At 69.4% G+C, this 55,275-nt stretch carries 56 protein-coding genes and 4 pseudogenes (1 of these 60 only partly in view); 30 read left to right on the top strand and 30 right to left on the bottom strand.

From position 1 onward, the window contains the following. The 4 genes from AQJ27_RS48865 to AQJ27_RS48850 all read right to left on the bottom strand — a co-directional run. A protein-coding gene (locus AQJ27_RS48865) for a CYTH and CHAD domain-containing protein (RefSeq protein ID WP_067384996.1) crosses the window boundary here: on the bottom strand, positions 1–1,301 show its 5' portion. The gene continues 238 nt to the left of window position 1, outside the view; only the first 1,301 of its 1,539 coding nucleotides appear in the window; its start codon is at positions 1,299–1,301; the stop codon falls past the left edge of the window. A gap of 132 nt (positions 1,302–1,433) precedes the next feature. Beyond that, positions 1,434–1,811: an Asp23/Gls24 family envelope stress response protein gene (locus AQJ27_RS48860; protein WP_067384993.1), complete on the bottom strand. Its 378-nt coding sequence runs from the start codon at positions 1,809–1,811 to the stop codon at positions 1,434–1,436. Then, positions 1,811–2,482 carry an Asp23/Gls24 family envelope stress response protein gene (locus tag AQJ27_RS48855; RefSeq protein WP_067384990.1) on the bottom strand — a complete coding sequence of 224 codons (672 nt, stop codon included), beginning with the start codon at positions 2,480–2,482 and terminating at the stop codon, positions 1,811–1,813. The genes AQJ27_RS48860 and AQJ27_RS48855 overlap by 1 nt, the downstream gene beginning before the upstream one ends. After that, entirely contained in the window at positions 2,473–3,051 is a 579-nt protein-coding gene (locus tag AQJ27_RS48850; RefSeq protein ID WP_201264514.1) for an RNA polymerase sigma factor, read from the bottom strand. The genes AQJ27_RS48855 and AQJ27_RS48850 overlap by 10 nt, the downstream gene beginning before the upstream one ends. A 157-nt stretch (positions 3,052–3,208) precedes the next feature. On the opposite strand from AQJ27_RS48850, the gene AQJ27_RS48845 reads away from it, so the two are divergent. From AQJ27_RS48845 to AQJ27_RS48825, 6 genes are all read left to right on the top strand, one after another. Then, entirely contained in the window at positions 3,209–3,691 is a 483-nt protein-coding gene (locus tag AQJ27_RS48845) for an Asp23/Gls24 family envelope stress response protein (RefSeq protein WP_067384987.1), read from the top strand. An 84-nt stretch (positions 3,692–3,775) separates the two neighbouring features. After that, a complete protein-coding gene (locus tag AQJ27_RS57720; protein ID WP_167552160.1) occupies positions 3,776–3,943 on the top strand; it encodes a hypothetical protein in 168 nt (55 codons plus the stop codon). Then, positions 3,940–4,353 carry an Asp23/Gls24 family envelope stress response protein gene (locus tag AQJ27_RS48840; RefSeq protein ID WP_079065887.1) on the top strand — a complete coding sequence of 138 codons (414 nt, stop codon included), beginning with the start codon at positions 3,940–3,942 and terminating at the stop codon, positions 4,351–4,353. The genes AQJ27_RS57720 and AQJ27_RS48840 overlap by 4 nt, the downstream gene beginning before the upstream one ends. A gap of 118 nt (positions 4,354–4,471) precedes the next feature. Next, complete coding sequence (locus AQJ27_RS48835) at positions 4,472–5,116, top strand: DUF6286 domain-containing protein (RefSeq protein ID WP_235613985.1); 645 nt, start codon at positions 4,472–4,474, stop codon at positions 5,114–5,116. A 30-nt stretch (positions 5,117–5,146) separates the two neighbouring features. Further along, positions 5,147–5,764 carry a hypothetical protein gene (locus AQJ27_RS48830; protein ID WP_067384982.1) on the top strand — a complete coding sequence of 206 codons (618 nt, stop codon included), beginning with the start codon at positions 5,147–5,149 and terminating at the stop codon, positions 5,762–5,764. Positions 5,765–5,921: 157 nt separating this feature from the next. After that, complete coding sequence (locus AQJ27_RS48825; protein ID WP_067384979.1) at positions 5,922–6,110, top strand: CsbD family protein; 189 nt, start codon at positions 5,922–5,924, stop codon at positions 6,108–6,110. Positions 6,111–6,344: 234 nt separating this feature from the next. On the opposite strand, the gene AQJ27_RS48820 is transcribed toward AQJ27_RS48825, so the two are convergent. Continuing rightward, positions 6,345–7,328 (bottom strand): SRPBCC family protein, encoded by a 984-nt coding sequence (locus tag AQJ27_RS48820; protein WP_067384976.1) that lies wholly within the window; start codon positions 7,326–7,328, stop codon positions 6,345–6,347. A 3-nt stretch (positions 7,329–7,331) separates the two neighbouring features. Next, positions 7,332–8,297, bottom strand: a complete 966-nt coding sequence (locus AQJ27_RS58200; protein WP_159064645.1) for a histone protein — start codon at positions 8,295–8,297, stop codon at positions 7,332–7,334. A 279-nt stretch (positions 8,298–8,576) separates the two neighbouring features. Between AQJ27_RS58200 and AQJ27_RS48810 the strand changes: the two genes are divergently transcribed. From AQJ27_RS48810 to AQJ27_RS48775, 8 genes are read left to right on the top strand one after another with little or no spacing between them, the layout of a single operon-like run. Then, a complete protein-coding gene (locus tag AQJ27_RS48810) occupies positions 8,577–8,927 on the top strand; it encodes a gas vesicle protein GvpO (RefSeq protein WP_067385024.1) in 351 nt (116 codons plus the stop codon). A 28-nt stretch (positions 8,928–8,955) separates the two neighbouring features. Then, positions 8,956–9,432 carry a gas vesicle structural protein GvpA gene (locus AQJ27_RS48805; protein ID WP_067384970.1) on the top strand — a complete coding sequence of 159 codons (477 nt, stop codon included), beginning with the start codon at positions 8,956–8,958 and terminating at the stop codon, positions 9,430–9,432. A gap of 27 nt (positions 9,433–9,459) precedes the next feature. Beyond that, on the top strand, positions 9,460–10,173 hold the full coding sequence (locus AQJ27_RS48800; RefSeq protein ID WP_067384967.1) for a GvpL/GvpF family gas vesicle protein: 714 nt from the start codon (positions 9,460–9,462) through the stop codon (positions 10,171–10,173). A gap of 10 nt (positions 10,174–10,183) precedes the next feature. Then, positions 10,184–10,426 (top strand): gas vesicle protein GvpG, encoded by a 243-nt coding sequence (locus AQJ27_RS48795; protein WP_067384964.1) that lies wholly within the window; start codon positions 10,184–10,186, stop codon positions 10,424–10,426. 39 nt (positions 10,427–10,465) lie between these two features. Further along, entirely contained in the window at positions 10,466–10,873 is a 408-nt protein-coding gene (locus AQJ27_RS48790; protein ID WP_067384961.1) for a gas vesicle protein, read from the top strand. Then, positions 10,866–11,693 (top strand): GvpL/GvpF family gas vesicle protein, encoded by an 828-nt coding sequence (locus AQJ27_RS48785; protein ID WP_067385021.1) that lies wholly within the window; start codon positions 10,866–10,868, stop codon positions 11,691–11,693. Before AQJ27_RS48790 ends, AQJ27_RS48785 begins: the two co-directional genes overlap by 8 nt. Beyond that, on the top strand, positions 11,693–11,932 hold the full coding sequence (locus AQJ27_RS48780) for a gas vesicle protein (protein ID WP_067385018.1): 240 nt from the start codon (positions 11,693–11,695) through the stop codon (positions 11,930–11,932). Before AQJ27_RS48785 ends, AQJ27_RS48780 begins: the two co-directional genes overlap by 1 nt. Then, positions 11,922–12,332, top strand: coding sequence for a gas vesicle protein K (locus tag AQJ27_RS48775; RefSeq protein WP_067384958.1), 411 nt, complete (start codon positions 11,922–11,924; stop codon positions 12,330–12,332). The genes AQJ27_RS48780 and AQJ27_RS48775 overlap by 11 nt, the downstream gene beginning before the upstream one ends. A 647-nt stretch (positions 12,333–12,979) precedes the next feature. Here AQJ27_RS48775 and AQJ27_RS48770 read toward each other — a convergent pair. Both AQJ27_RS48770 and AQJ27_RS48765 read right to left on the bottom strand, forming a co-directional pair. Then, a complete protein-coding gene (locus tag AQJ27_RS48770) occupies positions 12,980–13,432 on the bottom strand; it encodes an SRPBCC family protein (protein WP_067384955.1) in 453 nt (150 codons plus the stop codon). A gap of 170 nt (positions 13,433–13,602) precedes the next feature. Further along, positions 13,603–14,076: a hemerythrin domain-containing protein gene (locus AQJ27_RS48765; protein ID WP_067384952.1), complete on the bottom strand. Its 474-nt coding sequence runs from the start codon at positions 14,074–14,076 to the stop codon at positions 13,603–13,605. A 219-nt stretch (positions 14,077–14,295) separates the two neighbouring features. Here AQJ27_RS48765 and AQJ27_RS61130 point away from each other — a divergent pair. The 6 genes and pseudogenes from AQJ27_RS61130 (at position 14,296) to AQJ27_RS48740 (ending at position 20,919) form a co-directional block, all read left to right on the top strand. Further along, positions 14,296–14,696 (top strand): annotated as a pseudogene (locus tag AQJ27_RS61130) (hypothetical protein). Positions 14,697–14,898: 202 nt separating this feature from the next. Further along, positions 14,899–16,482, top strand: coding sequence for an FMN-binding glutamate synthase family protein (locus tag AQJ27_RS48760; protein ID WP_067384949.1), 1,584 nt, complete (start codon positions 14,899–14,901; stop codon positions 16,480–16,482). 46 nt (positions 16,483–16,528) lie between these two features. Beyond that, positions 16,529–18,256, top strand: a complete 1,728-nt coding sequence (locus tag AQJ27_RS48755; RefSeq protein ID WP_067384946.1) for a thiamine pyrophosphate-dependent enzyme — start codon at positions 16,529–16,531, stop codon at positions 18,254–18,256. A 241-nt stretch (positions 18,257–18,497) separates the two neighbouring features. Continuing rightward, positions 18,498–19,307 (top strand): alpha/beta fold hydrolase, encoded by an 810-nt coding sequence (locus tag AQJ27_RS48750; protein WP_067384943.1) that lies wholly within the window; start codon positions 18,498–18,500, stop codon positions 19,305–19,307. After that, on the top strand, positions 19,307–20,557 hold the full coding sequence (locus AQJ27_RS48745; RefSeq protein ID WP_067385015.1) for a SpoIIE family protein phosphatase: 1,251 nt from the start codon (positions 19,307–19,309) through the stop codon (positions 20,555–20,557). Before AQJ27_RS48750 ends, AQJ27_RS48745 begins: the two co-directional genes overlap by 1 nt. Next, a complete protein-coding gene (locus AQJ27_RS48740; protein ID WP_067384940.1) occupies positions 20,554–20,919 on the top strand; it encodes an STAS domain-containing protein in 366 nt (121 codons plus the stop codon). Before AQJ27_RS48745 ends, AQJ27_RS48740 begins: the two co-directional genes overlap by 4 nt. Before the next feature lie 49 nt (positions 20,920–20,968). Here AQJ27_RS48740 and AQJ27_RS48735 read toward each other — a convergent pair whose 3' ends face one another. Continuing rightward, positions 20,969–21,625, bottom strand: coding sequence for a tetratricopeptide repeat protein (locus AQJ27_RS48735; protein ID WP_067384937.1), 657 nt, complete (start codon positions 21,623–21,625; stop codon positions 20,969–20,971). A gap of 31 nt (positions 21,626–21,656) precedes the next feature. Next, complete coding sequence (locus AQJ27_RS48730; protein WP_067384934.1) at positions 21,657–22,796, bottom strand: DUF4331 family protein; 1,140 nt, start codon at positions 22,794–22,796, stop codon at positions 21,657–21,659. Between the two features lie 439 nt (positions 22,797–23,235). On the opposite strand from AQJ27_RS48730, the gene AQJ27_RS48725 reads away from it, so the two are divergent. Next, positions 23,236–23,790: a hypothetical protein gene (locus AQJ27_RS48725; protein ID WP_067384932.1), complete on the top strand. Its 555-nt coding sequence runs from the start codon at positions 23,236–23,238 to the stop codon at positions 23,788–23,790. Continuing rightward, entirely contained in the window at positions 23,787–25,118 is a 1,332-nt protein-coding gene (locus tag AQJ27_RS48720) for a Dyp-type peroxidase (RefSeq protein WP_067384929.1), read from the top strand. The genes AQJ27_RS48725 and AQJ27_RS48720 overlap by 4 nt, the downstream gene beginning before the upstream one ends. 200 nt (positions 25,119–25,318) lie before the next feature. Here AQJ27_RS48720 and AQJ27_RS48715 read toward each other — a convergent pair whose 3' ends face one another. Both AQJ27_RS48715 and AQJ27_RS48710 read right to left on the bottom strand, forming a co-directional pair. After that, positions 25,319–27,184 (bottom strand): hypothetical protein, encoded by a 1,866-nt coding sequence (locus AQJ27_RS48715; RefSeq protein ID WP_067384926.1) that lies wholly within the window; start codon positions 27,182–27,184, stop codon positions 25,319–25,321. Between the two features lie 178 nt (positions 27,185–27,362). After that, a pseudogene (locus AQJ27_RS48710) lies at positions 27,363–28,661 on the bottom strand (MFS transporter). Positions 28,662–28,833: 172 nt separating this feature from the next. Here AQJ27_RS48710 and AQJ27_RS48705 point away from each other — a divergent pair. After that, complete coding sequence (locus AQJ27_RS48705; RefSeq protein ID WP_067384924.1) at positions 28,834–29,469, top strand: TetR/AcrR family transcriptional regulator; 636 nt, start codon at positions 28,834–28,836, stop codon at positions 29,467–29,469. A gap of 175 nt (positions 29,470–29,644) precedes the next feature. Further along, positions 29,645–30,361, top strand: a complete 717-nt coding sequence (locus tag AQJ27_RS48700; protein WP_425275295.1) for an LmeA family phospholipid-binding protein — start codon at positions 29,645–29,647, stop codon at positions 30,359–30,361. Between the two features lie 164 nt (positions 30,362–30,525). Here AQJ27_RS48700 and AQJ27_RS48690 read toward each other — a convergent pair whose 3' ends face one another. Beyond that, positions 30,526–31,173 carry a TetR/AcrR family transcriptional regulator gene (locus tag AQJ27_RS48690; protein WP_067384916.1) on the bottom strand — a complete coding sequence of 216 codons (648 nt, stop codon included), beginning with the start codon at positions 31,171–31,173 and terminating at the stop codon, positions 30,526–30,528. Between the two features lie 484 nt (positions 31,174–31,657). On the opposite strand from AQJ27_RS48690, the gene AQJ27_RS48685 reads away from it, so the two are divergent. The 3 genes from AQJ27_RS48685 (at position 31,658) to AQJ27_RS48675 (ending at position 33,343) form a co-directional block, all read left to right on the top strand. Continuing rightward, the gene (locus AQJ27_RS48685; protein ID WP_067384913.1) at positions 31,658–32,125 is read left to right on the top strand and encodes a hypothetical protein; all 468 of its coding nucleotides are present in this window, start codon (positions 31,658–31,660) and stop codon (positions 32,123–32,125) included. Positions 32,126–32,511: 386 nt separating this feature from the next. Then, a complete protein-coding gene (locus AQJ27_RS48680; protein ID WP_067384910.1) occupies positions 32,512–32,730 on the top strand; it encodes a hypothetical protein in 219 nt (72 codons plus the stop codon). Between the two features lie 16 nt (positions 32,731–32,746). Continuing rightward, on the top strand, positions 32,747–33,343 hold the full coding sequence (locus tag AQJ27_RS48675; protein ID WP_079065886.1) for a DJ-1/PfpI family protein: 597 nt from the start codon (positions 32,747–32,749) through the stop codon (positions 33,341–33,343). Positions 33,344–33,350: 7 nt separating this feature from the next. Here AQJ27_RS48675 and AQJ27_RS48670 read toward each other — a convergent pair whose 3' ends face one another. The 12 genes from AQJ27_RS48670 to AQJ27_RS48615 all read right to left on the bottom strand — a co-directional run bounded on the left by AQJ27_RS48670 (position 33,351) and on the right by AQJ27_RS48615 (position 48,100). Next, complete coding sequence (locus AQJ27_RS48670) at positions 33,351–34,187, bottom strand: ABC transporter ATP-binding protein (protein WP_067384907.1); 837 nt, start codon at positions 34,185–34,187, stop codon at positions 33,351–33,353. Positions 34,188–34,262: 75 nt separating this feature from the next. Then, the gene (locus AQJ27_RS48665) at positions 34,263–35,237 is read right to left on the bottom strand and encodes a FecCD family ABC transporter permease (protein WP_067384904.1); all 975 of its coding nucleotides are present in this window, start codon (positions 35,235–35,237) and stop codon (positions 34,263–34,265) included. Between the two features lie 74 nt (positions 35,238–35,311). Further along, positions 35,312–36,355 carry an ABC transporter substrate-binding protein gene (locus AQJ27_RS48660; protein WP_067384901.1) on the bottom strand — a complete coding sequence of 348 codons (1,044 nt, stop codon included), beginning with the start codon at positions 36,353–36,355 and terminating at the stop codon, positions 35,312–35,314. 90 nt (positions 36,356–36,445) lie between these two features. Further along, on the bottom strand, positions 36,446–40,927 hold the full coding sequence (locus AQJ27_RS48655) for a non-ribosomal peptide synthetase (RefSeq protein WP_067384898.1): 4,482 nt from the start codon (positions 40,925–40,927) through the stop codon (positions 36,446–36,448). After that, positions 40,914–41,171 carry a phosphopantetheine-binding protein gene (locus AQJ27_RS48650; RefSeq protein ID WP_067384894.1) on the bottom strand — a complete coding sequence of 86 codons (258 nt, stop codon included), beginning with the start codon at positions 41,169–41,171 and terminating at the stop codon, positions 40,914–40,916. The genes AQJ27_RS48655 and AQJ27_RS48650 overlap by 14 nt, the downstream gene beginning before the upstream one ends. Positions 41,172–41,203: 32 nt before the next feature. Beyond that, positions 41,204–42,766 carry a fatty acid--CoA ligase gene (locus AQJ27_RS48645; RefSeq protein WP_067384891.1) on the bottom strand — a complete coding sequence of 521 codons (1,563 nt, stop codon included), beginning with the start codon at positions 42,764–42,766 and terminating at the stop codon, positions 41,204–41,206. A gap of 48 nt (positions 42,767–42,814) precedes the next feature. Next, positions 42,815–43,342, bottom strand: coding sequence for a (2E)-enoyl-ACP glycyltransferase (gene scoD / locus AQJ27_RS48640; protein WP_067384888.1), 528 nt, complete (start codon positions 43,340–43,342; stop codon positions 42,815–42,817). After that, positions 43,339–44,229 (bottom strand): (3R)-3-[(carboxymethyl)amino]fatty acid oxygenase/decarboxylase, encoded by an 891-nt coding sequence (scoE, locus tag AQJ27_RS48635; RefSeq protein WP_079065885.1) that lies wholly within the window; start codon positions 44,227–44,229, stop codon positions 43,339–43,341. The genes scoD and scoE overlap by 4 nt, the downstream gene beginning before the upstream one ends. Positions 44,230–44,272: 43 nt before the next feature. Beyond that, the gene (locus AQJ27_RS48630) at positions 44,273–44,512 is read right to left on the bottom strand and encodes an acyl carrier protein (RefSeq protein ID WP_067384885.1); all 240 of its coding nucleotides are present in this window, start codon (positions 44,510–44,512) and stop codon (positions 44,273–44,275) included. Continuing rightward, positions 44,509–45,636, bottom strand: coding sequence for a beta-ketoacyl-ACP synthase III (locus tag AQJ27_RS48625; RefSeq protein WP_067384882.1), 1,128 nt, complete (start codon positions 45,634–45,636; stop codon positions 44,509–44,511). The genes AQJ27_RS48630 and AQJ27_RS48625 overlap by 4 nt, the downstream gene beginning before the upstream one ends. A gap of 70 nt (positions 45,637–45,706) precedes the next feature. Beyond that, positions 45,707–47,116, bottom strand: coding sequence for an MFS transporter (locus AQJ27_RS48620; RefSeq protein ID WP_067385006.1), 1,410 nt, complete (start codon positions 47,114–47,116; stop codon positions 45,707–45,709). 231 nt (positions 47,117–47,347) lie between these two features. Further along, entirely contained in the window at positions 47,348–48,100 is a 753-nt protein-coding gene (locus AQJ27_RS48615; protein WP_067384878.1) for an aspartyl/asparaginyl beta-hydroxylase domain-containing protein, read from the bottom strand. 826 nt (positions 48,101–48,926) lie between these two features. Between AQJ27_RS48615 and AQJ27_RS48610 the strand changes: the two genes are divergently transcribed. Continuing rightward, complete coding sequence (locus AQJ27_RS48610; protein WP_235613988.1) at positions 48,927–49,430, top strand: copper chaperone PCu(A)C; 504 nt, start codon at positions 48,927–48,929, stop codon at positions 49,428–49,430. A gap of 80 nt (positions 49,431–49,510) precedes the next feature. On the opposite strand, the gene AQJ27_RS48605 is transcribed toward AQJ27_RS48610, so the two are convergent. The 5 genes from AQJ27_RS48605 to AQJ27_RS48585 all read right to left on the bottom strand — a co-directional run bounded on the left by AQJ27_RS48605 (position 49,511) and on the right by AQJ27_RS48585 (position 54,324). After that, complete coding sequence (locus AQJ27_RS48605) at positions 49,511–50,164, bottom strand: sigma-70 family RNA polymerase sigma factor (protein ID WP_067384872.1); 654 nt, start codon at positions 50,162–50,164, stop codon at positions 49,511–49,513. A gap of 217 nt (positions 50,165–50,381) precedes the next feature. Further along, on the bottom strand, positions 50,382–51,068 hold the full coding sequence (locus AQJ27_RS48600) for a hypothetical protein (protein WP_067384869.1): 687 nt from the start codon (positions 51,066–51,068) through the stop codon (positions 50,382–50,384). A gap of 150 nt (positions 51,069–51,218) precedes the next feature. Further along, a complete protein-coding gene (locus AQJ27_RS48595; protein WP_067384866.1) occupies positions 51,219–51,740 on the bottom strand; it encodes a copper chaperone PCu(A)C in 522 nt (173 codons plus the stop codon). Next, entirely contained in the window at positions 51,737–53,995 is a 2,259-nt protein-coding gene (locus AQJ27_RS48590) for a heavy metal translocating P-type ATPase (protein ID WP_067384863.1), read from the bottom strand. Before AQJ27_RS48590 ends, AQJ27_RS48595 begins: the two co-directional genes overlap by 4 nt. Continuing rightward, entirely contained in the window at positions 53,995–54,324 is a 330-nt protein-coding gene (locus AQJ27_RS48585) for a hypothetical protein (protein WP_425275294.1), read from the bottom strand. The genes AQJ27_RS48590 and AQJ27_RS48585 overlap by 1 nt, the downstream gene beginning before the upstream one ends. A gap of 75 nt (positions 54,325–54,399) precedes the next feature. Here AQJ27_RS48585 and AQJ27_RS59850 point away from each other — a divergent pair. Continuing rightward, a pseudogene (locus tag AQJ27_RS59850) lies at positions 54,400–54,551 on the top strand (class I SAM-dependent methyltransferase); the annotation flags it as partial. A 277-nt stretch (positions 54,552–54,828) separates the two neighbouring features. After that, positions 54,829–55,275, top strand: a pseudogene (locus AQJ27_RS58195) (tyrosine-type recombinase/integrase); the annotation flags it as partial.

Below are 55,275 nucleotides of genomic sequence, written 5' to 3'. Positions count from 1 at the left end.
CGCTTGGCGGGTTTGCCGAGCGAGGCGCGCGCCGGTTCGGTTGCGTACCGCGCTTTCTTCGCCGCCTTGCGGGCCTGACGGAGGGCCGCGTCGCGTTCCGACCCCGGGGAGAGCTCCAGCGCGTGTGCCACCCGGCCGGCCAGTTGGTCGTACTCCTTGAGGATTGCCTTGACCATGACCTTCTCCGGCTTGCGAGCGGCCTTACGACGCAGCGGGGGCTGCTGCGTGAGCGTGGCCAAGGAATTGAGGAGCACCAGGTAACGGGGTGAGACCAGGGCGTCGAGAGTGCGCTGCCGCGCCTCGGAGGTACAGGAGACGTTCCACACCTGCAACCTGGCTTCGACGGGCCCAAGGACCAGCTCCGGGGGCGAGGCTCCGATGCGCACGCCGAGCCGTTCCATGAGGACCTCCTGGTCGCGTTCGGCACCCAGCTCGCCGCCCAGCCACTTGAGCTCCTCCCGGATCGGATCGGTGACCTCACGCTCCAGCACCGCCCGGTAGGAGCGCAGGGTGCTGCGCAGTCGGCGGCAGGTGACGCGCATCCTGTGCACCGAGTCCGGCAGGCCTCGGCGTACCGCGGGATCGAGGTCCACCAGGGCGTGCACCTGTCCGTCCACATACCGGAGGACCTCTTCCGCGGTCGAGCCGGGTACGACGATCTCGGCACGTGCGTCCGGCAGACGCGACGCTCCCGTTCCTGTTTCCTCCAGGGCCCGGCTCAGCTTGGACGGACTACTCACGCGGTCGATGCCCTTCTCGCGCAGCGCCTTGTCCACGAGGTCGAGCAGCAAAGGATCGGCGTCCTCGGTGAGTTCGACCTCCATCTCAGTCCATGAGGCCGGTGTGGTCGTGGCCAGAAGGGACTCCGCGCGGACCTTGTCGAGGCTCAGCTCGGCGAGGACCGCGCCTTCGGAATCGACGAGGCGCCGCGTGCTGCGAGTGGACCGGATACGGACGACTGGCCTCAGCTCTACCCCTCGGGTGCGAGAAAGGGCCAGGGCACGCAGGGCGTCCGGAACCGTGTCGGACAACGGGGCCTGCACTTCCTCCCGGCTGTCTCCGGACATGGGCAGTTTGAGGTGCCAGCCGGCATCAGCCCCACCGGTCCTTCGTCGGAGCGTTGCCGACGCTCCGACCAGGCGCAGGTCGTCAGTGTCGTAGTACACGGCGTCCAGTTCGTCGAGACCCTTTCCCACGACCGAAGCGATGCCGTCCACGCTGGTGAGGTCCGGCAGCCACGAGGTGTCATTGGCCGGCGGAGCTTCGTACTTTCGCTCTGTCTCTCGCTTCGTATGGGTCATACCGGGCGCGTGCACGCCTCAGCGCCGCTCAAACACTCGTGAGGCAACACATGCAGCCTCCGACAGGAGGCCCGGCCGAGGACCGCGCCCAAGGCCATGGTCGTGAAGGGCGTTTGCCGGTGCTCTGGGCACTCATACCATGGCGGGTCGGGCGGCGATACGCGTCACCGTGACCGCGACGGTGACCGGCTCCGCAACGCCGTGGGTGGCGAGGTGGGAGCTCACGGCGGTCCGTACCCGGTCGTGGACGTTCCTGGCGGTGTCCAGGGCTCGGTGGCCCTCGGCCAGGACGCACCGCACCTCGATGCGCCATCCCGAACCGTCCGGCGCCCGGTCGGCGCGGATGCCCGCCTCGGGCGGCATGCCGTGCGGTGCTGTGTCCGTCCGGGTAGGCGCGGCGGCTGCCGCGAGGCAGTGGGCCAGGCGGGGTTGCAGACCGGCCACGCCGGGAACGGCGAGGGCTGCCTCGGCCGCGACGCCGAGGAGCGCGGTCGTGCCGGTGGCGGTCATCACGTGCCCCCGCCCGTAGGGTCGCCGGGGCCCAGGGGTGGCCACGACTCCAGTACGTCGACCACGGTGATGTCGACGGCCGTCACGGCCAGACCCAGGTCCCGTCCGGCCGAGTCGAGGACCGATTGGCGTACCTGATCGACCCGGTCGGGCAGCGGGCGGTCGAGGGCAGCGGCCAGGGCCATGGTCACCCGCACGTCGGCGCCCTCGCCCGCAGGTACGAGCCGGCAGGTTGCGGCCCTCACACCAGGGACCAGGTCCGCGGCCTGCCGCAGTACCTTCGCGGCAGCGCTCTCGGCGATCCGTAGCTCCCGGTCCGGGTCGGCCAGGGGCAGCAGCCGACCGAGCCGGATCTCTGCCCTGACGACGTTCATGACACGGTCGGCGAGCGCCTGCAGGCCGGGAGGGTCTTCCGCACGCAGCGCCTGGGCGGCCGCGTTCACCGTGGCCAGTCCCTCGACCGCCTCGCGGCAGTGAGGACAGGTCACCGTGTGCGGGTCCGCGACCGGCGCAGCGTCCCGTGCCTGTTCCCAGACCCGGCTGAGCAGGCGGCCGCAGGGCAGTACCTCATCACCCGCGAACGGGGGCACGCCGGCGTCAATGGGGCTGGTGCGGGGCCCGTCGGCATCGGGCGGTTCGGACGGCCGGGCCTGCGGGTCGTCTAGCGCCATGGGCCCATCGCCTCCTGCAGGGATCGGCGTGCTCTGAACAGTCTGCCGCGCACCGTCTGCTCACTGGTCCGTGTCACGTGGGCGATCTCGTTGTAGGGCAGGCCCTGCAGTTCACGCAGGATCCAGCAGATCCGCTGGCCGGCGTCCAGCTCGGCGAGCGCGCGGGACAGGGCCTCGGTGGCCGCGTCCTGCTCGGCGGACCGGGCGGGCTGGCTTCTCGCGTCGCCCGTAGCGGGTTCGGCGACGGTGTCCAGGGGGAGGGGCGGTGGTCGGCGCCGCCGTCGCATGGTCAAGCAGCGGTTGATGGTGATCCGGTACATCCAGGTACTGAATTCCGCACTGTGACGGTACTCCGGTAGACGCCGCCAGGCGCTGACGAAGGCGTCCTGAACGGCCTCTTCAGCGTCCTGGGGGTTGCCGAGCATGCCACGGGCCAGAGCCAGGAGGGACCGGTTGTGCCGCTGGACGAGAACGGCGAAGGAGTCTTCGTCTCCCTCGGCCGCCCGCACGGCAAGCACTCCGTCCGGCAGGTCGCATCCCAGCTGTGGGGAAGCAGTACGTTGAATCATGACGCTCTCGCAGGGGGCTCGGAAAGAGCGTGTACCCCCACCACGCCTGTGTGATGCACGTCACACGCCACGTCTGTGAGAGGTACGCCGCCCCGGGTGTCCAACCTCTTGAGAGACACCACGCAGGTGTCACACCGAGCCACTCGAGGCGACCGCCATGACGGACAACATCACCAGCGTCGGCGGGGGCAGCCGGCCCGACACGAGCGTGAGCGCGCTGAAGGGCCGTACCGGGGCCGGAGCACCGGCCGAGACACGGGGGAAGACCACCATCGCGGACGGTGTGGTGGCCAAGATCGCGGGCATGGCCACACGCGAGGTACCGGGCATCCACAGCATGGGAGCGGGAATGGCCCGCGCCTTCGGCGCCATGCGCGAACGCGTCCCCGGCGGAGGCGGAGGCGTCACGCGCGGGGTGAAGGTCGAGGTCGGCGAGCGCCAGGCCGCGGTGGACCTGGACGTCGTCGTCGAGTACGGCGTCTCCATCGTCGACGTCGCCGGCGCCGTACGCACCAACGTGATCAGCGCCCTGGAACGAATGACGGGACTGGAGGTCGTCGAGGTGAACATCGCCGTCGACGACGTCCACCTCCCCGACGAGGAGGAAGAGGCCGAACGGGACGAGGGCCGCGTGCGGTGACCGACCGCCGTGACCACGGCCATGCCCTGGGCATGAGCGGGTGCTCACACGGACGATCACGTTCGCAAGACGGGTGAGTGCAAGATGAACGCAGCAACGACGGGCCTCGCGGCCGGCATGGCCCTGGGCTTCGCCGGATACTTCGGAGGCTTCTGGGCATTCCTGCTCGTTCTGGTTCTGGGTGCGGTGGGGCTGATCGTCGGCCTCGTCGTGCAGGGCGACCTCGACCTCCACAGGCGGAGGCAGCGGTGAGTACCCGGCCCGGTTCCCAACCCCCTGGCGAAGGGCCCGGCCCACCGGGGCGATCCGCCGACCTGCCGCCTCCGGCCGAACGGGGTGCCACCGTCATCCCGGACAGGGTGGTCGCCCGTATCGCCGCCAGGGCCGCACGCACAGCCCAGTCCCGGCGCGCCGCCATACCGCCCGACCGGAGCGGGCCGGCGGCACCCAGCGCCTCCGCAGCCGTCCGTACCGGATCGGTGCGCCTGCACCTGGCCATGGACCTGCCCTACCCCACCGACATCCCCCATGTCTGCGAGCGGATCCAGCACGACGTCGCCGAACGGGTGACTCAGCTGACCGGCTTGGAGGTGGGAGAGGTCACCCTCACCGTCCGGCGGCTGGTGACCGCCGCCGACGCGAGCCGGGGACGGGTCCGATGAGGCGCCACGCGGCCCGGACCGCCGGGCACGCCGCGCAGAAAGGAGGACCGGAATGACACCCGACCCGGACCCTCCCGCACGCAGCTCCACGCCATCCGCGCGCCGTGGCACCGTGTCCATGACGAAGGAGCTTGAGGAGACGGAGGAGCCGAGAGAGCCCGGTCCACCCGAACACGACGCGCCCCTTCCGCCGGACTTGGCGACGGGCGAGCACGACAGACGGCACCGGACCCACCGCCCGTGGTCCGCGCGCCGCATTCCGGCCGCACTGGTCGCCTCGGTGATTCTCGTGGCAGCGGCCGCGGCGCTGTTCGACGTCGTCGCCGTACGAGCGGGACGCCCCGCGGCAGCCTGGCGACGGCACCTGGCCGACGAATTGGCCACCCGCCCCTTGGACGACGTGTGGGTGCTCACGGGGGCCGTTGTGGCCGCCGCCCTCGGCATCTGGTTGATCGTCCTGTCCCTCACCCCGGGCCTACGCCACTGGCTGCCCCTGCGCTCCCCCGCGCCCGGGCTGCGGGCCTCCCTGGACCGCGACGGCGCCGCCGACCTGCTGCGCGACGCCGCCATGCGGGTCCCGGGAGTCAGCACGGCTCGCGTCCGGGTGCGCCGCCACCGCGTCAAGGCCCGCGCGGACGTCCGCTTCCGCGACCCCCAGCAGGTGAAGGACGACCTCACCGCCGTCCTCGACGAGGAGCGCGATCAGCTCGTCCTCGCCCGACCTCCCCGCATCGTCGTACGAGTGCGGCGACGCACCGACTGAGCGAAATCCCCCCACACCGGAGCCCACACCATGACGCCGCGAACCGTACTCAACCGCGGTCTGCTGGCCCTCGCCGGACTGGTACTGCTCGGCGGCGGTCTGCTGATTCTCTTCGCCGGGCTCGACATCTACCGGCGACACGATCTGGTCCCACCCGTCGGCTGGCCCCTGACCACCCCGCACGACGTCCTGCTCGGCTCCGCCGACCGGGCCCGCTGGAGCAGTCAGGGCTGGTGGTGGTGGCCCGCCGTCATCGCCGCCCTCATCCTCGTCGCCCTGCTCGCCCTGTGGTGGCTGCTCGCCCAACTGCACCGACGCCACCCCGGAGCACTGCCCGTCGGCGGCACGCCTCCGCAGGAAGGCGTCGAACTGCGCGACCACGCGCTCAGCGACGCGATCGCCGCCGAAGCCGGTGCCCTGCCGGGGGTTGAACACGCAACCGTGCACATCACTGGTCGGCCTGCCCACCCCCGCACCCACGTCACGCTTACTCTCACCCCCCAGGGTGCACCCGGCGCCGCGCTGGCCGCCTTGTGGGAAGGCCCGCTCCGTACCGCTCGTCGGTCCACCGGCTCCCCCGGCACCGCCCACATGCACACCGACGTCCGCCTCCAGGTCGCCCACGACAAACCGCACCGTGCCCAGTAAGGCAGGAGACCGACGGCCTGCCTCGACAGCGGATCCCGCTTGCAAGCACAAGGTGCTCCCGGTTGCCGGGCCCCGCGGGCAGGCGCACGGTGAACAGAGATGTGTCGGTCCTGGACGGGCCGCGTTTCCCAGCGTCTTCGAGAGGACGGCGATTCGGATGGCCAAGGCCAAGGCCAATACGAAGGTGGATCAGATCAGGGGCAAGATGAAGGAGACTCTCGGCAAGGCCCTGGGGGACTCATCAATGCAGCAGGCTGGGCGTGGGGAACAGCTGCGCGCCAAGGCACATGAGATGACGGAAAAGGCGGCAGGCCACCTCCGTAAGCGGAGCGGGAGCGGGCACTGATCGAGGACGCGTACGGCTGATCCGCACCTTCGGGGTGTCGTGTCGTCAAGGTCGATACCGCGCCGGGCGCGGGTGATCGCGAAGTAGTTCGAGCGACGCACCCGCGCCCGTCCGATGACTTCTCCAACCGGTCGCCCACTCTGGCCAGAAGACGAGGTCTGAGAGTCCGGGAACGCGAGCCGACCAACTCTCGGGGCTGGTCACGCCGAGGGGAGTCGCAGGGCTCGGGCCGCGTCAGCCCTCGTCCTCGTCGTCCTCCTCTTCCTCCTCGGCGTACTCGTCCTCTGGCCCCTCTTCGTCGTACTCCTCTTCTTCCTCTTCTTCGTCGGGCGCATCTTCATCGGGCGCCTCTTCGTCGTATTCCTCCTGCTCCTCGTCCTCCCCTGCCGCTTCCTCCTCTTCCAGTGCTTCCTCGTGGCTGCGGATCACCTCGCCGTCGCGGATCTCTCCGCGCCAGCCCTCGACTTCCTCGTCGGCGAACGTGACGTAGCGCTGGAAGTTCTTGAAGTCCAGCCGCAATCGGCGTCCTTGGGCGCGCCACAGGTTGCCCGTCTTCTCGAAGAGACCCGAAGGGTAGTACTCGACGACAAGCACGATCCGCGTCAGATCGGGCGTGAGTTCGTGGAAACTGACGCAGCCGTGAGTAGTGCCCTTCGCGCCCTCGGAGCTCCACACGATTCGCTCGTCCGGCACCTGTTCCTGAACCGTCGCCTTCCAACCGCGAGTCGAGGGGCCGACCTTCACCTTCCAGTCACTGGCGGTCTCGTCGTTCCGGGACACACTCCGTACGCCTTTGGTGAAGTCGCTGAACTCCTCATACTGGGTCCAGTAGTTGTACGCCACGCGGATCGGCACACCCACGTCCAGCACTTCAATGATGTTCATCACCTTGGTGCTGCCGGACTTGCCACCGCGTCCCCCGCCGAAAACGTTCTTGACCTTGTCCATCACATTGTCTTTGAGGCCCTTGGCCTTCTCACCGACGAACGCCTTCAAGGGGGAATCACCCTGGAGGATGCGTCCGCCGATGCCGAGAAGAGACCCGGACCCGCCGTTCTCGGCCGTGTCAAGGAGTTGGTCGGTGACATCCCCCAACTTTTCCCCGGCCTTGTCGACGAGATGTTCGACCTGAGCACCGAGGAAGTCGGTCAGTTCGTCGCGCAACATGTCGAGACCGGAGCCCTCTCCCCGGCCGGAGTCACGTTCTTTGTCGGCCATGACCTACCTCCGCCGCGCGGGAGTCTTCTTGGCAGTCGCCTTCTTCGCGGGGGCCGCCTTCTTGGACGGGGCCTTCTTCGCGGGCGCGCTCTTCGTCGGTGCCCTCTTCGCCGTCGTCTTCTTGGCAGGGGGCGGAGACTTCTTCGCTGTCTTCTTCGCCGGCGGCGACTTCTTGGCGGCAGTCTTCTTGGCCGCGGGCCTCTGCGCCGTCGACTTCTTGGCCGGTGGCCTCTGCGCCGCGGTCTTCTTCGCGGGAGCCTTCTTCTCGGGAGTCCTCCTCGCGGGAGTCCTCTTCCTCGCGGGAGCGGCTTCCTTGGCGGCCGGCCTACGGGGAGAGGGTTTGGCCGCGTGCTTCCTTCCCGCTACAGGGCGGCGACGACGCCGTGGCGGCTCCTCCTCAGCCTCTTCCTCTGGCTCTTCCTCCTCCGGTTCTTCTTCCTCTTCTTCCTCTTCCTCCTCCGCTTCTGCCTCCGGTTCTTCTTGCTCTGGTTCTTCTTCCTCCTCTTCCTCCTCCTCTTCTTCTTCGAATTCACCCTCAGGCTCTTCCTCGCCCTCTTCCTCCTCCGGTTCCTCCTCGCCCTCCGTCTCCTCCTCGTCTTCGTAGCGCTCCTCGCCCTCCTCCGGTTCCTCCTCGCCCTCTTCCTCCTCGCCCTTCTCCTCACCGATGCGCAGCGTGCGCTCATGGAGAGAATCGGCGAGGTCGGCGAGGCGCCGGTCGGCGGTGGCGGCCAGGGCTTTGCGTCCGGCGTCCAGCAGCTCGCCGCGCACCTGCTCGTTCAGCTCGGCGACTCCAGGAACGTCACTGAGTTTCTTCAGGCCGGTCGTCACCAACTGCTGCGGATCGAGCCCAAATCGGCGACCTGCCAGATAGGTTGCCAGCCCGAAGGCGAAACGGGCTTTCTTCGTACGTCCGAGCACATAGCCGGCTGCGACCGCGGCGGCAAGGCCGATCTTGGTCGTGTCGTTCATGAGGCATTTCCCTTCGGAAAGGGGAGATGAACACACTCGAATACGGGCCAACATCCCCTGCCCAACCAGTGATTGAGACAGAAGCGGATCGCACGCAACGCGTCTCTCGGCCCGCTGGGAGCACCCCGAACACGTCATGCGGCCCCACCGGGGCGGGTCCTCGCCCCACCGGGCAGGTTCGCTCAGAGCCATCCATGCCCGACGATATGTACCCCTATATGATGGAATTATAGTGTTCGTGCGTGGAGTATGGCGCGCGCTCCGACCACCGGAGAGACCATGGCCGCAGCAGAACCCCGGCGGCGATCCAGCAGCAGTAGCCGCAGCACGGACCGGGGCACCACAGGTGGCCCCCGGCGACGCTCCGGCAAGGGCAACGCAGCCTGGGCCATTCGTTCCGCCGTCGAACAACTTCAGGAGTTGCTCGGGCGGGCCCCCGAGTCCGTCTCGGCACTGAAATCCACCGAGGCCGGTTGGGAGGCCGACGTGGAGGTACTCGAACTGGAACGCGTCCCCGAAACCACGAGTGTGATGGCTACCTACCGAGTGACGCTGGACGACGAAGGCGACCTGGTGGAGTACCGAAGGACGCGCCGCTACAGCCGCGGCCAGATCGACCGGCTGGGCTGAGGCCGCAACGGCCATGAAGGGAGGCACCATGACGGTGGTGCCGCAGAGTGGAGGCGGTGTCGCGCGCGGTGGTGGCGGTGGCACCAGCCTCTACGACGTCTTGGAACTCATTCTCGATCGCGGGCTCGTCATCGATGTCTTCGTCCGCGTGTCACTGGTGGGGATCGAAATCCTCAAGATCGACGCTCGTATTGTCGTGGCCAGTGTCGACACCTATCTGCGCTTCGCCGAGGCATGCAACCGTCTCGACCTGGAGACCGGGAGGAAGGCACCCGCCCAGTTGACCGACATCGTCGGAGACACGGTGGAGAGCGGGGCCAAAGGCAAATCCAAGGGGGCCCTCTCCGGCGCGGCGGAAGCGGTCACCGACTCCCTCAAGGGGATCACCGGCCGTGACGACGGCGAAGAGGAGGAGGCCGAGGAAGAAGACGAGGGCAAGGAAAAGGAACCCGTGGAGAGGCGACGGCGGCCGGCTCGGCGCACCTCCCGACGTGAGCGCGAATAAGGCTCGCCCGGCGAGAAGGAATGAGCCATGGCCGTATACATCTACTCCATCACCGGCAAGCAGCACCCGCTCCGCCTCGACGGTCTCAGCGGAGTCGGTGAGTCACCGGCCGGCCTGCGGGCAGTGACGGCGGGAACGCTGTGCGCCGTGGTCAGCGACGCGCCAGAGGATCTACGCCCGAAGCGTCGCGACATCATCGCCCACCAGGAAGTGCAGAAGCGCCTCATGGCTGACGGCACCGTGCTCCCCATGCGGTTCGGCCTCATCGCCGAGAACGACGAGGCCGTCCTGCTGGCTCTGGAGCAGAATGCCGCGGACTATACGGACAGGCTTCAAGCGCTGGAGGGGTGCACCGAGTACCACCTCAAGGCGTCGCAGGACGAAGACGCGCTGCTGCGGCAGATCCTGCGGGAGTCGGACGTGGCGCGAGAGCTCAATGACGAGATCCGCGGCGGCACCGCCGCCCCCGACGCGTCACTGCGACTCGGTGAGCTGGTCGCCCAAGAAGTGCAGGCACGGCAAGAGGCGCTGGCGGCGGGTGTGGTCGAAGCACTGCGCCCCTTCGCCCGGACGCTTGAAACGTCCCAGCCCACGGGTTCGGACTTTCTCAACGTGTCGTTCCTGGTGATCGAGGACCAGGAAGACACGTTCCTGGCCTCGGAGTTGAGTGTCGCCCACCAGATGGGCGACGACTTCGACTTCCGGCTCAACGGCCCCCTGCCCCCCTACAGCTTCGTCTGAAGGAGTTCTCATGGGCCTGCTCACACAGCTCGTCACCCTTCCCCTGGCGCCCGTGCGCGGCGTCGTATGGGTCGTGGAGCGCGTCCGGGAGGAAGCCGAGAGCCAGTACTACGACCCCGCGCCGGTGCACCGCGAACTCGCCGAGCTCGAACGTCTCCTCGTCGCAGGCGACATCGACGAGGAGACGTTCGACCAGCGCGAGGACGAACTGCTCGACCGGCTGGAGGAGATCCGTGCCTATCGGCAGGGCTGACACTCCCGATCCGGCACGAGGGAATACGAGGCCGCAACCGTGACTGAACCCCTGGCCAACAGGCTTGGTTCCTATCCGTCCCGATCAGCGCCCCCCTACGCGCAGGGATCCTCCGCGAATCTCGCCGACATCCTTGAACGGGTACTCGACAAGGGCATCGTCATCGCAGGCGACATACAGATCAACCTTCTCGACATCGAGCTGTTGACCATAAAGCTGCGTCTCCTGGTTGCCTCCGTCGACAAAGCGAAGGAAATGGGCATCGACTGGTGGGAGCACGACCCCTCGCTGTCGTCTCGCAGCAGGGGTGAACAGTCACTGGCCGAGGAGAACCGCCGGTTGCGGGCCGAGATAGACGCCATCCGCCAGGCCAACGCGCTCCCCGAAAAGGAGGAAGCGCCGCAGGACACGGGCCGCCGTCGCCGGGGAAGTGCTCGCGATGAGTGACCTGCTGACATACGCGTATGCGGTGGTACGCAACGCCGAGGGACTGCGGGAAGCAACCGCGCCGCTCCGAGGCGTCGCCGAATCCCCGGTCAGCCTCCTCACCGACACCGGCGACGATCAGCTGGGGCTCGCGGTGAGCCATGTGCCCGGACAGGACTTCCAGGAGGACGCTCTCAAGCAGCATCTCGAGGACCTCGAGTGGCTGGAGGCGGTGGCCCGCGCCCACCACGGCGTCATCGAGGCCTTGGGCGAGCGCACCACCGTACTTCCGCTGCGCCTGGCAACCGTCTATCTCGACGACAACCGGGCGCGAGAGGTTTTGGAAGCCGGGCGGACCATGTTCGCGGGGCGCCTGGCTCGACTCTCCGAACATGTCGAATGGGGTGTCAAGATCTACGTCGAATCGTCTGCGGCCCTCGCGGAGCCGACTGTTCCCGCGGCAGACCTGACACCCGGGCGCGCCTATCTGCGTAACCGCCGGCAGCAGCAAAGTGTTCGCGACACCGTGTACCAGGCGGCGCAGAAGGCCGCCGAGCGCGTGGAGGCCGCGGGCCGCAGGCACGCCTCCGACCGTGTCCGGCATCGCGTACAGCAAGGCCTTCTCGCCGATGCGGCCGGCGCCGTCGGCGAGAACGTAGTGAATGACGCTTACCTTGTGCCCCTGAAGCGTTGCGACGGTTTCCTGGCGGACGTGGCGCATGCCGCTGACGGGCTGGACGGGGTGCGGGTCGAGGCCACCGGCCCCTGGGCTCCGTACTCCTTCGCCATGCCACTCGATGAATCCGGCGGTGCCGCAGCGGCAGAGGGAGCGCCCCCGTGATCACGCCTGGCCGTGCGCCCGAGGCGGAGCGTCTGCCTCAGCGGCAGGTCGCTCTCATCGACCTCTTGGACCGTCTTCTGAGCGGTGGGGTCGTCCTCACCGGTGACGTTGTGCTGTCCATCGCGGACATCGATCTCGTACGTATCTCGCTGCGTGCCCTGATCGTTTCCATCAGCGAGCAGAACCCCTCGCCATGGACGAGGACGAATCCGCCGCGAGGCGGCGACCATGACGGCTGAGGGAGAGAGACGACCGCCGAGCCGCGCCGACGAGGTCGCGGAGGCCGCCGCACGCGCGTTCCGGCTGCTGCCCGCCGCCCCACGCGACCTGGACCCGCCGGCCGGCAAGGGCTCGCGTTCCCCGGCCCGGCGGATCAGCTCCGACCGCGACACCGTCGAACGGGACCTCATGAAGCTCGTCCTCACTCTCGTGGAACTGCTGCGCCAGCTCATGGAACGACAGGCCCTGCACCGCGTCGACCAAGGAGACCTCACCGACGAACAGGAAGAACGCCTGGGAGCGACGCTCATGCTCCTCCACGACCGCATGAGCGACCTGTGCGCCCAGTACGGACTGACCATGGAGGACCTCAACCTCGATCTCGGGCCGCTGGGCACACTGCTGCCGCCTTCCGACTGAACCGCCGGCGACGCGGCAGCACCGAGAGCGAGTGCCCTCGGTCCAGCCGCGAAGAAGAGCGGCCATGCGAGACGTTCTGGATCACGGGTACCGCGTACGCATGGATTCCTGGTCGAAAGGACCGCCGTCACCGCCGAGCCGGGGCCCCATTTCGACGGCGATTGCTGAGTACTTGAGAAGTACAGGGCCGCCTCCCGACAATGGGTCGCTCGCAGACGCATCTCCCTTCGGTGACGACTGGCAGCTCGGCCTGTATCTCTGTCACGAGCTGCACTACCGGGGTTTCGCCGGCGTGGACGCCGCCCCTGAATGGGACCCCGAGCTCCTCAAGGCCCGGGCAGCCTTGGAGCTGCCCCTTCCTCAAGGCTCTGCGTCACCAGGCGACACGGCGTGAACGCGCCGCCAAGGCGCTCGATCCCTGATCCGGGCTGACGCTCCCCCCGGGCCCCGCCCTGCTCGAGAGCCGACTCGCAGCGTCCGGCACACGCACAAGACGCCCGGCGACCGTGCTCGGCAAGAAGCACACGCCGAACCATGCGGCGAGGACCGGCACCTTGCCGTGCGGCGGGACACCGAGGGCACGACCACCTGGTCCGAGCCGCTGCGCTGCCGTTCGCTGCCGGCGGCGCCTTGAGGCCGGCGACGCGTCAGGTATGGCGGGTTCCCTCGTGCTGCCGTTCCACGACCCTGGCCAGGCGGGCCAGCATGCCCCGGTGCCGAAGTTGCAGCAGCGCTTCGGTCGCAGGGTTGTGGAGAGCGCCGCCCGGACCTCGCAGGGGGTGCTCGTCGCAGACGACGAGGGTTTCCTCACCCCACGGCCGGAGCTGGAGGAAGATCCTCGCGGTGCCCAGTGGCTTGAACGAAGCCTCCAGTTCCAGCTCCCTGCCCGTTTCGCTGTGGCGGACGGTCGTGACCCCGTCCGAGGACCAAGGACCCAGCCGCAGGGTGTAGCGGATCCGGGAACCCACTTCGGGCCAGGCCTGGTCGAGGGGCGTGGACTCGGAGGGTCCCACCACCCACTCCCCGTACCGGGCCGGATCGGCAAGCACTGCCCACACCGCGTGCGGGGGACGACGAATCAGGTGATGACGAACAGCCATACGACAAAACCTCCTGCCGTATCGGAACGTGTGCAGCGTCCATCGCAGCGGGCGTACCTCCCTGGGTGGCGTCGCCCGCCGGAGACCGGCGGGGGCAGCAGCGAGGAGGGCGGAGGCAGGCCGTCGGCCAGTGATTCCTTCGTATGGCGGACGCACCCGCCGTCGGCGGTCTACTGGTCGGCGCTGGGAACCGCGAGGGGATCACCGGGGGCCTTCATCTTGGCCGCTTCCATCTGTTCGCCGAGTTCGGTGAGTCGGTTGCGGCCCATGGACTTGCGGACATCGGGGAACCACTCCTTCTCCTCTTCCTCGACGTGGTGGCGGACGTTCTCCATGAGGACGGTCATCTTGGCGTCGAAACGCTCATCGGCCGGGTCGAGGTCCTTGAGCTCGGAGAGCATCCACAGCACGACGTGGTGTTCCTCGACGCTTTCCAGGACGTCGTCCTTGGTGTCGGGATCCGCCTCGCGGGCGGCCGGGTAGAAGATCTTCTCCTCGATCCAGGTATGGGTGGTGAGTTCTTCGATCACCTGGTCGGCGATCTTCCGCTTCTCGGCATGGGAGCCGTCGCCGGCCTTCTCGAACTGCTTGAACAGCTTCTCCACCGTCTTGTGGTCTTCCTTGAGCAACACGATTCCGTCCACAGGTATCCCTCCGCATCGGCTTTCCCGGACGGCCCGTGCCGCCCAGGGGAACCGGGTACCCACTGCGGCCACGAACCTGCACAGACGAAAGCCCGGATGACCCGGAATGATGGCTCGAGCTTGAACCACTGGTAGCAACCACATCGACACAGGGAGCTCCGCAATCCGTGGACCTCACACAGTCCCTACCCAATGCAGGAAAAGAAGGCAGGCCAGGCCATGGCCAAGCAGCCGAAGTCATCCCAGCCCCCGCACGGTGAGGGCCCCAGCCGGCACAAAGGCACCCACCAGCACGGCTGGTCTCCGGACGTCGACGAGACCCGCCGGCAGGACAACCCGAGCGCCCACCGCTCGTTCCACCCCGACCAGCACGCTCCCGACAGGGGCCCCGGGCGCAAGGTCTCCAAAGAAGAGGCGGGGAATCCGCACGGCAGGCCCGTGAAGAGCACGAGCGACCGCGGAGAGGAACAGAGCAAAGCCCGCAGTGACGAAAGGGCATGCACGACACCGGCCCCAAGGGCCGCTCCCAGCGCCCCAGCGGAACCAGGGACGCATCCGCCACCACCGGCGTCGACCCTCAAGACCCGCAGGACCCGCCCGGCAGCCGCCGGGCCCGCTGACCTTCGCGCCCCGTCTCTCGTCGAGCTCTCGTCGAGGCGGGACGTCACCGCCAACAGGAGCAGTGACCGCCGTCCGGACGGCGCGGGGCGACCTTCCGGACTCCTCTGGCTTCAACGCCCTCTCCACCTGCTGGTACACCGGTAGCGCCTGAGCGATGCGGGCGAGCGGATTGACCGCCGGACTTCGGGACACACGCACGGTGTGCTGAAGATATTTCTGGTCGCCCTGCTCGGCTCGCTGGCGTTGGCCGGCTCGGCCACCGCCGTCCTGGTGTCACCCTGGTGGTGGGCCGCGGCCTGCCCCTTGCTCGTGCTCGCGCTCGTGGCCGTCCACGATCTCGTGCAGCGTCGGCATTCCGTCCTACGGAACTACCCGCTGCTGGGGCACCTCCGATTCGCGCTGGAGGCGCTGCGGCCAGAGCTCCAGCAGTACTTCATCGAGCGCAACTTCGACGGCCGCCCCTTCGACCGTGACACCCGCAGCATCGTCTACGAGCGCGCCAAGGGCACCGATGCCGAGGAACCGTTCGGCACCGAACTCGACCTGTACCGGATGGGGAGCGAATTCCTCACCCCGTCCATGGCACCCCGATCGGTGCGCAGCGAGGCGCCGCGTGTCCGAATCGGCGGACCCGAGTGCACTCAGCCCTACGACATGGCCCTGCTCAACGTCTCGGCGATGAGCTTCGGCTCGCTGTCGGCCAATGCCGTACTGGCTCTCAACACCGGCGCGCAGCTGGGCGGCTTCGCCCACGACACCGGCGAGGGCGGTCTGTCGGAGTACCACCTGCGCCCCGGCGGGGATCTCGTCTGGGAGATCGGCACCGGATACTTCGGCTGCCGGACCGACGACGGGGACTTCGACGAGCGACAGTTCGCCGAGAAGGCGGCGCACGAGCAGGTCAAGTGCGTGTCGCTGAAGATCAGCCAGGGCGCCAAGCCCGGCATCGGAGGAGTCCTGCCGGGCGCCAAGGTGAATGCGGAGATCGCCGCGGTCCGCGGCGTTCCGCAAGGGGAGACCGTCATCTCGCCGCCCTTCCACCGCGTCTACTCCACACCGCGCGAACTGGTGCGCTTCCTGGCCCGGATGCGCGAACTGGCCGACGGCAAACCCGTCGGGTTCAAGCTCTGCGTCGGCTCGCGCCATGAGTTCCTCGCCGTGTGCAAGGCGATGCTGGAGGAGGGCAGCGCACCGGACTTCATCATCGTCGACGGCGCGGAGGGCGGAACGGGCGCGGCGCCGCTCGAGTTCGCGGACAACGTCGGCCTGCCGCTGGGTGAGGGACTGATGGCCGTACACAACGCCCTCGTGGGCGTCGGGTTGCGCGACCGGATCCGGATCGGTGCAAGCGGCAAGGTCGCCACCGGCGGCGACCTCGTCAAACGCCTGCTCCAGGGAGCCGACTACACCAACTCCGCCCGCGCCATGATGTTCGCGATCGGATGTATCCAGGCCCAGCGCTGCCACACCAACGCCTGCCCCGTAGGGGTCGCCACCCAGGACGAACGGCGCGCCCGCGCCATTGATATTCCCGACAAGTCCCAGCGCGTACGGCGCTATCAGCAGGCAACGGTCAAGAGCGCTCTCCAGATCATCGCCTCGATGGGCGTCGACGACCCGCGCGGGCTGCGACCCCACATGCTGCTCCAGCGGGTGAACCCGCACACCGTCCGCTCCTACGCGGAACTCCACGAGTGGCTCGCCCCCGGACAACTGCTCGCGTCGGCGCCCTCCAGCTGGGCAGCCGACTGGAAGTCGGCAGACCCGGACCGCTTCACCCACTGAACCCGGCACTCATTCCGAGGGCCGCACCGGACCGAAGGGCACTCCCGTGGCACGAACCGTCGCCCGCGTGATCGTCGACGCACTCAAGGACCTGGGCGTCCAGCATGTCTTCGGAGTGGTCGGAGACGCCTTGAATCCTCTGACCGACGCGATCCGCACCACTGACGACCTGAACTGGGTCGGCTGCCGGCACGAAGAAGCCGCGGCCTTCGCCGCCGGAGCGCAGTCCCAGCTCTCGGGAACGCTCGGGGTGTGCATGGGAACGGTGGGACCGGGATCCGTACACCTTCTCAACGGGCTCTACGACGCGGCCAAGAGCCGTACCCCCGTCCTCGCGATCTGTGGTCAGGTTCCCCTGGCCGAGGTCGGCAGCGACTACTTCCAGGAAGTCGACAACGACCTGCTCTTCCGTGACGTGGCCGTCTACCGTGCCACCGTCTCCTCCCCCGACCAGATGCCGCGGATGCTGGAGTCCGCCGTACGTACGGCCGTCAGCCAAGGCGGAGTGGCAGTGCTCACCGTGCCCGGGGACCTGGGCGACCAGGAGCTGAGCGACGACCGGCCCGCCCGCTTCGCCCTCACCCGCCCCCTCACCCGCCCGGACGATCCGGCGCTCGCGGAAGCCGCCGAGCTCCTGAACGCCGCCGACCGCGTCACCCTGCTTGTCGGCCGCGGAGCGCGCGCCGCCCGCGCCGAGGTCCTTCGGACCGCCGAAGTGCTCGCCGCGCCGATGGTGCTCACCCTCAAGGCGAAGGAGGGGTTCGAGGGGGACAACGACTTCCAGGTGGGGCAGACCGGTCTGATAGGCAACCCCGCCGCTTCCCACGCGCTCGACAGCGGCGACGCGCTCCTGATGCTGGGTACCGACTTCCCGTACCGGGACTGGTATCCGAAGGGGTGCAAGGTCGTCCAGATCGACACCCGTGAGGAGCACTTGGGCCGCCGGGTTCCCGTGGACGTGGGTCTGACGGGTGATGTCGGCGCGACACTACGAGCCTTGCTCCCGCTGCTCAAGGCGGTCCCGGACCGCGGCCACCTGGACGACGCGCGGGAACGGTTCGCCCACTGGCAGGAAGGACAGCGGCGCCTGGCCGACCCCCGTCACGAGCGCCGCTGGACCGGGAAGCTGAGGGCTGCTCTGGACAACCGTGACCACGAGATCCGTCCCGAGGCGCTGGCCGCCGCGGTGGACGCCTACGCCGCCGAGGACGCCGTCTTCACCTCCGACACCGGAATGGCCACCGTCTGGCTGTCGCGCTTCGTCACCATGCGTGGCAGCAGGCGTCTGATCGGCTCGTACAACCTCGGTTCGATGGCCAATGCCATGCCCCAGGCCCTCGGGGCCCAGCTTTGGGCGCCCGATCGCCAGACCGTCGCCTTCTGCGGCGACGGCGGGCTGAGCATGCTGCTCGGCGACCTCATGACGGTCAGGACGTACCAACTGCCGGTGAAGCTCGTGGTCTTCGACAACCGCCGACTGGGGATGGTCAAACTCGAACAGGAGCAGGCCGGCCTGCCTGAATTCGGCACGGAACTCGACAACCCCGATTTCGCCGCAGTCGCCACCGCGCTCGGCCTCACCGGCATCCGCGTCACCGACCCGGCCGATCTCCACGACAGCGTGCGCCGGGCCCTGGACACCCCTGGGCCGGTCCTGCTGGATGTGCTGACCAACCCCGAGGAGGTGGCCGTGCCGGGCAAGCCGACCGTGGCACAGGGGTGGGGCTTCGCGATCGCCAAGGTCAAGGAGATTCTCCCGAGCCGCGAAGGCTGACCGGGAGCACGGTCCCGTGTCCGCGCCGGGCCAGGGAGACGGTGTGACTCACCGCCCGTGCGGTCAATTGACGGTCGAGTGCCGCCGAGCCACACCGGGACGTGCTTGTCGAAATCGGCATCGAAGTGGGCAACTGGCGCGACGGCGTGCGCGCCATCGGCGCCCTGATCCGGCGCCCCGTCACCACTGAAGCCACTCGGTCCCGGGAGGGGGCCGTAGAACCGTCTGCGAGGATGGGCGTATGACTGTGCGGAGCAGGAATCATGTGACGGTGACCGGCCAGTCCGGTCGCCCCGTGCTGATGCTGGCGCACGGGTTCGGGTGCGACCAGAACATGTGGCGGCTGGTCGTACCGCTTCTGGAGCGCGACTTCACCGTGGTGCTCTTCGACCACGTGGGAGCGGGGCGGTCCGATCTTTCGGCGTGGAGCACGGAGCGCTATTCCTCGTTGGAGGGATACGCCGATGACGTGCTGGAGATCTGCCGTGAGCTGTCGCTCGGGCCGGTGACCTTCGTGGGGCATTCGGTGAGCGCGATGATGGGCGTTCTGGCCGCGGCGCGGGAGCCGGAGGCCTTCGCCGGTCTGGTCCTGCTCGCCCCGTCGCCGTGTTTCATCGACGATCCGGCCGCCGGCTATCGGGGCGGGTTCAGTGCCGAGGACATCGATGAGCTCCTGGACTCACTGGATGCGAACTATCTGGGCTGGTCAGGTGCCATGGCGCCGGTGATCATGGGTAATCCCGAGCGCCCCGAACTCGGCGAGGAGCTCACCAACAGCTTCTGCCGGACCGATCCGGTCATCGCCCGGACCTTCGCCCGGGTGACCTTCCTGTCCGACAACCGCGACGACCTCGCCAAGGTCACCGTGCCCACTTTGGTCGCGCAGTGTTCCAGCGACGCGATCGCGCCCCCGGAGGTCGGAGCCTTCGTACAGGCGCAGATCCCCGGCAGCCGCCTGGTCACACTGAACGCGACCGGGCACTGCCCCCAGCTCGCCGCCCCGGAGGAGACGGCTGCCGCGATCATCGCCTTCGCAGGAGCGGGCCGATGATGCGCAAGGCCACTGACGGCGGGGGCAGCGAGAACCGTGACGACCACGCGGCGTTCTCCGCACTGCTGGAAGACAGCGCGGAAGACCTGTACGAGCGTGCGCCGTGCGGCTACCTCTCCACCCTGCTGGACGGCACGATCGCGAAGATCAACACGACGCTGCTCAACTGGCTTGGCCGCCAACGCGGCGACCTGGTGGGCCGCAAGACGTTCTCCGACCTGCTCACCGTGGGAGGCCGGCTCTACCACGAGACGCACTTCGCTCCGCTGCTGCGCATGCAGGGAGAGGTCAGCGGAATCGCTCTGGAACTCAAGACGGCCGACGGCAGCCGTCTGCCGGTACTGGTGACGTCCACGGTCAAGACCGGCAGCGACGGGCAGCCACTGCTGATCCGTACCACCGTCTTCGACGCACGCGACCGCCGCGCCTACGAAACCGAGCTGCTGCGCGCCCGGCAGGAGGCAGAACGCGAACGCGAAGAACTCAAGCGCCTCAACGCAACCCTGCAACGGACCCTCCTGCCCCCGGCCCTGGTGAATGTGCCCGGCTTGGATGTGGCCGCGCATTACCACATCGCCTCGACCGACAAGGTCGGCGGCGATTTCTACGACCTGTTCCCTCTCGCCTCCGGAACGTGGGGACTGTTCCTGGGCGATGTGTGCGGCAAGGGCGCGGCCGCAGCGGCCGTCACCTCCCTGGCCCGCTACACCCTGCGCGCCGCCGCCGTCTACGACCCCGACCCGGTCGCCGTCCTGAGCAACCTCAACACGGTTCTCAACCACGAGTACAACGGCCACGACCCGCGGTTCTGCACGGTCGTCTTCGGACTGCTCATCCCCGACACCGAACGAGGCGGCTTCCGCATCACCCTGGCCAGCGGCGGCCACCCCCCGGCCCTGCTCATGCGGGCCGACGGCAGTGCCGACTACCTGCCCACCCCCGGCGGGCAGCTCATCGGCGCCCTGCCTGACGCCCACATCGCCACCACCACCGTCCGCCTCGACCTCGGTGACACCCTGCTGCTCCACACGGACGGCCTCACCGAAGCACACACCGCCCAGATCACTGACGGCGACCGCTACGGTGACGACGCTCTTCTCGACTTCGCCCAGGCGCTGGCACCGACGACCGCCTCCGACGCCGTCGCCGCGGTCCGTGACCTGCTCGACACATTCGGCACCGGAGTGGACGACGACACCGCCGTGCTCGCCATCAGCGTGCCCCGGCCCACCAGTGAAGGGCAGCCGTGACCCAGCTGACCGTCCACACCCGCGCCACCCCCGCCGGGCCCGTCATCGAACTGTCCGGAGAGCTCGACAACGACAGCGCCCCCGACGTACGTACGCTCCTGCCCCGCCTCACACTCCTGGCGGGCCAGCAGCTCGTCATCGACCTGACCGGCATCACCTTCTGCGACTCCAGCGGCATCACCGTCCTGATCGCCGCCCGCAATCACGCCCTCGCCGCCCAGGCGAGCATCGCTCTGGCAGCGATCCCCGGCCGCGTCAGCCGAATGCTCCACATCGTCGGGCTGGACCAGGTCTTCCCCACCCACCCCACCGCACAAGCAGCCGAAGCAGCCTGGACACCACCCACCCCCACCTCTGAATGAGCACATGCGGCGGGTTCATATGTCGCGCAGCGCGTGCGGGCATCTGTCGTCATTCGCTGAGAGCTCGGAGGGCCCGTGAATGGGCGGGCACATATGCGAGTACGGCTCGATATGCCGTCATCGCCTCTTCATGTTGTCCGGCGTGCTGAAGTGCGTGCCCCCAGTTGTAGAGCATGGCTGTCAGGGGAAGCGGAGAGGGGATTGCGTATCTCCTTAGGGCTTCGCCGATAGCGTCCCGCGCCTCCTCGTCGTTTCCCATCGACACGTGCAGGCACGCGATACGCGCCATCTGCTGTGGCTCGGTGGGGGCGGTGCCCTGTGCCAGGCGGAGTCTGAGGGCGGCCGGGCTGTGCCCGCACGCCTCGAGAACGTCGGCGCGTTCCTCGACGAGGGCCTCGGTGGTCGCGCCGTGATGCGCGGCGAGGGCGAGGGCCTGCATCGTCTCGGCGAAACGGTGGGTGGTCGTGGTCACGTGGGCGCGGGTGATCCAGGCGGTGGGGTCCGCGGAGGTGCGGCTGACGAGTTCGGCTGTGATGCGGTCGGCGGCGGTCAGATCCCATGGGTCGGAGGTGATGCTGTGTCGTGCGAGCAGCGCGTTGGTGAGCCGCGCTCCCACATCGGTGCGCCCGAACTGTGTGTAGTGCTGGGCGAGCCCCGCTGTCTGGGCGTCCAGGTTGGCGAGCGCGATCGACGAGGACGTGCACAACGGCAGGCACCATCCGTCGAGGTCTGCGCGTTCAGTCCGAGGGTTCAAGAATCGCTCCGACCTCCAGTGCGGGCGGGGCAGGGTTGGCCGCGGCCAGGTAGGGGAATGCACGCGACGCGGGGATGACGGCGGCGTCCACTCCGTCGCGGACCGGTCTGCCGTTCCAGCCGCCGACGATCACCGAATACAGGATGTCGATGACGTCGTCGTTCAACCAACGTCCGCCACAGGTTTCGTGGCCCCGACCGGTGAGGGCGCCGCGCTCGACGTCGAGGTATCCGTGTTCGCCGAACGGCTTTGCGACGTCCAGGACCAAGTGGTCGTGGAGAAGTGTCTCGGTGAGTGGGTGGTGTTGACCGTCGGTGAACGGCCAAGCGATGGCGTCATCCAGCTGATCGAACATGGCGAGATTCGCGTCGAGTCGAGCGCGGTAGGCGGCTGCGGACTCCGGTGGGACGTCGAAGGGGTCGTCCAGGTTGTACAGGTCGCGCAGATCCACGGTCGCGTTCACGGTGTCGTTTCCGTTGACCGACAGAAGCACGTTCTTCGCTTCGGGGCGGCCGATGCGTTCGAAACGTGCCGCCGGTGTTCCCCTGCTGAGAGACTCCCCCGTAGCGGCCCATAGCGCCGAGCGGCCGGTGCCGAGGACAGCGTCCGAGTCGAGTTCCAGGACGATGCTCAGTACGTTCTGTCCCGCGACGGCGTCCACGCCGGGAGCGGTGAATGCGAGCCGGCGGGTAGCGCGTGTGCGGATCTCGCTTTTGACGTCCATGAAGAAGGGATCTCGACGCAGCCCGGCGAAGATCGACACTGCGGATTCGCGTACGGCGCCCTTCTCCCCGGTACGGAAAGCGACCGCACGGTCACCTCCGTAGCCGAGCGCGCCGCTCTGGTCACCGGTGTCCGCTTCGATGTCCGTGAAGGTGACGTCGAACGAGACGGCGTCCTCACCGCGGGCCCGGACCACGGCATCGGGGCCGATGTCCGCGGGTGCCAACCGTATGCGGTAGAGGACGGCGTCGGAGAAGGCCGCTCCTGGCTGCGCCCCGGGGAACAGGTTGAGCACCACGGCCAGCCGACCTGGTACATCGGGGACGGGAAAGAAGTACAAGTCGGTCAGGTCGATGACCGGGTCCTGTATCGCACGCAGGCTGGACAGGTGGTCCGACACTGCATGACCTCCCTCGATGGGAATCCGCGCCAGGTAGCCGTCTGTACAGTGCCCCGCGTCTTACACGGTTCCAGTGCCTCGGCGACGTACGCGACGGTGTCCCAGCGCGGCCGGACACATCCGCACATCACCGCGACGGCACCGAGCATGTGGGCCCGGTGACCTTCCTTCGGCAGATCTTGTGCGGCCCACCGACCTTCGGCAGATCTTGTGCGGCCCAGACCACCATGCGGGCCGTTGCCCGGGGGCACCTCTCATGTGCCCGGGAGGAGAGAGCGGCAAGACCACTGGGCGCACAACACGACAATCTGATGGAGATTGGTACTAAGGGAATAATCCCCTTGATGGTGCCGACATGCCAGCCTGACGGAGGGCTGAGGCAGGCGACGCCCCGGTCCGGGTCCTCCGAGCAGGCCCTCGTCTGAAGGAAGTCATCGCCATGTTCGACGCAAGCACCTACGACCCGATCTCGCCGCACGTGACCGCGGAGGAAATCGGCCGGTACACCCAGGAGCCCCGGCGGCAGACCGAGGGGGCGGGCACCCGGGTCGGCAACCGCGCGGAATTCACGCTGGTCGCTCCAGTGATTCAGCCGACCGGTCCGTCCGTCTTCCGTGAACGGGCGAAGAAGGCGCAGATCGAGGCTCCCTACTGGGAGGGCAGGCTCGGCACCGTCCACGACCTGCGTGTTTGCTTGATCAACGACGATCAGCAGCTGCTCTTCGCTGCCACCTACAGCGATGACTTCATGCCTTACGTTCAGGATGTCATTCGCTTCGCGGGTCCATGGATCGACTACATCTTCACTGAAGTCGCGGAGGGCTACCCGGGCGTGAAATCGCCGGACGAGACACTCCAGTACATCGCGAAATACCAGGTCGAGGCCGGCATCTGGTACGGCAGCCCGGACCCGGAGGCGACACCTCGTGACATCACGAAGAGTCTGCGGGTCACCAACGCCTTCAACCAACTGCTCGACACGGTGCAGGAATGAGCGAATCAGCCGGGCGCACAGTCCCGACCCTGGAATTCGACGACATCCAGGGCACGTTGCTGCGCCGACGCCCCGACGACTACCACGGCGTGTACCTGCTGTACCGGATCGATGACGCCGGTGCGGCGAGGCAGTCGCTGCGTGGCATCCTGCCGAAGATAACGAGTTGCGCGGATTGGGAGAGCCCACGACCCTTCACCCTCAACATCGCGTTCACCTACAGCGGCCTTGAGCGGCTGGGAGTTCCGGCGGAGTCTCTCGCCTCGTTCTCGGCAGAGTTTCGCGAGGGCATGGCTGCCCGTAAGAATGTGCTCGGCGACACCGGGGCGAACGACCCGAGCAACTGGGTCCCGCCGCTGGGCAGCCGGGACGTTCACATCGGGGTGCTGATCCTCTCGGAAGAGGCCGGGGCGCTGCAGGAACCGCGCACCGCAGCCGGGCGCCTTGGCGGAGTGAGCCTGGTCTATCAACTCGACGTAGGCGTCCCGCGTTCGGGACGTGAGCACTTCGGTTTTCGCGACGGCATAGGTGGACCGCACATCCGTGGAAGTACGAGTCCTCCACTGCCCGGTCATGACGAGATCTGGCCCGGAGAATTCATCCTCGGCTACCAGGATGAATCAGGAAAACTGCCTGACGCGCCGGTGCCCGACGCGCTCGGCCGTAACGGCGCTTACCTCGCGTTCCGGCAATTCCACTCCGACGTGGCGGCGTTCCGCCGATACCTGCGCGACCACGCCAAGTCACCCGAGGACGAGGAACTGATCGCCGCGAAGATGATCGGCCGCTGGCGCAGCGGTGCGCCGCTTGCCCTGTCACCGGACAGGGACGATCCCGACCTGGCGGTCGACCCGATGCGCAACAACGACTTCCTCTACTACGACGATGATCCGCACGGACAGCGCGTGCCGCACGGCGCCCACATCCGGCGCGTCAACCCCAGGGACAGCCTCAAGGACAGTGTGGTCGCGGTGAACACGCATCGGCTGCTCCGGCGCGGCGCAGCCTACGGATCCGTCCTCCCGGACGGTGTACTGGAGGACGACGGGGCGGAGCGCGGCATCATCTTCATCTTCCTGGGAGCGAGCCTGTTCCGGCAGTTCGAGTTCATCCAGCAGGTCTGGTTGAACGACGGCGACTTCGTCGGCCTCGGCACCGAGAAGGACCCGCTCACCGGCAACCATGACGGCACCGACACCTACACCATTCCCGGTAAGCCGGTCCGCCGCCGACTCACCGGGTTGCCGCGCTTCGTGACCGTCCGGGGCGGCGAGTACTTCTACCTGCCCGGCCTGAGGGCGATCGGCTGGATCGCCTCGCTGCCCTAGTGCGGCAACGGTCTTGCCGTGACTGCCGCCGGCCGGTTGGTCTCCGGGCAGACTCAGCAGGTCGGGAGCTGGCCACGGCTGCGTGTGGCGGACCACCGGTTACTCGTTCGTGTCAGCGACGCAAGTCGACGCGAGCTGAAGCCGGAGCCCAAACTGGTGACCCAGTTCTACGCGTACGCCTATGTCGAAGCGACAGCCAACTAGTCGGCATCGATCAACATTCGGGCCAGGGTGCGGAGTTCTTCGTCCGGATGGTCCTGTCCGGACAGCGGCGAGTCATTGAGCAGGCGGAGCGGGGAGAAGGCGAAGGAGCGAAGAGTGGGGTGGAGCTCCTCTGGGACCTGGCGGGTGGCGGCGAGGGCCTTGAGGGCGCGGAGGCCGACCGGGGTGGGGCCGATCAGCTCGACGAGGACGGGGACGGCGCGGTCCGGGGACCCGGTGATCCAGTGATGGGCCTCGGCGGCCGCCATCCGAGTCCACTCGTACCCTGCCCCCAGGAGAGGCTCGATGAACGGCAGCAGCGGAGCGGCGGCGCTGCCCAGCGGCTGCAGACAGCTCAGGTACCAGTGGGTCTGGCCCCGGGCAGAGAGAAGCCCTTCGAGGGTGCGAAGCGCCGCACCGACGTTACCGGTCAGCTGGTAGTCGGCCACAGCTGCCGCGGCACTCAGCGAGGGGTCGGTGCTCTGCGAGGCGTCGCGCAGCAGGTCGGTGATCTCCCGCGTCCGTATGCCGTTGAGCCCGATTTGGCGGGCGGCGACGATGGCCGCGCGCCGGGTCTTGAGGCAGTCGACCAGTTCGGGCTGGGCTTGGCGGGCAGCGGCACCGAACGGCGCCAGGGCCCCGACCAGGGCGATGCCAGTGTTCCCGGTGGCGCCCGCTGCCAGCTCACGGCGGATCACGGGTATCAGTTGGTCGGCCGCCTCGGGGAAGTGCCGCGCCACCGCTCCGAGCAGCTGGGCGCTGGGGCGGCGCAGCACCAGGTCCAGGGCGCGGGGGTCGCGGGAGCGCACCAGGGCGAGCAGCGCCGGCTCGGCGGTCTCGTCGTCGGCAACTGCGTACTGGTGCAGCACGTCCCGGAGTTCGGCGCCCGGCTCGGGCAGGTGCTCGATCCAGTGGCCCATGGTGCGCAGGCGGCTGACGAGGGCGCGGGCGTCCTTCTGGTGGGGCAAGGCGGCCAGCATCAGGTCCAGGACCTGGGGCTCCTGGTCGCGCCAGGTCCTGGCTATTTCCTGGGCCAGCCAGGAACCGCGCGAGCCGAGGTCTCCGGCCACGATCCAACGGGCGGCCACGGCGAGGCCGGCGTCCGGATCCCGGGTGAGCAGGCGGGTGAGCGGCTCGTCCCGGGTGGTGGTGCCCGACCACGGGAAGTCGTCGTCCCCCGGGTCGGGTTCGGCGCCGTCCTCGGCGATGACTTCCACAAGCTCAGCCGGGTACGGCGGTCCGGACCGTTCGGCGGCCAGCATGGCCGCGGCGAGTCGGACCTCGGGCAGCGGGCTGTCGAGTGGCTCCAGAAGCCGGCCAAACCGGTTCAGGACGACCAGTGCGTCCGCCCGCACCGCTGGGACGGGATCGGTGGCGTAGAGCACGTCGATCTGTTCGATGGCCGAGGCCCGCAGCTCGTACGGGAGCAGCTCGGCCACGGCTGCGACGACCCGGAGCGCAGCCCGGCGCACCACACGCTCAGCGTCCGCGAGGCAGGGCAGTAGCCCCGGGAGCACCCCGCAGAGTTCCGCGCACACCGCGGCGGGTGAACTGCCGGGCCAGTGCGGCGATTCGATGTCCTCCGGGTCGTGGTCGGCGAGGGTGGCGAGCAGTATCAGCAGCTCTTCTCGCCTGCCTGAGGCGTGATGTACGGCGTGGGCGAGGAAGGGGACTGCGGGTGCCGACGCCGGGTAGACCGTGCCCTGGTGGTGGATGTTGCCGTAGAGCTCATAGATCGCCTCCCCGGCAGTCTCCTCGTCGCCTTGATAGAGCGCCTTGATCAGCTCAGGCACGTCCTCGGCGGAGCCGTATGCGTGCGTCAGGGTGTGCCACTGCACGTTGTCCAGTTCGGCCGGATGTTTCACGCTTGCACTCCTCAGCTGATCAAGTGCGCCGACCATACCGATCACCACTGACAACGCTGCGGCGAGAGGGCCCGGTGCGGATCTCCTGCATGCCCCAAGAACTCCGACCGAGCTCGGCCCAGCCGATCAGCTCCTGGGCCGGAGGAGGCCGGGCAGGATTCTCAGGAGTCCGCGCGGATCACCCGACGGAGTCGGCGTACTCCTCGCCCCGGTCGGCCTCCAGTGCCGCCGGCTCCTCCTGGCGGTGCTTGCCGGTGGCCCGGCGGCCGGGCAGGACCGCCAGGACTCTCAGGGTTCCGGCGGCCATGATGAGGCCGCCGCCCACCGAGTCCTTGGCGGTGTCCGTCGCGGCGGGCGGGAGGTGGCCGCCGAGCGGGTCGGTCAGCTTGTCCTTGTAGGACGTGGCGAGGAGCGAGCCGAGGATGGCGATGCCCAGGGAGGCGCCGAGTTCCAGCGTGGTGTCGTTGGCGCCGCCTCCGACGCCCAGCTCCGACTCGGGGAAGGAGCCCATGAAGGTGTCGGTGGCCGGGGACAGGCTCAGACCGATTGCGAAGCCGAGCAGCAGCAAAGGTGTCAGGAAGTCGGTGTAGGTCGAGCCCGACTCGATCCGCGTGAGCAGGAAGACGCCCGCGGTGCCGACCACCATGCCGGTTCCCACCACCGGCTTCACGCCCAGCTTCGGGGCCAGTCGTCCGGTCACCGCGGCGCCGACGAAGACGGCCCCGGCCAGCGGCAGCAGTCGTACGCCGGTGTCCAGCGCGTTGTAGCCGAGGATGAACTGGAGGAACTGGGTGGCGTAGTAGATCGAGCCGAAGGCGCCGAAGAAGAAGAACAACACCGCGAGCATGGAGCCGCTGAAGGGGCGCTCCTTGAACTTGCGTACGTCGAGCATGGGATGGGGGTGGCGCAGCTCCCACGCGACGAAGGCCGGCAGGCCGAGACCGGCGACCTCGGCCGCGGCGATGGGGCCGGTGGCCCCAGCCGAAGTGCGGGCCCGTCGATGGTCGCGTAGACCAGGCTGCCGACGGTGACGATCGAGAGCAGACCGCCGACGTAGTCGATCCCGCCCATCTTCTCCGCCTTCGACGGCGGCACCAGGAGCAGTGCGCCGACGACGCCGACGACCGCGATGGGGACGTTCATCAGGAAGGTCGAGCCCCAGGCGTGGTTCTCCAGCAGCCAGCCGGCCGCCAGCGGACCGGCGGTGGACCGGCGGCGATGGCGAGGCCGGAGGTTGCGCTCCAGGCCGTGATGGCCTTGGCACGGTCCGCCCTCGGGAAGATCGCGACGAGCAGCGACAGGGTGGCCGGCATCACGACGGCGGCGCCGACGCCCATGATCTGGACAGGCCGAGGTCCCGGGTCATGTCGGGCGCGGCCACGATCAGCAGGCTCAGGCACAGCACCAGCAGGGCCCACCAGCGTCGTGGGTACGGCTCCGTCATCTTCTCGGCGGGCGTGTGGGCAAAGAACGGCATCGGAAGTTCCTCAGGGCGAAGCGGCAGCTTCAAGGGGCGGTGGGTCTGCAGGGTCAATGCGGGCACGGCCACGGCACTGCGGGCAGATATTTGCTCAACGATGTGCAAATTAGTTTGTTGCCCATCGATGTGCAAGTATCGAGACGCCCTCCCCGTCGACCGGAGGTCCGACATGATCAGCCCACGCGTCACAGGCGGCGGGCGCCGCCAGACACAGCTCACGCGGGCCCGCATCCTCGAAGCGGCAAGGCAGCAACTCGGCCACGATCCCGACAGCAGCCTCAGTGACATCGCCGAGGCAGCCGGCGTGGCGCGTCGTACCGTCTACGACCACTTCGCCGGCCGGCCGGCGCTGGTCGAGGGGCTCGTCACGGACGCCGCGGAGGCGTTGCGACGGGCACTGGCGGCCGCAACGTTCCACGATCCCGACACCGCAACCACCATGGCCCGCTTCGTCCTGGCCCTGTGGCCCGTCGGCGACCGCTATCGCATGCTGCTGAGACTCGCGCCTCAGGACCTGGGAGCGGAGCGCATGGACGAAGTCCTCGCCCCCGCCCGCGACATGGCGGCGTCGATCATCGAGCAGGGGCAGCGGCAGGGCGTCTTCCGGGCCAGCGTCCCGCCCGGGCCGCTCAGTCGGGCACTCGAAGGGCATCTGCTGGCGCTCCTGGAGTGTGTGAACGCCGGAACCTGGCGCGACGACGGCACGCGCGCCGCGACCGCCGCCCTGATCGCCGTGGGGGCGGACGTCGACCTCGCCGTCGCACAGGTCCGTCGGCTCGGCCGTCCCGAGCCCGTCGGCGCCTAGAAATCCCGTCCGAGTCCAAGTCCAAATCCAAGGTCAAGTCCGACTCCGACTCCGGCAGCTTGTGCGAGCGACTGGAGATCACTTCCCGAGAGGACCCGAAAGGAAAGCCATGCACCAGTCCCAGCATGACGAGGGGCCCGTGGGCGAGCCGCATTACGGCGACGCTGCCTTGCACGTGAGCTCCCCTGCCCCGAGGAGGCGGCGCAGGATCATCGCCGTCGCGTCCCTGGCGGTGGTGCTGGCCGGCGCCGTCGCCGTCGACCGTGTTGCCGCGGCCCGCGCGGAGAGCCGTACGGCGGAGGCGTTCCAGGAGGGCATGGCGACCCCGCAGCGCCCTTCTGTACACGTCAGCGGCTTTCCCGTACTCACCCAGCTGGCCGAGGGCAGCCTGCGGCACGTCGACATCACCGCCCACGACATCCCGGCGAGCGGAACGACCCGGCCGCTGCCGGTGACGGAACTGACCGTCGGCCTCGACGGGTTGAAGACTTCGGGGAGCGCCGGCGAGGCCCGTGCGCGCAGCGTCGAGGCGACCGCCTTCCTGTCGTACGAGGACGTGTCGGGCGGGCTCGGCCTGGAGGTCTCGCAGGGCGACGAGCCGGGCCGGGTGGACGTGCGGGTCGACCTGCCGCTCGTCGGCGAGGTGACCGTGAGTACCGCCGTCTCGGCGGCCGGCGGCAACCGCATCGCCTTCAAGGACGTCCGTGTCACCCAGGGCGAGTTGCTCCCTCCCGTGAAGGCCCTGCTGGAAAGGGCCTTGGAAGAGCCCGTCCCCCTCCAGAACATCCCCGAGGAGCTGCGCCTGCGGTCGGTCACCACGACGAAGAGCGGGATCAGCGCCCGCTTCACCGGCAAGGCGGTCACCTTCCACCCGAGTTCGTCGTCCAAATGATCCCTCGCGGGTGTCAGGTACGTGCTCTCGGCGCGCCGTCGACGTCGGGCAGCGGGCGCCGGGCGACGTCGTGGGCGTCCTCCGAGGGAACGCCCAGCATGCGTAGCAGCATCTCGGCCAGGTTCGAGGCCGCGTCGTCCCCGTCGAGCCAGTCCCAATGCGGCTCACGCGTCGGCGGCAGCCTCCGCGACCGCCGCGGACGCGACGTCGTCGACCACCGCACCCGCCTGTTCCTCCGGCACACCGGCCGCGATGAGCGTGGCGACGGCGACCCGGGTTCCGTCGTCGTCCAGGGCCCCGGTGTTGACCGCCTCCAGCAGCGCGACCGTCATGGCTTCCAGTCCGGCGCTCAGCACAGCGGACGGCAGATGGGTGTGAAAGACGCCGTCCCGCTGCCCTCGCTCCAGGATGACCGTGGCCTCGTCGCGGGCCGGCGCAAGGATCTCGGCCACGCGTTCCATACCCAGGTCCTTGCGCGCCAGCGCCACGAGCATCCGGTAGCGGTCCCCTACAGGCCACACGGAAAGCACGAAGTACGCGAGGGCCCGCTCGGCCGGCTCCGTCGAGTTCGCTCCGTCCGAGACGACGCTCCGAATCGCCTCGGACGCCTCCTCGGCAAGAGCCTCCAGCAATGCCGCGCGTCCGGGAAAGTGCCCGAAGAGGGTGCGCCGCACGACACCGGCGGCGTGCGCGAGTTCCTCCAGGGTGACGTCAGGGTTCCGCCCCAGTTCCTGGCGGGCCGTGGCCAGGATGCGCGCCCGGTTGGACCGTGAATTACGTCGCATCGGCTCGCGGGCCACGGGCTTGGGCACGGAAACAACCTCGGTGGATCAGTATCGGGTGAACGCCGGACCGGGACGAGCCGCCCGCCCAGTCTGCCACGGGTCCTTCAGCGTGATCCGGAACCGGATCTGTTCCGCGCCCCGCCGGTCCGGCGGGGCCCCGTCCGGCGGTCAGTCGTCGCAGACGCCGGTTCCGCTGAGGACGGGGACGGTGGCTTCCGGTGTTCGTCGCCGCCGCCGACAAGCTCGGACTCGCGCACCGGTGCGACCTGTTCGGCCTGTAGGACGCGGACAGCGATCTCGTACGACCGCTCCAGGACCGCCCGTCCAGGTCGACCGCGCGACCCTCACCCTGGGCTACGCCGAAGCCCTGTTCCCACGCCTGGCCGCCGCCCGCCTCGCCTTCAAGCTCGTCCAACCCGGCACTGATTGAGCAAGGTCCCCGGAATCCAGTGGGTTCGACGTCAGCGCGTGCGACAAGATGGGGCTTCCGAGCGGTGGAGGGGGCGTTGGGATGGGTTATGAACTGCAGGCAGTCATCGCCGAAGACGAGGTGCTGCGTGGCGCCTCACGGGACTTGCCTGCCGCTTGGGTGGTCTCTCTCGGCCAGGGTCTCTCGCTGATGCCGATGACGGATCAACTCTTCGATGCCGCAACGGACGGCACTGAGGGCTCTCTGGGGTTCTGGCGGCTTCCGGGAGGATTCGACAAGCGGCTCGCGGACTGGTCGGCCGCCGGAGTGGTGGCCTATGCGGAAGCCGAGTACTTCGGCGGTGTCGGCGAGCAACGCGCTGCCGTCTGGGCTGATGGGGCCGTCGTACTGGGGCCACTCCATGTAGCGGAGGGCCAGCCCTTCGGATCCGCCGGCGGCCCGATCTCGCAGGCCCTCCGGAGGCTGGGGGTGGTGGCAGATGCGGCCACGGACGAGTTCGCAACCGTGGGGCTGGGTCGCCATCGGCACAGCGAGGACTGGATTGTTTAGAGGGCTGGATTGCTTGGGCGGCGGCTTCCGGATTCCTGCAGCGATGGGCAGGATGCTGGATCCGCTGGAACTCCAGCGGTACTTCGCCCGCAGCGCCGCGTGTGCGGCGTGGAACTCTCGCGTCGTCTGCTGCCCACCCCACCTGTTGCCGGCTGCCGGCTGCCGCAATGTCGAGGGCCAGGACAGCCGACTGCCTGGGCACACACGCAAGATTCGCGGCAAGCGGGGCATGCAGCCCGCCCCTCGAGTCGTTCGGCGGCCGCGGGCAGTTCCCGCCAACTGGCGTGGTCCTTCTCATGTGTTGAGCCCGTTTGTCGTCGGCCGCGCGCCGGGCATCGTTGAGGTGCCGGATCGTCCGGCGCGGCGAAAGTGACGAGGTGGCACAGATGGCTGATGTGAACCCGGAACCGATCGCGACCTTCTGCGGCGACTGCAACTGCGGTTGCCCCCAGCTCTTCCTGGACCCAGAAGCACCCGAGGACAGGCGGGTACGCATCACCGACGACTTCGGACAGCAGGTGCAGATGAGCGAGGAGCAGTTCGCCGACCTCGTATCCCAGGCCAAGGCCGGCGCCCTGGACCGGCTCACGGCGGCGTCGGCCTGACGCCGGCACGACTCCCGTGAACGACGACACCCTGACCATCGGCGTCCTCCTCTTCGAGGGTGCCGAGGAACTCGACGTCGCCGGTCCTTGGGAGGTACTGGGGTTCTGGGCCGCCCACATCGCGTCGTCTCCGGTGCGGGTCCTGACCCTCGGGCCCCGGGCGGGTGTGGTCCGGTGCGCCAAGGGGCTCGGCCTCGTCGCGGATCATGACCCGACCACGGCACCGCCGCTCGATCTGCTGGTCCATCCCGGAGGTGACGGCACCCGTTCCCTGGTGAAGGACGAGCCGCACCTTGCCTGGCTGAGCGAACTTCACCAGCGGAGAACGATCCTGGCGAGCGTCTGCACGGGCTCGCTCGTCCTTGCGGCCGCCAGTCTGCTGGCGGGTCGGCCTGCCACCACCCACCGGGACTACCTCGACAAGCTCGCGGAGATCGACAGCTCGGTCGACCTGCGCTCCGGACAGCGGTACGTCGACGACGGCGACATCGTCACCTCCGCCGGCGTGTCGGCCGGGATCGACATGGCGCTGCATCTCGTCGGCCGTTTCGGCGGGGCCGAGGAGAGCGAGCTGACCCGGGCCGGAATCCAGTACGAGCCGCGTGGCGCGTGACGGGGCGTCACCGCTTCGCGGGCTCGGGCTGGGGCTCGGGATCGGGCTCGGGCTCGGGCTCAGGCTCACGGGCGAAGGCGAGTGGCTGGGCGGCGTACGTGATGCGGACGACGCCGTCGGGGTGTCGTTCCGTGGCGCCCCGTACGCCGAAGACGTCACGCAGGAGGTCCGGTGTCAGGACCTCCAGTACGGGTCCCGCCGCCACCACCGCGCCTTCGTGGAGCACGACGAGATGGTCGCAGAGCCGGGCGGCCAGGTCGAGGTCGTGCAGGACCGCCAGGGTGGTGATCCCTGTGGTGCGGATCAGGTCCAGGAGTTCGAACCGGGCGCGGATGTCCAGGTGGTTGGTGAGTTCGTCCAGGACCAGGAGCCGGGGTCGTTGGGCGAGGGCGCGGGCCAGCAGGACGCGCTGGCGTTCGCCGCCGGAGAGGGTGGCGTAGTCGCGGTCCGCGAAGGGGCCGACTCCGCAGCGTTCGACCGCCTCGGCCACGGCGTCGCGGTCCTCGGCGCCGTCCCGGCCCATCAGCCCGTGGTGGGGCGTACGTCCCAGGGCGACGATCTCGGTCACGGTCAGGCCGGTCGTGGTGCCGGCGTCCTGGAGGACGGCGGCCGTCCGGCGGGCGGCGGTGCGCGCGGACAGCTCCCATACGTCGTCGCCGCCCACCCTGACCACGCCGTCGGCCGGGCGCAGCGAGCGGTAGACCGTGCGGAGCAGGGTCGACTTGCCGCTGCCGTTGGGGCCCACGAGCCCGACGATGTCGCCCTTGGCGGCCTCCAGGTGCACATCGCGGAGGATCTGCTTGCGGTCCAGGGTGATGTGGAGCTGGTCCACGGTCAGTTTCATATGTCGTCCAGGCTCTTCATATGCCGTCCAGGCTCTTCATACGGTGTCCGGGCTCTCATACGGTGTCCGGGCTCTTCATACGGTGTCCAGGCCCTTGTTGCGGCGCAGCAGCCACAGGAAGAAGGGGGCGCCGAGCAGGGCGGTGAGGATGCCCAGCGGCAGTTCGTTGGGGCGGTTGACGGTGCGGGAGAGCAGGTCGACGAGGACGAGGTAGATGGCGCCCAGGAGTGCGGTCAGGGGCAGCAGTCTGCGGTGGTCCGCGCCGGTCGTGAGGCGGACCAGGTGGGGGATCATCAGGCCGACGAAGCCGACGCCACCGGCGACGGCGATGACGGTGCCGGTGAGCAGCGCGCTGATCACCAGCAGGACGGCGCGCAGCCGGTTGACGTCCACGCCGAGCGCGGTCGCGGACTCGTCGCCGGCCAGCAGGGCGTTGAGGCGACGGCCGAACAGGGTCAGCACGACGGTACTCGTCAGGACCACCACCGTGACCGTGGGCAGTTGGCTCCACTGGGCGCCGGCAACGCTGCCGAGCATCCAGAACATCACGGTCCGCAGTTCGGTGGGCGTTGCCAGCAGCTGGACGAAGCTCGTGACCGACAGCAGGACATAGCCGACCGCGACCCCCGCCAGCACCAGCCGGGTCGGGGCCAGCCGGCCCTGCCGTTGTCCCAGTGCGAAGACCAGGGCGCCGGCCGCAAGGGCACCGACGAACGCCGCGCCGGACACACCGAGACCGCCCAGCCCGCCGAGCGCGACACCGCCGAGGGTGATGACGAGCACGGCGCCCAGGGAGGCACCGTAGGAGAAGCCCAGGACGACGGGGTCGGCGAGCGGGTTGGAGACCAGGGTCTGGAGCACCGCCCCGGCGACCGCCAGACCCGCGCCGACCAGGGCGGCCAGGGCTACGCGGGGTGCCCTGAAGGTCCACACGATCTGGTCCAGCGCCGGGTCACCGGTGGCTCCCCGGCCGGTGACGTGGCGCAGGAGGATTCCCCACACATCCGCCACCGGAATGTTCACGGCACCGATGCTCACCGCCACCACCATCACGGCGACGAGGACGAGAAGCAGGCCGACGACCGCGAGCGGCAGCCGCAGGCGGCTCGAAACCGGACTCGGGCTCAGAACTTGTCGGGGTGCAGCATCTTGGCGACCTTCTCGACGGCCAGGTCGTTGCTGGGGCCGAGGTACATCGAGTCGGACAGGGCCACGTACTTGTTGTTCTTCGCGGCCGGCCACTGGGGGAACTCCTTCAGTAGTTTCTTGGCGTAGGCCGCCGGGTTGGGGTCGTTGTAGCCGATGACGACGAGCGCGTCGACGTCGGTGGCTGCCACCTTCTCCTTGCTCAGGTCGGCGAAGGAGGTCTTGGATGCCGACGCGAAGGCGTTGCTGCCGCCGGCCTTGGTGAGGATGTCGTTGTAGATGCCCTTGGCGACGACGGAGCTGAAGTCGTTGCCGCCCATGGCCATGTTGGAGAACAGGATCATGACCTTGGGCTGTTTCTCGCCCTTCACCTTCGCGGAGATGTCGGCGATGTTCTTCTCCGACGCGGCGATCAGCTTCTCGGCGCGGTCGCCGACGTTGAAGATCTCTCCCATGTCGCGCAGCAGCGTGTAGCTGTCGGCGATGGTCATCTTGGAGGTGTCCTGGTCGCAGCCCTGCGGCGAGATGTAGGTGCCCGCGCCCACCTGCTTGAGCTGGTCGCGGGTGGCGAAGCCGTTCTTCTCGTCGAAGCCGTACGAAGTCGTGGAGAGCACCAGGTCGGGCCGCAGGCCGATCATTGCCTCGCGCGGGATGTCGTACGCGTCGTTGAGCTTGACGTCGCCGGTCGGCAGGGCCTTGATGGCCTTGGCGCGGCCCGCCACCTCGGACATCCCGTAGCTCTGCTGGTTGGCGACGACGCGGTCGCCGACGCCGAGGGAGACCAGCGTGGAGACCTCGGCCACCGAGGCGCCGTTCATCACGACCACCCGGCTGGGCTCCTTGGTGAACTTCTCGGACGCTCCGCAGTTCTCGAGGGTCACCGGGTAGCCGGACCTCGCGGCGGCCGCGGATGCCTTGCCGCCGGTGGTGGCGCCCTTGTCGGTCGACGAGTCGGCGCAGGCCGTCGTGACCAGACAGAGGGCGCCGGCCAGGGCGACGGCGACCGGCCGTTTCTTCGACATGCTGGCTCCTTGTTGCGGGGTGCTCGTGAGGCGTCGGGTTCTTTTGCAGTAGTCGGGGGGTGGAGCCTCCGAGTTCCCGGACATGCCCAACTACCTTGCGGGAGTGGTGGGATGGATCTGTCTTCCGGCCGGGGCGGGCAGGGTTCCGGTGGTGACGCAGTGGTCCAGGTAGCGGAAGACGAGGTCGCGGTCGACGGGCGGGCAGGTGATGCCGCTGCCGCGCAGACCGTTCACGACGTTGTCGGCGCGGACGCGTCCCAGGCGCAGGTCGGGTCCGGTCGCGTCGTCGGTGTTCGCATCCCAGGAGTCGAAGAAGGCGAGCGTGGTCGCCGCCACGTCGGACTCACCGGACTCACCGGACTCACCGGAGCCACCGGAGCCACCGGACTCACGAGTTTCACCGGAGCCACCGGACTCCCCGGACTCACCGAAGGAGCACAGCAGTTCGGCACGCCACTGGGACAGCGGCATGCGCCGCAGCGGGTATCCGTACTCCTCCAGCCAGTCGTACACATCACCCAGCCTCACCAGCTCGCCGGCGGCGTGGTTGAAGACGGTCGCGCCCGGCGCGGCCTGTCCGAGGCAGAGGTGGACGAGGGCCTGGGCGACATGGTCGACCGGTTTCCAGGTCTCCTCCTCGAACAGGTCGGGGACGATGCCGACGGGAACCCCCGCGCGCAGCACGTTCCAGAGGAAGTCCCGCTCGTTCACGTAACCGGTGGCGTACGGGCCGACGATCCGGCCGAGTCGGTGCACAGTGACCGGCAGGCCTCTCTCCGCGGCCTGTTCCAGCAGGCGCTCGGCCGCCCACTTCGACTGTTGATAGCCGTAGCGCAGTCCGGGGTGAGGCGGGAGGAACGCCTCCGGTACCTCCGGGGCGAGGCCGAGCGGCGGGGCGACGGAGAGGGTCGACACGAAGTGCAGGGGGGTCGAGCGCACGGCCGCCATACGGAGCAGGTCCCGGGTGGACTCGGTGTTGGCGGCGCGGAGGGTGGCGTACTCGCGCATGATGCTGACGGTCGCCGCGTTGTGGAAGATCGCTCCGCAGGTGCGGGCGAGTTCGGCGAAGAGCGCCTCGTCCAGGCCGAGGCGGGCGCGGGCGAGGTCCGCGGGGATCGCCGTGATGCGTGGGCGCACCGCGTCCGGGAGGTGGATCAGGTGGGTTTCCAGGGCCTGGTGGATGCGGGCGGTGGCCTCGGCAGGGCTCGCGGCGCGGACGGTGCAGACGACCTCCGCGCCGGTGCTCGTCAGGAGTTCGGCCAGCAGGTGTACGCCGACGAAGCCGGTGGCGCCGGTGAGCAGGATTCTGTCCGGTGTGCCGCTCACCCGAGGGCCGTCGCCGGGGCGGATGCCCGGATCGAGGACGGTATCGGCGAGCAAGGCCGCCGGAAGGCCAGGAGCGGCCGGGCGAGGCTGCTTCTGCTGCTGCTGCCCCTGCCGCTCCAGCCGCTCCTGCCGCGCCTGCCGCGCCTGCCGCTCCAGGAAGATCGCCAGTTCGGCGGGGGTCGGGTGCTGGAAGAGCCAGGCGACCTTCACGTCACGGTGCAGTTCGACGCCGAGGCGGTTGGCGACCTGGATGGCCTGGAGCGAGTGGGCCCCCAGGTCGAACACGTCGTCCCGCGCGGCGACGGCGGCCACGCCGAGCGCCTGTTGCCAGACGGCCGCGATGGTGCGCTCCAGTGTGCTGTCGGAGGAGGCCGCCCGCACACCGGGGGCGAGGGCCGTCGTGGCGAGCGCGTTCCTGTCGATCTTCCCTGAGCTCGTCCGGGGCAGGTGGTCACGGAACTCGACGGCCGACGGGATCATCGCCGCGGGCAGTGTCTCCCGGAGGTGGTCGCGGATCCCCGCCACGGCAGGGGCGGGCCCGTCCGGGACGACGTACGCGACCAGGCGCCGCGTCCCGTCTCCCCACACCTGCCCTACGACAGCCGCGCCACGGACTCCCGGGTGAGCGAGGAGGGCGCCCTCGACCTCGGCAGGGTGCACACGGTGTCCGCTGATCTTGAACTCGGTGTCCGACCTGCCCAGGTAACGCAGTTGTCCGTCGTCGCCGATCCGTACCCGGTCGCCGGTGCGGTAGGCGCGGGGCGCTCCGGGGAGTTGGTCGAGGGGGGCGAAGCGTGAGGTGTCCGGTGGCCGGTCTCCGCGGTAGCCGAGGGCCAGGTTGTCGCCCAGCAGGTGGAGTTCGCCGTCGACGACCGCGGCTCGGGTGCCGGGCAGCGGCAGCCCGATGGGAACGTCTCCCGGGGCGAGCGAGGGGTCGTGGAGGTCGGCGACGGTGGCGACCACGGTGGCCTCGGTCGGCCCGTAGGTGTTGAGCAGCCGGACCGACGTGCCGACGGCCTTGCGCCAGCGGTCCACCCGTTCGGGGAGGGCCGCCTCGCCGCCGATGACCACGGTGCGCACGTCAGCGGGCAGAGTGACGGCGCCGGTCGAGACGGCGTAGGCGAGTTCGTGCCAGTAGGCCGTGGGCAGGTCGAGGAAGCTGATCCGCAGCCGTGCGCAGGCCTCCAGGAAGCCGGGGACCGACTCGGTCATGTCGTCGCCGCGGACGACGAGCGTGGCGCCCGCGCACAGGGTGAGGAAGATTTCCTCGACGCTGGTGTCGAAGTGCAGAGGGGCGAACTGCAGGACGCGGTCCCGGTGGTGAAGGCCGTAGCGGTGCGTGGCGCCCGCGACGAAGTGCGCGAGGGCATGGTGGCCGATCTCGACGCCCTTGGGGCGCCCCGTGGAGCCCGAGGTGTGGAGGACGTAGGCGAGATCCTCCGGCGTCGCCGTCGGTGCCGTCGGCTGGGCCGCTGCGGGCTCGGGTTCCGGCGGGTCGTGTCGCACAACGGCCCGGTCCCCGTAGTCGTCGGCGTAGGCGCTGGTGGTGATGACCAGGACCGGTCGGGCGTCGTCCAGCAGTTCTGCCCTGCGGGCCTGGGGCGCCGTCGGGTCGAGCGGGCAGTAGGCGGCACCGGAGAGGAGGATGCCGAGCATGGCGGTGATCGCGTCGATGCCACGCGGCAGGACGACGGCCACCAGGTCACCGTGGCCGACCCGGCGGGCAGCCAGTCGGCGGGCGAGCGCACGTGCCGATCCGAGGAGTTGGGCATACGTGATGCTGTTGCCGTCGTGTTCGACGGCGACAGAGCCGCCGCGCCGGGCGGCGTGGTCGGCGATCAGGCCGAGGACCGGGCGGACGGGGCCGGGCAGCGGCCCCCCGTCCAGGACCGGGACGGGTTCGCGCGCACGCAGGTCGCCGAGTGCCCGGTCGGGGGCGGCGACGGCCTCCCTGAGCAGGGAGAGCAGTCCCTCCTGGAGCTCGGTGACGTCCGCCTCGTCGTAGAGGTCGGGGTTGGCGTCCACGGCGATGCGCAGTCCCCCGCCCTCGGAACGGTCGTAGACGTTGACGGACAGGTCGTCGACGGGACCCGCGGAGACGTTGTGCACCGTGCTGCGGTGTCCGGCGAAGCGCAGGTCGTACTCGAAGGGCATGATGTTGACGCCGGGACCGGACAGTCGGCGCTGTCCGCCGACGAGCTTGAGGTCGCGCCGCAGTTGTTCGTAGCGGTAGCGCTGGTGCGGCAGTCCCGCGCGGAGCTCGCTGGAGATCCGGGCCGCGAGGTCGCGCAGGCTGTCCGGCCGGGTGACCGCGACGCGCAGGGGCAGGATGTTGCGCACCATGCAGGGCACGCGCAGCGATACGGAGCCCAGGCGTCCCATCGCCGGCAGGCTGAGGACGATCTCGGGTGCGCCGGTCGCTTGGTGCAGCTGGGCCGCGGTCACGGCCAACAGCACCTCGGACCAGGTGAGTTTCAGGTCCCGGGCAACGGCGCGCAGGGCCTTCGTCTCCGTCGTGTCGAGCTCTGCCACCCGCCGGTGGAACGTGCGCGCGGGCAGGGCCGTACGGCCGGCGGGTGTCGCCACGGGCGGCCGGTCCGCGAACCGGTCCGCCCAGTAGGCGCGGGCCTTGGCGAAGCGGGGCGAATCCCGGTAGGCGCGTTCCTCGTCCCGTACCGAGGCCAGGGTCCCGAAACCGCTGTCCTGCACCGGATCGCCCGCCGTCAGGGCCGTGTAGACCTGGGCGACCCGCCGGGCGACCAGTGACAGGCCGAAGCCGTCGAGGGCGATGTGGTGCACGCGGTGGTACCAGAGGTACTGCTCCGGTGCGGTGCGCAGCAGGGCGTGGCCGAAGACGGGGCCTCGCGCGAGGTCGACGGGGCGGGCCATGTCCTCGGTCATCCAGGCCAGTGCCGCCGCGTGCGGGGCCGGCTCGGTGGTGAGGTCTTCCGTGTGCAGGCGCCAGTCGCCGACCGGGGCCGCTGCCTGCCAGGGGCGGCCCTGGTCGTCGACGACGAAGGCGACGTTCAGGGCCTCCGTCTCGGCGACCACGTGGTGCAGGGCCTCATCGAAGACGGCCGTGTCCACCGGTCCTTCGATGAGCACGTACTCGGCCGTGTTGTACGCGGGACTGTCCGGGTCGAGCTGCTGGCCGGTCCAGATGCCTTCCTGGCCGGCCAGCAACGGATGACGCCGCGCTGTGTCATGTGTGCCGCTGTCATGTGTGCCGCTGTCATACGTCGGCATGGTCCGCTCCCCTCTGCCGTGCGGAGAGCAGTTGCCACCACTGGGCGAACGTGGTGCACTCGGCAAGTTCGACGAAGGTCACCTCCGCGCCGGTCGCCCGCCACCGTTCGAGGAGGGTGACGATCCGCAGGGAGTCCAGTCCGGCGTCCAGGGGGTTCTCTTCGAGGTCGACTTCGTCGGGCTTCTGGTACAGGAACTCCGCCAGGTCCGCGCGGAAGCCCTCGAGCGTGAGGGGAGCAGGCATGTCGTTCTCTCTCAATCCGGCCTGGTGGAAGGTCAGTTGACCTTGCGTGCGGAGTCGCCCCAGAAGCGGTCGCGCAGCTCGCGGCGCAGGATCTTTCCGCTGGGGTTGCGCGGGACGCTGTCGATGAACTCGTAGCGGGCGGGCAGCTTGAAGCCGGCGAGCCGCGGGACGAGGAAGGTGTGCAGGTCCCGGGGGCTTGGCGGCTGTCCGGGGGCGGGGACGACGAAGGCGTGCACGTACTCGCCCCAGCGTTCGTCGGGGGCGCCGACGACGACGGCCTCCGCCACGCCGGGGTGGTGCTCCAGTACGTTCTCGATCTCGGCGGGGTAGACGTTCTCGCCGGCGACGAGGATCGCGTCCTTGATGCGGTCGCGGATGAAGATGTAGCCGCCCTCGTCGATGTATCCGGCGTCCCCGGTGTGGATCCAGCCGTCGACCAGGGTCTCGGCGGTCTTGTCGGGCAGTCCCCAGTACTCGACCATGTGGGCCGGTGTGGCCAGGCAGACCTCCCCGACCGCGCCCGGTGGCAGTTCGCGCCCCTCGCCGTCGATCACCTTGCTGCCCACCCCCGGATACGGCCGCCCGGCCGCCTGCATGAGGGGACCACCGGGGACGTGGGCGGCCGGGGGCAGGCAGACGGCGGTGTTGCCGGTCTCGGTGAGGCCGTAGATCTGGGCGAACTCGCAGTCGAGGACGGCGAGGCTCTCCTCCAGCAGTGCCTCGGAGATGGGGGAACCGCCGTAGACGGTCTTGCGCAGGGTGGTGAAGTCCTTGGCGCCGACGCCGGGTTCGGTCAGCATCATGCGGAGCATGGCCGGGACGACGCAGGCGGTGGTGATGCCGAAGTCACGGATGAGGTCGACGGCCTGGCGGGCGGCGAAGGCCCGCATCGCGACGATCGTCGTCCCGGCGTTGAGGTTCTGCGTGGCCCACCACAGGCCGCCGATGTGGAATCCGGGGATGCCGATCAGCGCGATGTCACCGGCGCGCCAGTCGATCCAGTCCAGCCCCTCGCTCGCCAGCGCGTCACGGATCGCGAAGAAGCTGCGGTGGGCGAGCACGACGCCCTTGGGCAGTCCGGTGGTGCCGCTGGTGTAGAGTTGGGCGACGGGGGTGTCGGGGGTGATGTGCGGTGTCGGGTCGGTGTCGGGGTGGGATGCCTTCCAGACGGCGAAGGGCTCTCCGAGCTCGACGACCGTGTCGGGGGGCGCGGTCGGCATCTTCTCGACGATCGGCCCGAACTCCTCTTCCAGGAACAGCAGTCGGGTCCCGGAGTCCCGCAGGATGTGGCTTACCTCGGGCGCGGTGAGCCGCCAGTTGACGGGGACGAGCACGGTGCCGCTCTTGGCGCAGCCGAAGAGGATCTCGTAGTAGTGCTCGGACTCCTTGCCGAGGTACGCGACCCGGTCGCCCGGCGTGAGTCCGGCGGCCTGGAGGGCGTGGGCGATGCGGTTGCTCTCGTGGTGCAGTTGCTCGTACGTCACCGTGCGGCCCTCGAAGAGGACCGCGGGGGTCGTGGGCTGGTGGTGTGCGTGGAAGCTCGTGGTCTGGACGAGTGTCTGGAGCTGCGGGTGGTGGAGCCTGTCCATGGGCATGGGCGTCTCCGTCCTCTCTTGCCGCTGGGTGGGGTTGCGGAGGGCGCGTCAGGGGACGTTGACGAACGCCAGAACGGCCTCGCCGTCGCACCGGCCCGAGTCGGCGTCCCAGTAGCGGAAGGCGGTCTCGGCGTGGAGGAACGGGCGGCCGTCTGCCGGGGCGCGCCGGGTGACGGACCGGAATTCCATCTCCCCGGAGAACGCACGGGGGTTGACGGGTCGCCGGAAGTTGGAGGTGAAGCGGGCGATCAGGATGTCCGGGAGCTGGTGCTTCCAGAAGTCGTCCAGCGTCCAGGATGCGAACCCTGTCCCCATCCCTTCCTTCACGGATTTGGCGACGAGGTAATACATCATCTGGTTGTAGCAAATGTTCACCTCGACGGAATTCAGGTGCCCGGTGTCGTCGATGTAGCACGACTCGGGAATCGCGAATTCGCAGCGGGCGACGGCTCGTCCGGCGTCGCTCTCGGTCACGACGGCCGAGCGCAGGTATGTGCAGTGGTCCTTGTAGGGCACCAGAACCTGCGCCAACAGGTCCTCGTCCGTGGGGTGCCGGGCCATGGAGGGGGCCGTCATGCCGCCTTGATCCCGTCGTGGAGCTTGCGCTCGTCGTGCACGGTGACGCGGTAGGAGACGGTCGGCTCGGGGGTGGTCGTGTGCCGGGCGCGGTGGATGAGGCTGCGGTTGTCCCAGACCAGCAGGTCGCCCTGTTCGAAACTCTGCAGGTGGATGTTGTCGTGCTCGAAGGTCTCGTCGAGCTGGCCGGTGGCCTCGAACAGGCGCCCCAGCAGCTCCTCGTCGAGCGGCTCGCCGTCCTGGTCCTCGATGCCGACGGTGAAGCCCTCACTGATGTAGAGGACCGTCTCCCCGGTCATGGGGTGGGTGAACGTGGTCGGCTGGAGGACGGCCGGGGTCTTCCGCTCGACCTCTTCGATGATCTCGGAGATCGGCCGGTAGACGTCGTGGGGCCGGATCTTGAAGTACTTGCGCACCGAGTGCCGGCAGTTCGTTCCGCCGATCAACTTCTTGAGTTCCTCGGGCAGCCTGCCGTACGCCCGCCCCATGTCGATGAAATACGTGCCGCGGTTCTTCTCGGGAATGACCTGGGGGTAGATCAGGGTGATTCCGAAGGGGTCCGGCATGAACTGGTAGTCGGCGTGCCAGAACTTGCCGGTCTTCGGTACGCCTATCTGCTTTCCGTTCTCCGGCACGTTGGACGAGACGAATATCTCCGTGACCTCCGGGTGGTGGTACATCGGCTCGTAGTAGGTCTCCGGGCGCCCCAGCCGCTTGCCGAGTTCGAGGAACTCCTGGGGAGAGAGGTCCTGGCCCTTCAGGACGGCGATCTTCTTGGTGTAGACGGTGCTTTTGAGCGCGTCGATGTCGGCGGCCGAGGCGGTGGCGTGGTCGAAGCCCTCGACCGTCGCTCCGATCGCGGTGCCGGGCTGTTCACTGATCCGCATGGGTGTTGCCTTTCGTGGGGTGGGGAGGGGAGAGCGGAGGAGGTCAGGGGGCCGCTCGACGGGCGTCGACGAGTCCGGCGAGGTCGCCGAGGGTGAGGTCGGGCCGGAGTTCGTCGTCGCCGACGGCCACACCGAGGTCGCGCTCGATGCGGATGCTGATCTCGACCATCGTCAGCGAGTCGACGTCCAGTTCGGCGAAGGTCGCTTCGGGGCTGATCCGGTCGGCCGAGGCGTCGTGCAGCCTCGCGAGGATCTCGACCAGCTGGTCGTAGGTGGTGCTCATGACGTCGTCCGTTCTCCTTGGTCGTACAGGAGGGCCCATTGGTCGTACAGATGGGTCGGTTGCTCCTGCGGATGGGCCGGTTGTTCGTACAGATGGGCCGACGCGGGGAGCGTGGGCCAGGTCAGGAGGCAGGAACCCCAGGTGAGTCCGCCTCCGAAGGCGGTGAGGAGAAGCCGGTCGCCGGGCCGGAGCGCCTGGCGGGCAGCCGCGTCGGCCAGGGCGAGCGGGATGGACGCGGCGCCCGTGTTGCCGACGGACTCGACATGGGTCACGCACCGCTCGCGAGGGAGACCGAGGTCGTCGGCCACCGAGTGCAGGATCCGCAGATTGGCCTGGTGGGGTACGAAGTGGTCGACGTCGTCGATCTTCCAGCCGGCCCGGGACAGCGTGGCGCGCGCCGACTCGGCCATGCGCGTCAGGGCGTGCCGGTAGACCTCCTTGCCCCGCATGGCGAAGTGCCGGTCCTGGCGGCTGGGTTCGCCCGGTCGGGAGCGCTGCCGGGAGCCGCCGGCCGCGACCATGATGAGGTCTTCGTGGGCACCGTCGCTGCCGAGGTCGAAGTGGCCGACCGCGCCGGGCTCGTCGGGGTGTCCGGCGCGCAGGACGACGGCTCCAGCACCGTCGCCGAAGATGATCGCGTTGGCCCGGTCGAGGGGATCCACGATCGTGGAGTAGGTGTCCGCCCCGATGAGCAGGACCCGTTCGGCCACGCCGGCCGCGATGAGCCCGGCGGCCGAGGCGAGGCCGTAGACGAACCCGGTGCACACGGCGCCGATGTCGAAGGCGGCCGTCCCCGTCAGACCGAGCCGTGCGGCGACCGCGGGCGCGGTGGCCGGGCAGTTGTGGTCCGGGGTCGTCGTGGCGACGACGACGGCGTCGACCCTCTCCGTCGCGGCGGCGGCGAGTGCCCGGCGGCCGGCTTCGACGGCCAGGTCGGACGTCGACTGTCCGGGGTCGACGACGTGCCGTCGGCGGATCCCGGTCCGGGTGCGGATCCATGCGTCGTCGGTGTCGAGCCTTCGCGCGAGGTGCTCGTTGGTCACCACACGGGACGGCACCCATCCGGCCAGCCCGCACAGGACGGCGGCCGGAGGAGCGTAAGGACCGGCGGCGGTAGGGGACATGGGGATTCTCCTGGCATGACGGAGGACGGACCGGAGGTCCGGACACGGGAATAGGGGCGAAGGGAGTTGTCTAAGGACTGGTGCTGGTGGCCCTGCGAAGGGCGAGCAGTGCGAGCGCGCCGCAGCCGATGCCGCCCGCTATCGCGAACACGGCGGTACGGATGCCGTCGAGGAGCCCTGGCCCGGAGGCGTTCTGCCCGACGCCACCGGCGAGCGCGACCAGTACGGCGAGGCCGACCGCGCCGCCCACCTGCAGGGTGGTCGACGCCAGTCCCGAGGCGACGCCCTGGTCACCGGGGGCCACCCCGGCGGACGCGGCGATCCACATCCCCGTCCAGGCGGCTCCCTGGCCGAGGCCCAGCAGCACGATTCCCGGCAGGAGACTGGGATACGAGCCGTCCGAGGTGAGGGCCAGGCCGAGTGCCGCGGCTCCGGCGGCGCCCAGCGTCATACCGCCGATCAGCATGCGGCGCATACCGAAGGCGGACACGGCCCGTTCGCCGGCCTGCGTACCGACGGCCACCACCACGGCGGGCACGAGGAACGCGAGCCCGGTCGCGACCGCGCGGTACCCGTGGACCGTCTGGAAGTAGAGCGTCAGGAAGTACGGCACCGAACTGAACGTCGCGCTGAACAGGGCGGTCACCCCCATCGCCGCGAGCAGGCCGCGGTGGGCGAACAGCCGTGCCGGTACGAGCGGATCACGGGACCGCCGCTCCACGACGGCGAAGAGCGTCAGCAGGCAGACCGACAGCACCGCGCTCGCCAGGGCCGTGGGCGTGTCCCAGCCCTCCGCGGGGGCCTGCACCAGCAGGAACACCAGAAGCGTGATCCCGCCCGTCGCGGTCAGCGCTCCCGCCACGTCGAAGTGCCGTGAGCGGTCCCACGGGCCGTCCGCGGGGAAGAGCAACCGCCCCGCCACCGCGAGGGCTCCCGCCACGGGCACGTTGACGAAGAACACCGACGGCCAGCCGAACGCCTCGACCAGGACCCCGCCGAGCAGGGATCCGAAGCAGAGCCCGCCGGCTCCCGCGGCACCCCACACCGCCAGGGCCCGGTTCCGGTCGGGCCCTTCGTCGTACAGGGTGGTGATCAGGGACAGCGTCGCCGGGAACAGCAGGGAGCCGCCGATGCCTTGGACCGCTCTGACGGCGACCAGGACGCCGGGCGTCTGCGCCAGGCCGCCCACGAGGGACGACCCGGCGTACAGCAGCGCCGCGACGACGAACATCCGACGCCGGCCGAGCAGGTCGGCGGCCCGGCCGCCCAGCAGCAGGAAGCCTCCGGTGGCCACGACGTAGGCGCTCACCACCCACTGCAGGTCGTGGTCGGAGAATCCCAGCCCGGCGCCGATGTCGGGCAGGGCGACGTACACGATGTTGTAGTCGAGCGAGATGACGAGCTGACCCGACGCCAGAACAAGCAGAGGAAGTCCGATCGACTTTCGGAGCGGACCCTTGGCCGACTCTGTCGTGGACATCATCGATCACCCCCCTCGGGATCACAGTATTCGGAATTCCTACGGAATGAATTTCCGGCAGACCGACGGTTTTTCGTCACCGTAGCAGCCCGATTCAGACTTGGGAATGGGCGACTTCTCGACACTCATTGCGCATTCAATGAATATCGGGGCAGCATTGGGAACCGGCAGTCGGAAACTGCCGGATCGGAGAGAACAGGGAATTCTCGAAACGAATTCTTTACCCCCTCGTCACTCCTCCCCCATGAGCCGACGGATCTCGGTGATGAGGGCGATCAGCGCCCGGCGCTCCGGAACCGTGGTTTCCGGATGCCAGAGGTCGATGAGCAGGCAGGTCCGTGGGCGGGTGCCCGCGTTGCGTGCCTCGTGCTCGAAGGAGTAGTCGAAGAGCAGGCATTTGCCCTCTTCCCAGGAACGCGTCTCCCCGGCGACCGTGATGCTGCACCCGTCGGGGATGTCCACCGCGAGATGCAGGTTGATGCTGAAGTTCCAAAGGTCGCAATGGGGTTCGATGACGGCGCCCGGCAACAGGGTGGAGAAATGACACTCCAGGAGAGGGCATATTCTGCCCGTGTCGACGGCGACGTCTTTCAGTACCTGATACGCGGTGGGAGCCGTGGTGGCCGACTCCTCGTCGAGACTTCCTTTACGGAAGAGATAGAGGGCCTGCCAGTCCTCCTGGCGTTTCAGATAGTGCTCGTAGTCCGAGAAAACCTCCCGCCGTCCCGCCCATGCGGCCTTCAGCTCCTTCTTGATCGTCTGATGACTGGCCTCCAGTTCATGGACGACGGGGGCCAGTTCCGGGTAGGCGTACGGGTCGTGCCAGGGAGTGGGAGAGAGCCCCGGCATGATCCACTTGGCTGCCTTCTGCAGCGGATGCCGTTCGCTTCCGCCCGGCTCCAGCATCTGCTCGACCCGAGTGATCGATTCCGTACCGAACTCGGCTCTGACTGCGGCGAAGGCGTTCTCTATCTCGGGTGTCATGCGGTTCTCCGGAGTTCGAGGGCCCGGTCACACGGAAGCGGTCGACGTCCGGAGCGCCGTTCCCCGGTGCTCGAACTCCACGATCGCTGCAGCAGACGTCTGCGTTCCACGTGTGCCGAACCACCTTCGCCCGAAGTTCCGCGCTTCGACCTGCCGACCTCGCACGGTGGTCAGCGGGTGTTGAGCTGCGCTGTCGAACTAGTAGTCGGTCGCGAGTGGGCTCGAGTTCCCGCGTTCTCCGGGCCAATTTCCCTCGCGTTGGCGGCACTTGACGACGCTTGGCGACACTGGATGACATGTGAGGACACGCCACCGCGGTCTCGGTCGGCTACCGGCGTGGTCGCGCACCGACGTGCCCGATCCCCGGATGACCTGACGGACAGGTAGTCGCGCCGACGGACCGCGGAGTTCCCGCGTTCGCGCCGTGTTGTGATCACCCGCGGCTGCGAAAGCGCCCGCGGACCTGCGCCGCGCCGCGGCCTCCGCGGTGCGCCGGCCGCCGTGGCCCCGAGACCGCCGAATCCACCAGCAGGTGGAGCGGCCCACTCAGCACCAGCCCCGCGGCACGGCCCACCAGGGCTCCGGGGGCACCCGCCACGCCGAAACCCAGCCAGGCGTAACCGCCCGCCGACACGGGCAGGGTGGCAGTACCCAGGGGCCAGGCCCTGCCGATCCCCGTCCAGCGGTGTTCGGCCCGGGCGGCCTCCTGTTCCCACGGCCGACCCCGCGGTGCCCCTTCCCTCGGCTCTCGCGCGTCAGCTCGGCGAGTGCCGGGAACCAGCAGGGAGCGCGCCCCGACCTCTGACGTATGGAGCCGAGAAGCCTGATGCGTGCGATGCGGCCGACGCGCAACACGCCGTTCGCCAACCTCTTACGGGCCGTCGCGCCGCCGTTGGGCGCCTCCTGCGGCGCGCTGGCCCTTCTGGTGGCGTACACGGCGACCGGCGCGGCAGGCGATCCGCCGCCCAGGATCACGGTCGTCGACGCGCGCATCATCGCGGCACCCGCGGGCTCGGACTCCACCGCCGCGTACTTCGAGATCCGCAACACCGGCCGGTCGAAGGACACGCTGCTGTACGCGGACTCACCCGAACTGGGCGTCAGCATCCTGCGCCGTACCGTGCGCCGCACCGGGACAGGGCGTACGGATCCCGTGTGGGCCGTCGACGTTCCGGCGGGCGGCACCGTACGTATGGCGCCGGGAGGAATCGGGGTCGTGATCCTGGATCCCCCCGCGCTGAAAGCCGGGCAGAAGGTGCCCTACCTCTTGTGGTTCCGTCAGAGCGGGAAGGTCGCCGTCCGGGCGAGCGTGACCGAAGGCGTGAGGTGAACCTCGGCGGTCAGGGCCGGCCGGATGCCGGGAAGGGTGCTGGTGTCCCCCACTCGCGGTGGACACCGGCACCCTCTTCGTCACGCGGCGACGGCGGCGGGAACGCGCGGCTCCTCGGCCTCGCCGAGCAGTTCGACGAGCGTCGCCCGGGCTCGTGCCACCCGCGAGCGGATCGTCCCGATGGGACAACCGCTGGCCTCGGCGGCCTCCTCGTAAGGAAGCCCCGTCAGCTGGGTGAGGACGAACGCCTCACGGCGCTCGGGGGGCAGCGAGTCCAGCAGGTCGAGCAGCGCCACACCGTCGTCGAAACCGGGCAGACCGCTGGGCTGGGCCCGCTCGGCCCACATCGTCCAGTCGTCCGTGTCGGCCATCCGGGGCCGCGTGGCGGCGTATCGCCAGCTGTCGACCACCGTGCGACGCGCGATGGACAGCAGCCACGTACGCGCCGACGAGCGCCCCTCGAACCGGTGCAGGCTGCCGAGCGCCCGCAGGAACGTGTCCTGCGTCAGATCATCGGCGAGCTGACGGTCGGAGGAGAGGTACGTGATGTAGCGGACGACGTCGGGATGCAGGGCCCGCACGAATCGGTCGACGGCGTCGGGGTCACCGGAGCGGGCGGCGAGGGCCCAGGCGGTGGCCGGATCGTCGGGCGATTCGTGCGGGCCGGGCTGATCCGCCGCCTTGTGCCCCGCGTCGCGCTCCGGGCGCGAAGCGGGGCAGACAGGAGTGATCACCTGATGTCCTTCTCGGTTGTCCGGGATTCCGGCACGACGGCACGACAGCGCGACGGCACGCGCGAGCGCGCGCCGGTACGCCGAGCGTGAGTTCACCGCTGCGGAAACGTCCCGGGACGGGGGTGGGATGGGGCCGTACGACGTGAACGGCCCGTGCCCGAAGCCCTGGCGCCGACGACGCGGCGCCCATGGGGACGGCTTCGGGAAACCAGCTGTCTCAGGCGACAGCGATCCCGGCCGGAGGCCCCCGAGAAATGATCGTGTGCGCGAGCGGCAGCCGCGGCACCCGCTCCGAACGTTCGCGCGTCGGCCGCAGGCGCGGTCGGCGCGGCGGGGCGGGCAGAGCGAGCGACAGCCGCAGCGGAGCCGCGAGCCATCCCGCGACGGCCCGCAGCACACGGAACGCGGCCCTCTCGCCGTAGGCCAGCCACAGCCCGCTCAGCACAGCGGCCAGGGCGTGGGCGGCGAGCATGCCGAACGACGACGTGCCGCCCACGCCGTGAGCCAGCTGGCCGAGGTGCTCGGCGTGCTCTGAACTCCCTGTGGACACGGGCCCCATGGAGCCCATGTCCATCGCGTCCATGGACGTGGAGCCCATGGACATCCCACTCATGGCGTGCGCGACGGAGCCCGTGCCGGCGCCCGATGCCGCCGACTGCGCCAGCGAGAAGGCCGAGTGGAGCGCCCCCTGCGCGACGACCGCGGCGGGCACCACCAGCGCGAGCCCGCGCTCACGGCCCGCCAGACACCAGCCGACGCCGGTCGTGGCGGCGAACCCGGCGGCCATCGTCCACCAGGGCACGGTGGAGCCCGACATCAGTACGTGACCGAGGGCGGCGAGCAGCACGCAGACGGCCGCGAACACCGCGGCCCGCACCGTGCGCGCACCCCACCCAGCAGTCATGACGGCCTCATCCTCGCATCCGGGCTTCGCTCGTCACGGGTGGGTACGCACAGCACCCGGACCCGCCACTCACCCTGAAGAGAGTGATACAGGACACAGCGCCCCACCGGAACTCGGCGGGCGGTCGGGCCGACCTCTAAGGGTGAGGAGTCATGTGCCGTCCTGGCCCGGACGGACCACCACAGCCAGGGTCTTCACAGCCCCGCCGCGTGCGAAATGCAAGGTGAACGAGACGAGATCACCGTCCTGCCAGCCCGCTTTGGCCGGGACCGTCACATCAAGCCCGTAGGGGGACATGGCGAGGCTGCCACCCGCCGGGACGGCGACCGACGCCACCGTCTGCGCGGAGGCCGACCGGGCGCTGGTCATGCGATGGCGGCTGAAGGTGCCGGCTCCGTCGACCGCGCGGGACGTCACCTTCAGCAACCGGTCCGCCGAGCCGCCGCTGTTGGTGATCCGGAAGAAGGCCGCCGTGTCCGGGGCGTCGCCGTAGGGCAGGTACACCCGGCCTCCGGTGACCGCGATGCGCGCCGGGCTGCCCGCGTTGCCGTACGCGGTCCACGTGCTCAGACCGCCGAGCGCCAGGCCGCACACGGCGACGGGCGCGAGCGCGGCGAGCAGGGTGTCGGTGAGCCGACGGTGTGTCGGACGCCAAAGCTGTTGTCCGGTCATCGGGTACGCCTCCGGGCGGGTGAGGGCTGCCGGCCGCGCAACCGCAGGCTGTTGCCGACCACCAGCACCGAGCTGGCGGACATGGCCGCGGCCGCGAGCATGGGGTTGAGCAGGCCGACCAGGGCGAGCGGCACGGTCACGACGTTGTAGCCGAAGGCCCAGACGAGGTTGACGCGGATGGTGCCCAGGGTGCGCCGGGCCAGCAGGACTGCGTCCGCGAGGGCCTCGATGTCGCCGCGTACGAGGGTCACGTCGGCGGCCCCGATGGCCACGTCGGTGCCGGTGCCCATGGCGATCCCGAGGTCGGCGCCGGCCAGCGCGGCGGCGTCGTTCACGCCGTCGCCGATCACCGCGACCCGGTAGCCCTGCTCCTGCAACTCCCGTACGAGCTCGGCCTTGTCCTCGGGCGTGCAGCGGGCGTGCACCTCGTCGATGCCCAGGTCCGCGGCAACGGCCAGGGCGGGCGCCTCGCGGTCGCCGGTGGCGAGCACGGGCCGCACGCCGAGCCGCCGCAGCCGGTCGACGGCCCGGTAGCTTCCGGGGCGTACGACGTCCCCGACCTCGATCAGCGCCTCGGCCACCCCGTCCACACGGACCAGTACAGGCGTGTGCGCGGCGGCCTCCGCCACCGGCAGGGCAGCCGCGAGCGCGACGGGCAACTCGCCGTCCGGAGTGAGGACTTCGACCAGCCGTCCCTCGACCCGGCCGCGCACTCCCCGCCCCGGCAGGGCACTGAACCCGCTCACGTCCGGCAACCGCTGCTCGCGCAACTCCCGCCGGGCGTAGGCGGCGACGGCCCGGCCGAGCGGGTGTTCCGAGCCCTGCTCGACTCCCCCCGCCAGCCGCAGTACCGCGTCGCGGCCGAGCCCGTCCGGTACGGCGGTGACCCGGGCGACGCTCATGTGGCCGGTGGTGAGCGTGCCGGTCTTGTCGAGGACGACGGCGTCGAGGTGCTGAAGCCCCTCCAGCGCCTGCGGGCCGGTGACGAGGACACCCAACTGGGCACCGCGGCCGGTCGCGGCCATCAGCGCGGTCGGCGTCGCGAGGCCCAGCGCGCACGGGCACGCCACGACCAGGACGGCCACGCACGCGGTGATCGCCGCCTGTGGATCGGCCCCGGCGCCCAGCCAGAACCCGAGCGCGGTGACGGCCAGCGCCAGCACCACGGGCACGAAGACACCGGCCACCGAGTCGGCCAGCCGTTGGGCGCGCGCCTTGCCCGCCTGCGCCTCGGTGACCAGACGGGTGATGCGGGCGAGCTGAGTGTCGGCACCGACGGCCGTGGCCCGTACGAGCAGCAGCCCACCGGCGTTGACGGCCCCGCCGACCACGGCCGAGCCCGGCCCGACCTCGGCCGGCTCGCTCTCGCCGGTGACCAGGGAGAGGTCCACGGCCGAACTGCCCTCCACCACCTGTCCGTCGGTGGCGACCCGCTCGCCCGGCCGTACGACGAAGACCTGACCCTCCTCCAACTCCTCGATGGGAACGAGCCGTTCGCAATCGCCGTCCCGTACCGAGACCTCCTTGGCGGCGAGTTCGGCCAGTGATCGCAGCGCAGCCCCGGTACCGCGTCGGGCCCGCGCCTCCAGGAACCGTCCTGCCAGTACGAACAGCGGTACGCCGACGGCGGCTTCGAGATAGATGTGCGCGACGCCGTCCGAGGCGGCGGGAACGAGGCTGAACGGCATCCGCATCCCGGGATCACCGGCGCCCCCGAGGAAGAGCGCGTACGCCGACCATGCGAAGGACGCCACCACGCCCAGCGACACCAGCGTGTCCATGGTCGCCGCCGAGTGCCGCAGCCCTCGTACCGCCCGCACGTGGAAGGGCCAGGCGCCCCATACCGCGACCGGCGCGGCCAGCATGAAACACAGCCACTGCCAGTGGCGGAACTGCAGCGCGGGCACCATCGAGAGCACGAGCACCGGCATCGCGAGCATCGCGGTGACCAGCAGCCGGTCGCGCTCCTGCCGCGCTTCCTCGGTCTCCCGCCCGCCCTCACGCGGCTGCTGCTTCTTGGGCGGCTCGGGGAGCGCTGCCGTGTAGCCGGCCTTCTCGACCGTCGCCACGAGTTGTCCGACGTCGACCTCCGCCGGATGGCTCACGCGAGCCCGCCCGGTGGCCAGGTTCACGGTCGCCGTCACTCCGTCGAGCTTGCCGAGCTTCTTCTCGACACGGTTCACGCACGCGGCGCAGGTCATGCCGCCGACGGTCAGATCGGTCGTCACCAGGGTGCTCACCGGTTCGGCTCTCATCAGCCGTGTCCCCCCTGCATGGTGCCCATGTCGTCCACGCCTCCGTCTCCGCCTCCGCCACCGTTGCCGCCGTCACGGCTCGTGCCGCTGCCGTGCATGCCGGGTGCGACAGGACCGGCGCCGGTACCCACGGCGTAGGACACCGTGAAGATCAGGGCCAGCAGCAGGAGGAAGCCGCAGAGCGCGGGCGGGGGCGCCGCTTTCCGCAGGGCCGTACCCGCGCCGGTCAGGGAGGATTGCCGGGACTCGTCCATCAACCGTGTCTCCAGGTCACGTCGGACGGCGTCGGTCGGATCGCGCCGTACCGGTTCAGTAGTCGGATCGGCCACGGGCCGGGTTCCGGAGGAGATGTGTGGCGCGCGTCACCCGAGGACCGACGGCGACCGCGGTGCGGTGGTCACCGCGATGGTGCGTTCGACGACGTGGTCACGTCGCTGGTGCTGCACTACCTGGAGGACTGGGGTCGACACTGTCCGAGTTGCGGCGCGTGCTCAGGCCCGGCGGCCGCCTGATCGCGTCGGCGGAACACCCTTTCGTGACCTACCCGTTTCAGGAGTTCTCTCGGTGTCCTTCTTCTGTAGTGGGACGTTGTGCAGGGGGAGGATGAGCGTCGTCGTGCATCGGTTCTCCAGGGGTGCGGTGGTGTGGCTCTTCGTTGCGATGCGAGGAGCGAGGTATACGTGCGTATCCGGTAGAGGCGCCGTCCGGGGAGCGGTACTGGACCGTGCTGGACGATGAGTTGGAGGTGGTGGTCGGAGCCGACCGGTTCCTGAGAAGCGCGCGGTTCGGGTTGGATGGTGGCTGGCGGAGAGGTGCCCCGATGGGTCCTGGGAGTGATCTACGAGCTGGCTGAGTCACGGGACCTGCCCATCGAAGTGCCGGGCGAGGACGCCACGTTGAGGTACCGGCTCCGGGCGATGCACCGACTTCACGACCCTGAGAATGCAGTTGACCGGGCCTCGGACGAGGAAGTCGTGGCGCTGTTCCGGGCATGCTCTTCGGCTCGTGACAGGCTGATCATTCTGTTGCCGGCCAGGGCGGCGCTACGCCGAAGCGAGGCAGCGGGCCCACGCCGCAGTGACCTGCACCTCTTGGCCGATAACAGGAGCCTGGGCTGTTCAGTCGCGGCGGCTCACCTGCACGTGATCCGTCGGCAGAACTGCACCCGAGCGTCGGCGAACGTCAGGCATGTGCGGCCGCAGCAGACAGCGAACTACCTTCTGGTGATTCTGTTTCGCTCGCCGGTCGGCTCGCCCCTGCGCCCGGGCGCCGTGAATGAG

Source organism: Streptomyces olivochromogenes (assembly GCF_001514115.1).
Classification (GTDB): Bacteria; Actinomycetota; Actinomycetes; order Streptomycetales; family Streptomycetaceae; genus Streptomyces; species Streptomyces olivochromogenes.
This window is presented reverse-complemented; position numbering and strand designations above follow the sequence as displayed.

Bases quoted from the DNA above. Each gene is read 5' to 3' on its own strand.
- AQJ27_RS48860 (WP_067384993.1), bottom strand. From the start codon at position 1,811: ATGACCGCCACCGGCACGACCGCGCTCCTCGGCGTCGCGGCCGAGGCA.
- AQJ27_RS48855 (WP_067384990.1), bottom strand. From the start codon at position 2,482: ATGGCGCTAGACGACCCGCAGGCCCGGCCGTCCGAACCGCCCGATGCC.
- AQJ27_RS48850 (WP_201264514.1), bottom strand. From the start codon at position 3,051: ATGATTCAACGTACTGCTTCCCCACAGCTGGGATGCGACCTGCCGGAC.
- AQJ27_RS48845 (WP_067384987.1), top strand. From the start codon at position 3,209: ATGACGGACAACATCACCAGCGTCGGCGGGGGCAGCCGGCCCGACACG.
- AQJ27_RS57720 (WP_167552160.1), top strand. From the start codon at position 3,776: ATGAACGCAGCAACGACGGGCCTCGCGGCCGGCATGGCCCTGGGCTTC.
- AQJ27_RS48835 (WP_235613985.1), top strand. From the start codon at position 4,472: ATGACGAAGGAGCTTGAGGAGACGGAGGAGCCGAGAGAGCCCGGTCCA.
- AQJ27_RS48830 (WP_067384982.1), top strand. From the start codon at position 5,147: ATGACGCCGCGAACCGTACTCAACCGCGGTCTGCTGGCCCTCGCCGGA.
- AQJ27_RS48825 (WP_067384979.1), top strand. From the start codon at position 5,922: ATGGCCAAGGCCAAGGCCAATACGAAGGTGGATCAGATCAGGGGCAAG.
- AQJ27_RS48820 (WP_067384976.1), bottom strand. From the start codon at position 7,328: ATGGCCGACAAAGAACGTGACTCCGGCCGGGGAGAGGGCTCCGGTCTC.
- AQJ27_RS58200 (WP_159064645.1), bottom strand. From the start codon at position 8,297: ATGAACGACACGACCAAGATCGGCCTTGCCGCCGCGGTCGCAGCCGGC.
- AQJ27_RS48810 (WP_067385024.1), top strand. From the start codon at position 8,577: ATGGCCGCAGCAGAACCCCGGCGGCGATCCAGCAGCAGTAGCCGCAGC.
- AQJ27_RS48805 (WP_067384970.1), top strand. From the start codon at position 8,956: ATGACGGTGGTGCCGCAGAGTGGAGGCGGTGTCGCGCGCGGTGGTGGC.
- AQJ27_RS48800 (WP_067384967.1), top strand. From the start codon at position 9,460: ATGGCCGTATACATCTACTCCATCACCGGCAAGCAGCACCCGCTCCGC.
- AQJ27_RS48795 (WP_067384964.1), top strand. From the start codon at position 10,184: ATGGGCCTGCTCACACAGCTCGTCACCCTTCCCCTGGCGCCCGTGCGC.
- AQJ27_RS48785 (WP_067385021.1), top strand. From the start codon at position 10,866: ATGAGTGACCTGCTGACATACGCGTATGCGGTGGTACGCAACGCCGAG.
- AQJ27_RS48775 (WP_067384958.1), top strand. From the start codon at position 11,922: ATGACGGCTGAGGGAGAGAGACGACCGCCGAGCCGCGCCGACGAGGTC.
- AQJ27_RS48770 (WP_067384955.1), bottom strand. From the start codon at position 13,432: ATGGCTGTTCGTCATCACCTGATTCGTCGTCCCCCGCACGCGGTGTGG.
- AQJ27_RS48750 (WP_067384943.1), top strand. From the start codon at position 18,498: ATGACTGTGCGGAGCAGGAATCATGTGACGGTGACCGGCCAGTCCGGT.
- AQJ27_RS48745 (WP_067385015.1), top strand. From the start codon at position 19,307: ATGCGCAAGGCCACTGACGGCGGGGGCAGCGAGAACCGTGACGACCAC.
- AQJ27_RS48725 (WP_067384932.1), top strand. From the start codon at position 23,236: ATGTTCGACGCAAGCACCTACGACCCGATCTCGCCGCACGTGACCGCG.
- AQJ27_RS48720 (WP_067384929.1), top strand. From the start codon at position 23,787: ATGAGCGAATCAGCCGGGCGCACAGTCCCGACCCTGGAATTCGACGAC.
- AQJ27_RS48705 (WP_067384924.1), top strand. From the start codon at position 28,834: ATGATCAGCCCACGCGTCACAGGCGGCGGGCGCCGCCAGACACAGCTC.
- AQJ27_RS48685 (WP_067384913.1), top strand. From the start codon at position 31,658: ATGGGTTATGAACTGCAGGCAGTCATCGCCGAAGACGAGGTGCTGCGT.
- AQJ27_RS48680 (WP_067384910.1), top strand. From the start codon at position 32,512: ATGGCTGATGTGAACCCGGAACCGATCGCGACCTTCTGCGGCGACTGC.
- AQJ27_RS48670 (WP_067384907.1), bottom strand. From the start codon at position 34,187: ATGAAACTGACCGTGGACCAGCTCCACATCACCCTGGACCGCAAGCAG.
- AQJ27_RS48665 (WP_067384904.1), bottom strand. From the start codon at position 35,237: ATGGTGGTGGCGGTGAGCATCGGTGCCGTGAACATTCCGGTGGCGGAT.
- AQJ27_RS48660 (WP_067384901.1), bottom strand. From the start codon at position 36,355: ATGTCGAAGAAACGGCCGGTCGCCGTCGCCCTGGCCGGCGCCCTCTGT.
- AQJ27_RS48655 (WP_067384898.1), bottom strand. From the start codon at position 40,927: ATGCCGACGTATGACAGCGGCACACATGACAGCGGCACACATGACACA.
- AQJ27_RS48650 (WP_067384894.1), bottom strand. From the start codon at position 41,171: ATGCCTGCTCCCCTCACGCTCGAGGGCTTCCGCGCGGACCTGGCGGAG.
- AQJ27_RS48645 (WP_067384891.1), bottom strand. From the start codon at position 42,766: ATGCCCATGGACAGGCTCCACCACCCGCAGCTCCAGACACTCGTCCAG.
- scoD (WP_067384888.1), bottom strand. From the start codon at position 43,342: ATGACGGCCCCCTCCATGGCCCGGCACCCCACGGACGAGGACCTGTTG.
- scoE (WP_079065885.1), bottom strand. From the start codon at position 44,229: ATGCGGATCAGTGAACAGCCCGGCACCGCGATCGGAGCGACGGTCGAG.
- AQJ27_RS48630 (WP_067384885.1), bottom strand. From the start codon at position 44,512: ATGAGCACCACCTACGACCAGCTGGTCGAGATCCTCGCGAGGCTGCAC.
- AQJ27_RS48625 (WP_067384882.1), bottom strand. From the start codon at position 45,636: ATGTCCCCTACCGCCGCCGGTCCTTACGCTCCTCCGGCCGCCGTCCTG.
- AQJ27_RS48620 (WP_067385006.1), bottom strand. From the start codon at position 47,116: ATGTCCACGACAGAGTCGGCCAAGGGTCCGCTCCGAAAGTCGATCGGA.
- AQJ27_RS48615 (WP_067384878.1), bottom strand. From the start codon at position 48,100: ATGACACCCGAGATAGAGAACGCCTTCGCCGCAGTCAGAGCCGAGTTC.
- AQJ27_RS48610 (WP_235613988.1), top strand. From the start codon at position 48,927: ATGCGTGCGATGCGGCCGACGCGCAACACGCCGTTCGCCAACCTCTTA.
- AQJ27_RS48600 (WP_067384869.1), bottom strand. From the start codon at position 51,068: ATGACTGCTGGGTGGGGTGCGCGCACGGTGCGGGCCGCGGTGTTCGCG.
- AQJ27_RS48595 (WP_067384866.1), bottom strand. From the start codon at position 51,740: ATGACCGGACAACAGCTTTGGCGTCCGACACACCGTCGGCTCACCGAC.
- AQJ27_RS48590 (WP_067384863.1), bottom strand. From the start codon at position 53,995: ATGAGAGCCGAACCGGTGAGCACCCTGGTGACGACCGATCTGACCGTC.